The organism is Firmicutes bacterium HGW-Firmicutes-1, from assembly GCA_002841625.1.
In the GTDB taxonomy this organism is placed as follows: domain Bacteria; phylum Bacillota; class Clostridia; order Lachnospirales; family Vallitaleaceae; genus HGW-1.
In genome coordinates this window covers 1-57,671 of record PHAG01000004.1, presented here as the reverse complement: position 1 = coordinate 57,671, position 57,671 = coordinate 1, and the positions used below count along the sequence as shown (strand labels likewise).

Genomic DNA, 57,671 nt, shown 5'->3' with positions numbered 1-57,671 from the left:
TGGATTTTAAATTTATCCAAAAACAAGACTACTTATGTAAGTCCATCTATATTACAGTTAAGAGGACTCACTGTAGAAGAAGCTTTGAATGAAACAATGGAAGAAACATTGGTTCCTGATTCTTTAGCAATGGCTAAAGATGAGATAGCAAAACATATGAACGATTTCATAGAAATGCCTGAAGAGCCAAAACACTATATTATTGAGGTTCAACAGTTCTGTAAAAATGGAGACATTATATGGGTTGAAATGTCCACCAAGTATCGATACAATTTAGATGGTGATATCGAAATGGTAGGCGTGATTCGTAATATTGAAGAAAGAAAATTGACTGAAGATGCAAGGATCCAGGCAGAAGCTGCAAGTTTTGCTAAAAGCAACTTTCTTGCAAATATTAGTCATGAAATTCGTACCCCAATCAATGCGATTATAGGATTCAATTATTTGATTCAGAAAACACAACTATCGTCTATACAATTAGATTATGTAGAGAAAACAATTTTATCAGCCCAAAACCTTCTGGATCTAGTAAATGATGTCTTGGATATTTCTAAAATTGAAGCCAATAAAATAACACTTGAATATAATTTGTTTGATCTGTATGAAGTTTTAAATAACGTTTCTAATATCGTTAGTTACAATTTATGTAAGAAAAAATTAACGCTCCATTACAGACTTAACTCTGAGATACCTCAATTTTTAATAGGTGATGCCGTTCGATTCAATCAAGTGCTCCTTAATCTCATTAATAACTCAGTAAAATTTACTGAGAAAGGTGAGATTAACATCATTTTAGAAATGGAAAATATGAGTGAGAAGCAAATTACATTAAGAATCATTGTAGAGGATACAGGGATTGGAATGAGTCAAGAGTATCAATCAAATCTTTTTGATGCATTTACGCAAGGGGATATGTCCACAACACGTAAATATGGTGGTACGGGTCTTGGACTTTCAATCTCTAAAAGTTTGATTGAACTAATGGGAGGTACCATTTATGTAGAAAGCAAATTAGGGCAAGGTAGCCGATTTGTTTTTACTGCTCAATTTGAAAGAGATTATGAGGCGAAAGTTAAAGACCATACCTACGCAAATCTTGAGTTTCTTAAAGTACTATTAGTAGGTGGGAAAAGTGATATGACATCGATTATTATGAAGGAACTGAATCAATTTGATATAAAACATAAGCAGGTTGAAAGTATATCTGATGCGATTCATGCTTTACATGAAAAAAAGGACTACCATTTAGTGCTTATTGATTGGCAGTTATTGAAAGACAAATTTATACAAAAAATTTCAAAAGTACAGGATGCGCTAGGTACTCAGTCATTCTTAATGATATTAAGTGCCTATAGAGAGTATGAACTTGAGACAATAGAATACGATGATTGTGTCAATGGTATTTTTTATTATCCTATGGGTCAGCTACAATTTTACAAAAAATTGGCCCATATTTTTGATAAGCATTTAGAGAAGAATTTAATTTCTAACGAAACTTTTAAATTGCAAGATCAAAGTAAGTTTCATAATGCAAAAGTATTACTTGTCGAAGATAATGAGATTAATCAGGAGTTAGCTAGGGCTATATTAGAAGAGAATGGGATCAACATTAACATCGCTGATAATGGTAGTATGGCTTTGGAGATGGTTAAAAAGGAGAAATATGACCTTATTCTAATGGATTTGCAGATGCCAGTTATGGATGGATATGAAGCTGCAAGAAAAATCAGATCTTTAGACGACTATAAGGAAATACCAATCATAGCAATGTCTGCACACGCATTGATAGGGATTAAAGAAAAAGTATATGAGGCTGGTATGAATGATTATATTAGTAAGCCGTTTGAGGTTTTAAAAATGATCAATACATTAAACGGATGGCTGAACAAAATTAAATCAAAATAATGTAAAGGTTATAGGAACCGTCTTATTTAGTATAAATAAATTATAGGAAGAAATGATGGAATTTGTGGTACAATATGAGGATTGAGAACTAAAGGAGTATAGATGGACAAAGAAGAATTAGAAAACAACAACCTATTTACACAATTAACTGCAGCTGAAATTTGGGAGAAGCTTAACGGTAAGGAAATGAACTGCAAGAAGCACATTGTAGAATATATTGATATAGTAAGGCTGCTAAAAAAGGAAAATTTAACCCAGGAGCAGCTTAAAGATACGTATAATTATATTTATGAACATATAGAGGGATTAAAGGATTGTATAAAACCAAATACAATGATGTTTTTAAAGAATAGTCTAAAAGCACAACTTGGAAAATATGTCAAAGAAAAGGATCCAAAGCAAATCAATGACTTTATTGAATTCTTTAAGGCGGCATACCCTGAAAATCATAGAAGAAATGATTATACACGGGTTTTAATGGATATCAATAAAATATCAGAGGACCAGATATGGACAACTTTAGTCTATATTAACAGAGAGTGTTTAAATAATAATCTTAGTCTGAATTCTAATCAGAAAAAAGATATAGTAGAAATAATTGAAATAGCAGTTAGTAAGAACAATATTAAGTTTATAAATAAGATTAGAAGCCTTAGAAAATTAACGGATGAACTAAATATTTATATTGTAAGCGTTGGCGATGTGCTTAAGGTAAAATATAAATAGTATGAAACAAAGTTGTCTTACAGACAAATACTTGATATAATTCAATATACAAAAAAGTCGACCAATTGGAGTATATGACAAAGTGGCGACGCAAAAGCTAAAAAAAGATAGGATGATACAATGAGAAATATAATAGAAGTACGGAATTTTGTAAAGAAATACAATAAATTTACAGCAGTTGACAATGTTTCATTTGAAGTAGAAGAAGGAAGCATTTTTGCGTTTTTAGGGCCAAATGGAGCGGGTAAAAGCACAACCATCAATACATTGTGCACCATATTCGATAAGACCTCAGGAACCTTAATGATTGACGGAAAAGACGTTTCCCATGAAAAGGATGCCGTTAGAAGTGTTATTGGAGTTGTTTTTCAGGAACCGACACTTGATAATAAAATGACCGTTGTAGAAAATTTAATTATGCATTGTCATTTTTATGGTATCCCAAAAAGTGAAGCAGGAGAGCGTATCCAATTTGTTTTAAATTTAGTAGATTTACTGGATTGGAAAAAAGCAATGGTAAGCAGTTTGTCAGGCGGGATGAAACGTCGCGTGGAAATTGCCAGATCTCTACTGCACTACCCAAAAGTTTTGTTCTTAGATGAGCCAACCACTGGTCTTGACCCTCAAACAAGGGCACATATGTGGGATTATATTGTGAAGTTGCAAAAGGAAAAGAATATTACTATTTTCCTAACAACACATTACATGGATGAAGCCGAAATTTGCAGCAAAGTTGCTATTATGGATGCGGGTAAAATTGTTGCGATGGATACTCCGTATCGTTTGAAACAACAATATACAAAGGATAAAGCAAATATTTCAACCAGTGACGAGCAAGGTCTAGAGACGCTACTGGATAAGGCAGGATTCATTTACAAGAAAAAAACCGGTTATTATTCGATTGAAGTTGATAATTTACCAAAATTGATGCAGATATTAAGTGAGCAGAAATCTGCGATTACCAATTTGGAAGTTAAAAAAGGAACATTGAATGATGTATTCTTAGAAATTACCGGAAAAGACATAAGGAAGTGATAGATTTATGAATATTATAATAGCGTTATGGTTTAGAAATATTAAAATTTTCGCACGTAATCGTGTTCAACTTGTTTTTACGATTATTATGCCGTTCTTCTTTTTATATGTGTTTAGTGCTATATTTAAAAATGACAATATTACCAATCCGGTAAACTATATGCTTGCAGGTATTGTGATCACAACGGTCTTCCAAACCTCACTTACCATTGCGACTAGTACGATTGAAGATATTGTTTCGGGATTTATGAAGGAAGTGTTGGTTAGTCCCGTGAAACGAATCCAGATTGCTGCAGGTCAGCTATTATCAGCAGCAACAATCGCAACCTTACAAGGCATCATTATTTTAATCATTGGTTATTTTATAGGTCTTAGATTTACATCTTTGATTACACCATTTGCGGTAATCGGAGTGATGATTGTTGTTGGACTCGTATTTTCGGGGTTAGGATTGTTTTTAGCGGCTCTGGTTAAGAATTCACAAACATTTCAGATTGTCATTACGGCTATATCAATGCCATTGACATTTCTTTGTGGGGCATATATTCCGCTTTCATTGTTGCCAAAATCATTGCAATATGTTGCTTATTTTAATCCAATGACCTATACAACAGCATTTTTTAGAACCATCATACTAGAAAAGACGTCTTTAACAACTGAGCAGTTGATTGCAGAACAGCTTGCTTTTAAAATAGGAAATTTTGTAATTACGCCACCAATCAGTATGGCGATTGTAATGGTTTTTGGTCTTGTATTTTTACTATTATCAACTTTTGTCTTTTCTAAAGTGGATTTTTCTAAAATTAATCGCTCAAAAAGTAAAGAAGCTGATATATGGAGTTAGTAATAGCGTTGTATTTTATGCATTGAATAGTTTTGCTAATTAAAAAAGTCTGTTGCCAGACTTTTTTGTTTTATACGAATTCAGTAGCAAAAAAATATTGGTGTAGGTATGATGAAGATCATTCTTCGATTTCATCACAATATATTGTGGCAATCCTAGAGTGTTCTTTCGTGGGTCTACTGTCATACCAACGAATTCCCATCATGCCCAAGACGCCTATCATTACAATTACAGAAACGAATGGCCATACAGCTTCCACGCTTGTCGCATCCATATAGATTCCGATACAATAGGTACCTAACATAGAACCGATTGCCCAGCTTAAGCTTGTAACTGCACTAATTCTAGCTCTAAAATTTTGAGGGGTGTTGTTGGATATATATACACCAAAGTTAGTGACAACCAAAATTTCACCAATTGTCCAAATAAATGTAGATATCCAAAAGAGTGGCAAGATTCGAGAAAAGCTGATCATACCAAATCCAATGAAGTAAGCAATGCCTCCTAGTACAACTCCCGTAATCGGGCGCCATTTATGTGTGAAATGTGCAATAATCATAGTAAAAGCTAACACTGTGATGGCATTGATGGTCATCAAGGTTCCGAAAAAAGTAGGCCCGCTATCACCAAAAACATGATTCATCATTATGGGTAAGGAAAATAAGAGTTGAGTATAAGTGGCACTATAAAAAGTATTAAACACTAAAAATAATACTACTTGAGGTCTTCTTGCTAAAACCGAGATAATAGTTCCAGATTCAACCTCTTCTAATGGTGCATTTTCAATCACCCGATCTAGATCAGATTCAGTAGCTAAATGACTAGGTAATGTCTCTTTTATGTAGAAGCCGACCAAAGTAACGGCTATAACTGTCGTAATCGCATCCCCAATAAAAATCATATATAAGTATTCATTAAATAAGAAGCCAGCAACTAGTGGACCAAGTGCAACGCCAATATTGATACCTAAATAAGTCAATGAAAAACCCAGTTTTCTTTGATCAGGTTCCAAAACATCAGTCATAATGGCTGTCATAATTGGCCTGACACCTCCATTGAAAAATGCAGAAATGGCTAGTAGAAGAATAATAACCCAAGGACTCCTTGTGAACGTACATAGAAATATAGCAACACCTGCTAATCCTTGAAAAATCATATGTGTTTTTTTGCGGCCATAATGATCGGCTATCTTTCCGCCTGCAAATGCTCCTGGTATAGAGGCTAGAATGGTCAACATAACCGCGGCACCAGCTGATTTATTACTCATACCTAAATGCCTTGTTAAAAACAAGGTAAGAAAGGGCATGACAAAATCCCCAAATCGATTAATAACTTGTGCAATAAATAATACATAAACAGTTTTTGGTAAACCTGAGTAATTCTTGAAAAAATTCATTTTTAAAAGCCCCTATCCTTATATTCATTCTTTTATCTCATTATATCCTAAAATCAATTCGTTGTCCTTACGATAATTTATAGATTGATATTGTGGTCTTTATACCAATACGATAAGTCTATTCTGGAGGTTAGAGAAGTAGAGTAAGAAATATGAATTATTTTGTAAAATTATCTTGTGTAAGTAGGTATTATTTACTAGAATAGAGATAGATATATGAACAGATGGTTAGTTCTAAAAATCAGAACGACTCTTCAATCAAAAATAGTACTATATAAAAAGGTCAGGTGCAAAATCATGCGAGAAACAAGTTCTTATGAACATAAAAGTTCTGCGCCCCAGTATAAGTTTTCAGAGATTTTTGATTTAGATGAAATACAAAAGCTTCAAGATTTATTTTCTGTGGCTACTGGAGTAGCATGTATAATAACAGAACCTGATGGAACGCCGATAACTCAACCAAGTGGCTTTTCAACATTTTGCAGTGATATTGTAAGGAAAACAGACATTGGTTTAAAAAATTGCCTTTTATCCGATTCAATAATAGGAAGTCCTAAATTTGATGGACCACGCATGCAAAAATGTTTGAGTGGAGGGCTCTTAGATGGGGGAGCAAGCATTATCTTTGATGGTAAGCATGTTGCAAATTGGTTAATTGGTCAAGTTCTAGATGAAAAGTTCGAAATCGAAGAGTTGTTACCGTATGCTGACTTGATCGGAGTAGATCGGGACTTGTATCTGAAGGAATTACGCAAGATAAAACGTATGCCAGTTCAGCAGTTTGAAGGTATATGTGATTTTTTGTTTTTTAATGCAAAGAAGTTATCAAAGTATGCAATAAAGAATGTTTTTTTAACAAATGAAATCAATGAAAAAAATATAAACGAGAAGAAAATAAATCGTTTAAATGAAGAATTAGAATTAAATGTACAGCTAAGAACAACGCAGCTAAAAGATACGAATGTACAGTTAGAAGAATCGAATATACAATTAGAAGAAGTGAATGCACAGTTAGAAGAGTCCAATACGCAATTAGAAATTGCCAATGCACGAGCAGAAGAAGCGAACGCAGAATTAGAAGAGATTAACGCAGAGCTTGAAGAAACAAATGCAATACTAGAAAAAGAAATTGCAGAACGTCAAAGAGTTGAAGAAGAGATCAAACAATTAAATAAGGAGTTAGAGAACAAAGTTATCGAAAGAACTTCTCAATTACAGGAAATGAACACTTCACTTGAAGAAGAAATTTCTGAGAGAATTAAGGTTGAAGAGATTCTTACGCAAGAAAAGATCTTTACAGAAGCTTTGTTTGAAGGTATACCAGGTTTTCTTTATGTTTATGATGAAGAAGGAAGACTAATAAGATGGAATAAAAAGCATGAAGAAATGACAGGCTATTCAGCTGAAGAGCTATCAAAAATGACCCTTGCGGATTGGTATGAAGGGGATGATGCCATAAGAATAGCGGCAGGAGTTGCTGAGGTTTTTAAAACGGGCTATGGTGAAGTGGAAGCACACCTAATAATGAAGGGTGGCAAGAAATTACATATAAAAGTTAACGGAGTTCTTTTGATAAATGAGGGAAAAAAATATTTCACAGGCGTCGGAATAGATATTACTAAGGAAAAAAAAGATGAAGAAGAGCTCAGAAAAAGCGAAGAGAAATATAGACTATCTGAAGAAAGTTTAAAGAAAGCTCAGAAAGTAGCGCATATTGGGAATTGGATGTGGGATTTATCGGCTAATAAAATAGTGTTTTCGGAAGGGATGTATAATATCTTTGGCATTAGTAGGGATGGTTTTGTAGGTGAATTGGAAGATTTTATTAAGAAAGCCTTACATCCAGAGGATTTAAATCTTCTCCCACCCATTAATATGATTTCTTTTGTAGAAAAAGAACCCATTTTATATAGAATTATATGGCCAGATGAATCCATTCACTATATTTGGACTAAAGTAGGAGATGTTATTTATGATGAGGAAGATTCCCCTATTTTAATAACGGGTATAGCTCAAGATATCACAGAAAGAAAACGAATAGAAGATGCAAAAGCACAGGCAGAAGCGGCAAGTGAAGCGAAAAGTACGTTTCTTGCGAATATGAGCCACGAAATACGAACACCAATCAATGCGATTATTGGGTTTAGTTATTTAATACAAAAAACACAGCTGACTGATACTCAAAGAGATTATGTGGAAAAGACTATTTTGTCTGCTAAGAATCTCTTAGGTCTTGTCAACAATGTTCTTGATTTTTCCAAGATTGAAGCAAATAAAATTGCACTTGAATACGATGTATTTGATTTGTATGAGGTTTTAAATAATATTTCTCATATTGTAAGTTTTAATTTACAGGAGAAGAAGTTAAAGCTCTTTTATTCTATTGATCCCAGTATTCCTAAATTTTTAAGAGGGGATGCATTTAGACTCAATCAAGTGCTTCTTAATCTTATAAACAATTCAATTAAATTTACTGAGCAAGGTGAAATTGCAATTATTCTTGAAGCGGAAAGTATAAGTGAGAAGCATATACAATTGAAGTTTATAATAGAGGATACAGGAATCGGTATGAGCCAAGAGCAGCAAACAAAGCTTTTTGAATCGTTTTCGCAAGGTGATATGTCAACTACTCGTAAATACGGTGGCACAGGACTTGGGCTATCAATTTCGAAGAGTTTAATAGAACTTATGGGGGGAACCATTCAAGTTAAGAGTGAGTTGGGACAAGGCACCCAGTTTGAGTTTACGGCAGGTTTTGAATGGAGTAATAAATTAAAGGCGGATAAAAATGCTTATTCAAAATTGATGTTTTTAAAGGTACTTCTCATTAGTGATAATAGATTTAAGTCCTCCATTTTGAAAAAGGAACTTGAACAATTTGATGTCACGGTTAAGTTAGTGAAAAGTATAGTTGATGCAATTCAAATATTAAGGGAAGAAGACTTTCATTTAGTACTTATTAGTTGTAAACTTTTAACAGTTGAGGTCAAACAAGTAGCAAAACAAATAAAAACCGCGCTAGGACCATCAACACCACTTATTATGTTAGCAAGTCATTATAGAGGATATGATGATATTGAGTTACTGGAAAATGACAAAGTCATTCATGGCATATTCTATTATCCAATGGGTAAAGCGCAGCTATATAAAAAATTAACACATATTTTTGCCGAAAGCGTAGATAGAGAAGTCAATACTTATGAAGAATTTAGAATGGAAAGCTACAATACGTTAAGCAACGCAAAGATATTACTTGTAGATGACAATGAAATTAATCAAGAATTAGTAACGGCAATTTTAGAAGAGTATAATATTGTCATTCATATTGCAGACAACGGTAGTAAGGCAGTGGATATGATTTTAATTGAAAAGTATGATCTAGTGCTAATGGATTTGCAGATGCCTATTATGGACGGCTATGAAGCATCTAGAAGAATAAGAGCTTTAGATTCCTCAAAAGATCTTCCAATCATAGCAATGTCCGCACATGCAATAAAAGGCATCAAAGAAAAAGTAAGTGAAGCGGGAATGAATGACTACATTACTAAGCCCTTTGAGGTCTCAAAGATGATAGATACATTGAAAAAGTGGATCAAGATTTAAGCTAGGGTGTTAGCCGAAAGGCTATGTAAGGAAAGATTTGATATGTGTGATATAAAAATCCCAGTAAATCATGATGTTCGTAGGAACACTAGTGTTACTGGGATTTTCTATGTTCTGACTATTTTGGGGACTTTACTTTTTTCAATACGGCTGTTTGCGTACCGATAAAGGCACCAAAAACACTTCTAATTATAACCCAATAGTCAATGCCGTCAACATTGATCATAGGTACGGATGATTTTGATACAACAATACATTTTTTTTGATCTATATCCATTTTTTTAATAACTTCTTCAATCAAATCATCAACATTAAAACACTTTTTGTCTAACTCTACAGCAAGATTGCCACGTCCAAAAAACATAAAAACACCTCCCACAGTTATTTTTTTAAACGTAACATAAAATGGCTTAATTGTCAAAGTGCATTCTTAAATAATTTTTGAGTTAACTTGAGATTAATAGACTATTTGACAAGAGATTATGACAATTGTGACCCGTTATGGTATAATAAATTTTGAAATCAGGGTAATACCATCATCTTAATAGTTTAAGAAAGGAATATAAATATGTCTTTATACAAAAAATGGCTAGATTTAGCCCAAGCAGCACGTACAGAAGAAGAGGATAAAAAGTTTTGGGATTCCTATTTTCCAAAAGAACAAAAGAACTATGAGGTTATTCTAGAAAACGTAGAAGAAACAATAGAAGGAACTATACCAGAACTTGCAAAAAGGTTTAATATGGATAAAGTGGTTTTTGTTGGGTTTTTAGATGGAATTAACACAAGCCTCAAAAATGCCTTAGACATTGAGAGCTTAACAGAAAAAAGCATAATTACACTTTCCATTGATTTAGAAAAGCTTTATTTCAATATGTTGTCTGCCAAAGCAGATTGGTTATTTAATTTGCCACAATGGGATCAAATATTTTCAGTAGAAAAAAGAAAAGAAATTAAGAAAGAATATAATGAATCACGTATAGTTAAAAATGATAATAAGATAAGCAGAAATGATCCATGTCCTTGTGGAAGTGGAAAGAAGTATAAAAAATGTTGTATCGATAAATAAATCAACAAAAATTGACTTTGCAATAAAATATAACGTCCTTCATCGGGGCGTTATATTTTAGTTATATACATTTGCATAACAAAACATAGGTGGTTTACTTATTTAATAATTTATCTAAATACACAGATTTCATTTGCTGACTTGCCATTATTTTTTGGACTGGAGAAAGCTTTAATATGGCTGCTAAAATGGCGGCCATTGCTCTGTGACTAAAAAGGGCCTTGTTATCAAAGATTAGCTCTTGGAGCATCCCTTTTTCAATCGCTTGAACAACAATTCTATGAACAGAATTAGCGGGCGTAATGATCTTTTTTTCTCTTGTTTCTAAAAACATGGCTTTTTTCGGACAAGATCTTACACAGAGACCACAACCTAGGCAAATATCATTATTGATTAGGGGCTTATCACCACTATCATTTTGGGAAATGGCTTCAATAGGACATATCCTTTCACACTTTCCACAGTTGATACATGCTTCCGCAATGATTTTTGGCAAATAGTTTGTTGTTTCTACAGGGTGAAGATTACCGAATTTTTTTGCAGCTATCAAGGCTTCACAACAGCAACCACAGCAATTGCATATAAAAGCAACATGATTTCTAGAATTTTCTCCACATTGAACTAAATTACTTTCATAAGCCTTATGAAGAAGTTCAAGGCATTCTGAAGCTTCAACCTTTTTGGCATAACTATGACGAATTAACGAGTCAGCAGTTCCATTGAAAGTCATACAAATATCCATGGGTGCATCACAATTTTCACCCAAATGAGCTGCTTTGTGTCTGCAATAACACATGCTAATACCAATATGTGAAGCGGTTGCAATAACATGAGAGGCTTTTTCAAAATCAAGAATTTGAACCGTCTGTTCAGTTGAAAGGACACTTTCATTGACAAACGCACGGCCTAGTTTTGTCTCTGTTCCAAAAAACAAATCCTTTACGAAGTCTTCTTCAACGTTAAGATATTGATAAAATAACTCAGACAATAGCTTTTGATCTATGTCATTACGCACTCTCATTAATGAAAATTCTAAAAATCCAGCCATTGGAGGTGGCAAGAGATATTTTTTATCTCCATCTACTTCCATATCTAATAAAATACAACGGCCAGCTAATTTATCAAGAATAATAAGAGCTTCTCCATAGGGGACATTCCATATCTGAGAGGCTTTTTTGATTGTAAAAGGTTTGATGGGCAATTGAGCTACTAAACTGGCTTCTTTTTCTGAAAATAATAATCCAAGAATTTGATAGAGCGTTTGAGATGGTGGCGCTCCAAGAGGCAAACGGTTAATTCGCTCTTCTAGGGATTTATAGGCAGATTTTGCAACAATATGTGACATATGTATGCCTCCTTTAGTACGATTAGTCCTATCATAGCATAGATTTATGAGAAAAAGAAAGATTAAATCAATAGATGATTGTGCAGGAATTCAACTAGTAAGATGAAATAGACACAAAGAGTTGGTTCGGTATATGGAGTAAATAACTTGTGTTTGTTATTTTTTCGAGTATTTGGTAAGTATTTGCAAGTTAAAATTATTGAACCATTCAAATGATTTAGCAAGGTAAAGTACGTGATTGACAAATTAATACAATATCATTATTATTATTAATTAGAAGAGAATTGTCTTAAGTGTGTTATTAATTAGCCATTGCTAACGAATAATAATAGGGCACATTTTTTTTATAGAGTAGGAAAGTTGAGCCATATTATATTTCCTACTCTACGAGAAACGCATGCTAAGAACCTGTTTCTTGCAGACTTTTCTTGTATAAAGTGGTACAGTAGTGTTTGCAATCTGGAGGGAAAAAGGATTACTACTACAAAACAAAACAACTAATTCTAGGAGGAAAGAACATGAAAAAGATTTTATCATTATTAATGTTGGCAGTGATGCTATTAAGCGTTGCTTGTGCAGGTACTAAGACAGAAGATGGTACAACTCCTGCTGAGACAGATGCAGCAAAAGAAATTAAAATTGGTGTATTTGAACCAATGACAGGTGCTAACGCAGCTGGTGGAGCAATGGAAGTAGAAGGTATTCAATTAGCTAATGAACTTTATCCTGAAGTAAATGGAATGAAGGTTGTATTAGTACTTGCTGATAACAAATCAGATAAGGTAGAAGCGGCTAACGCTGCATCAATGCTTGTTGATCAAGAAAAAGTTACGGCTATTATTGGTAGCTGGGGCTCTGGATTGTCAATGGCAGCTGGTCCTATTATTCAAGATGCTAAAATTCCTACGGTAGGTGCTTCTTGTACAAATCCTTTAGTAACTCTTGATAATGAATATTATCAACGTGTTTGCTTTATTGATTCATTCCAAGGTACTGTTATGGCTAAGTATGCATTTGAAAACTTGGGAGCAACAAAAGCAGCTATTATTCAAGAAATTTCTAGTGACTATTCTGTAGGCTTAGTTAATTATTTCAATGAATCCTTTATTGGCTTGACTGGCGATAAAGATGCAATTTTAGGTACTGCTAGCTACAACACTGGCGATCAAGATTTTTCTGCACAATTAAGTAATATTAAGAAGTTAAATGCTGATGTTATTTTTGCACCAGGAAACTATACTGAATCAGCGTTACTTATTAAACAAGCAAGAGAATTAGGTATCACAACACCAATCATTGGTGGTGATACATGGGAAGCACCTGAGTTCTTAGAAATTGGTGGAGCAGCAGTTGAAGGCGCAGCTTTCTCAACGTTCTTTACTAGTGATGTACCAATTACAAAAGAATCAGAAACCTTCTTAAAGGCTTATAGAGATAAATATAACAAAGAACCTGCTTCTGTAACAGCACTAGGTTATGATGCATATTTAGTTATTTTAGATGCAATTGAACGTTCTGGTTCTACTGATCCAGTTGAAATTCAAAAGGCGCTTGCACAAACAACAGATTTTGAAGGTGCAGCAGGTATGATTTCCTTAGATGCTAATGGAGATGCAATTAAGAGTGCGGTTATTAAGAAAGTTGAAAATGGCGTATTCAAGTACATGGCTACTATAGATCCAATCAAGTAAATATTTTTAATCAATGCATGGGGTTTTCCCTATGCATTGATTTTTAATCCAGTAGGAAAGTTCTACTTTCCACGAAGCATAGAACAAAGCATTAGATATGCATAAATGTTATGTAATGCGCTGACAAGCGCTTTGTTCTTGATAAGGAAAAAATATGAATTAAGGGAGAAGCTTATGGATACAACATTATTTTTTCAACAATTAGCTAATGCAATTTCCCTTGGAAGCTTATATGCTCTTATAGCAATTGGATATACGATGGTATATGGTATTCTCAGATTGATAAACTTTGCGCATGGTGACATCTTTATGTTTGGAACATATATGGCTTTTTATGCGATGACAAGCTTTCATTTACCTTGGGGTGCAGCTTTTTTGCTTGCCATCATTTTAACGATAGCATTTGGTTTATTGGTTGAAAGAGCAGCATATAAGCCACTTAGAAATTCGCCTCGTATGTCTGTTATGATTTCAGCTATTGGGGCTTCTTTTCTAATTGAGAATTTAGCGATTGTTATTTTTGGAGGGAGACCAAAAACACTCCCTGTACCAGATTTATTTAATACAGTAATTCAGTTGGGAAATGTTTCAGTTGTAAGAATTATCTTTATTACGCCTATTATTACGATGATTGTTTTAGCGCTTTTGCTTTATATAGTTGATAAGACTAAAACAGGCATGGCAATGAGAGCCGTATCAAAGGATTATGAGGCAGCTAGGCTAATGGGTATTGATGTAAATTGGGTAATCACAATTACCTTTGCACTTGGCTCTGGATTAGCAGCTATTGGTGGTATTATGTGGGGACTAAAATATCCAAGCTTACTACCGCTAATGGGAGTTATGCCAGGATTAAAATGCTTTATTGCTGCGGTTATTGGCGGTATTGGGAATATTAAAGGTGCAGTAATAGGTGGATTTTTACTTGGTATCATTGAGATCATGTTGGTTGCAACGTTTCCTTCACTTACAGGTTATAGGGATGCATTTGCATTTGTTCTATTAATTGTTATTTTATTAATAAAACCAACTGGTATTATGGGCAAAAATATTGCGGAGAAGGTGTAACTATGAGAGATAGAAAAAAATTTTTAACAATAATTCTTTTAATTGTTACGATTGCTGCAATTGTAATAGCTAATTTTACTTTAGATCCTTACAAGTTGAAAATATTCTCTTTATGTGGGATTTATGTCATACTTGGATTATCTATGAATTTAATAAATGGATTTACAGGCTTATTTTCATTAGGTCATGCAGGATTTATGGCAGTTGGTGCTTATGTATCTGCATTGCTAACGATGAGTCCAGCATTAAAAGGTGCAGTTTTTTATGCAGAACCTATAAATCCATTTATTAAGATGCTTCATGCACCATTTCCTATTGCGCTCTTAATAGGTGGCATTTGTGCTGGCATAATTGCGTTCTTGATAGGGGCACCTGTCTTACGTCTAAATGATGATTACTTAGCTATAGCTACGCTTGGCTTTAGTGAAATAATTAGAGTCATTATAATGAATGCACAGACTATAACAAATGGTTCTCTTGGACTTACCAAAATCACAAGATACACAAACGTATTTTGGAGCTGGGGGATTGCGATTGCAACAATATTTTTTATGGTATGGCTTATTAAGGGTATGTACGGTAAAGCTTTTAAGGCAATTAGAGAGGATGAAATTGCTGCAGAAGCTATGGGAATTAATTTGTTTAAGCACAAAATTATGTCCTTTGTAATTGGCGCTTTTTTTGCTGGTATTGGTGGAGGTTTATTAGGACATCAAATTGGATCTATAGAGCCAAAAGTATTTACGTTTATTTTAACATTCAATATTGTATTAATCGTTGTTCTTGGTGGCATTGGTAGCATTACTGGTACCATTATCGCTGCAAGTACAGTTACGATTCTAATGGAGGTATTACGGTTTATTGAAAAGCCTATTTCACTTGGAGCAATTCAGATTCCCGGAATACCAGGGATGAGAATGGTTATATTCTCCCTGATGCTAATGGGGGTTATCCTGTTTTATCCAAAAGGATTGATGGGAAGAAATGAATTTAACTGGGATTATTTTATAAAAAAGAAATTTCTTAAGAGCAGAAAGAAATCAGTTTAAAGGATGTGAAGCAGATGGCGTTACTAAGAACAGAAAATATGACGATGCAATTTAGTGGATTAACTGCAGTATCTGAGTTGAGTATATCAATAGATAATAATGAAATAATTGGATTAATAGGTCCAAATGGCGCTGGCAAAACAACTGCCTTTAATATGATTACTGGTGTTTATAAACCGACAACGGGTGATGTATTCTATAATGAAAAAAAAATTACGGGTCTTAAAGCTCATGAAATAGCGCATTATGGTGTTTCTAGGACCTTTCAAAACATTAGATTATTTAAGGAATTGACAGTGCTTGAGAATGTAGTTATTGCAAATCATTTGAGATTAAAATCTAATTTATTTGATTCGGTTTTCAGAACACCAAGGTATAGAAGAGAAGAGAAACATATTTATGAAAAATCTTTAAGCTTACTTGCGGAGCTTGGACTTGAAGATTTGAAGGATGAAAAGTCTTCGAACCTACCTTATGGTAAGCAAAGAAGACTGGAAATTGCTAGGGCACTTGCAACAGATCCAAAAATATTACTACTTGACGAACCAGCAGCTGGTATGAACCCCCAGGAATCTATGGAGTTAATGGGCCTTATTAGACATATCAGAGATAAGTTCAATATAGCGATCTTAATGATAGAACATCACATGCAGGTGGTAATGGGTGTATGTGAAAGAATTTATGTTCTTGATTACGGCGTAACCATTGCAAAAGGTATTCCAAGTGAAATACAAAATGATCCAAAAGTTATAGAAGCTTATTTGGGGGTGGACTAGTTGCTAAGAGTAGAAAATTTAAATGTTCATTATGGTGGTATACATGCTTTAAGAGGGATATCGCTTAATGTAGAAGAAGGAAAAATCATTAGCCTTATAGGTGCAAATGGTGCAGGTAAGAGTACAACTTTAAGAGCTGTTATGGGACTTGAAAAGCCTTCTGACGGAAAAATTATTTACCAAGATCAAGATATAACAGGTAAAGCAACGAAAGAAATTGTGAAGTCTAATCTAGTTTTAGTACCTGAAGGCAGAAGAGTATTCACGAATTTGACAGTAAAGGAAAACTTGGTGCTAGGTGCTTACTTAAGAAAGAATCAAGAAAGTATCGATGAAGATATGAAATGGGTTTTTGATCTTTTTCCAATACTAAAAAATAGACAACAGCAAAAGGCTGGTACTATGTCAGGTGGCGAGCAACAAATGTTAGCTGTAGGACGAGCGTTGATGACAAAACCGAAGTTGTTAATGATGGATGAACCTTCCCTAGGGCTCGCGCCATTAATTGTGAAAAATATTTTTGAAATCATTAAAAAGATTAATCAAGAAGGTGTAACGATACTATTAATAGAACAAAATGCAAAGGCATCTCTTGAAATTTCTGACTATGCATATGTTCTTGAGACTGGGCAAGTATTTATGCAGGGCAAGGGATTAGAATTATTAAATAATGAAGAAGTGAAAAAGGCATATTTAGGAACATAGAGTAACCATAAAAACCTCTTATCGTAGAAGAAAATCTAAGATTAGAGGTTTTTTTTGTTCAGTTCTTTATTTTCGACAACATTTGATATCAAAATATAAATTAAATAATATTCATATAAAATAGAATAAATATATAGTAATAACAGATAAAAAGTGGTAAAGTATATGTATATTATTTAACTGCAGTTCATACTAGGGGGGTTGATTATGGTATTTAATAGCTTGATATGGCTAGAAGATTCTATGAAACAAAAAATCGATGCTAGAGTTATTATCGATTTAGGACTAAATACGATTTATCGAAGTCTAATGTCAATTATAGGTAGCAATGACCTTATTATTAATGAGCTTTGTCTAGATCAGAAAACCATTTATTATCGTCAAGAGGTTTTAAAGGATTTTATGAATTCTCCTGAACTATTATCAAATTTAATGGAAGGATTAAGTGGAATTATTCAATTAAAGGGTCACTTAAATCAAGGAAAAGAAGAAACCAATTTATTCTGTTTGGTGAATCTAGTAATTATTGTTGAAGCTATCATTTTAAGTTTGGAAGCGCTTCATAAAACATTACTTCATTATGAAATTAAGTCAGAAGGCTTAAGTGAACTTAAAGAAGCTGTAATTACTAAGACATCAATGAATAGCTTTAAGGATATGAAGAGAGATTTGAATGAAGTAAGATATATCTTAAGTAAAATAAAGAGTGTGGAGGTTTCTATTAATATGTCAGTTGATATGAGACCTGAAGAAGTAAGAGTTACTGAAATAAATGACAATAGTTATCGTTTTCCACTCGCATTTAGGATGATATCAGAATCCGTAGGGGTATCTGAAAAGTTTCTAGGGTTAGACATGAACAGCTATGTGCCATTATTTAATCTTGAAAATGTTGATTGGGATATTTTAGATGAACTAGCGAATGCATTTAAATCACATAAGGATGTATTTAATCAATTTGTTAAAAGGTATCAAAAAGTAGATATTAAGCCGTTTATAACACTTTTGGAAGAACTTACCTTTTATCAAGCTAGTTATGAAATGTCAAATCAATTAAAAAGATTAGGCCTACCCCAGTGCGTTCCAAAGCTCTTAAATGCAAATGAAAGAGCAATGTATTTAAATAATTTTTATAATGTGAATACTGCATTTGAAAAGATGAACACAATGGAAAGTCTTCCAAATAAATCGATCATTCTGAATGATATTACAATGAATAACGAAGCGAGAATATTTATTTTAACAGGTCCCAATATGGGTGGCAAAACAACAATAACACAAGCAATAGGTCAAATACAAATATTTGCACAATTAGGATTGCTTGTACCTGCTGAGCAAGCAAGTATTAGCTTAGCTGATAATATTTTTACTCATTTTTCAGTTGAAGAAAAAGAAACTGTTGACCTTGGAAGGTTAGGTAAGGAATGCGAAATGTTCAGTACAATATTTCATCAGTCTAGTGATAAAAGCTTGCTGCTGCTAAATGAATCCTTTTCTGGGACAAGCCATTTGGAAAGCTTGAAAATCGCTGAAGAAGCTGTGATGGCTGCTAAATATAAAAGATTACGTATGGTTTATAATACTCATTTGCATGAACTTGCAGCCACGGCTTGTAACTATAACGATATTTTTAATAATGATACGCATATTATTAGCATTCTTATTGGGGATAAAAGAGATATCTTATCTTATAAAATAAAAATAGGTGAACCTCTAGGCATGAGCTATGCAAGAGACGAGGCATATAAATATGGGATTACATATGAGCAATTAACAGGCAAAGAGGAGGTGAACACCTATGGAAAATCAAATCTTCAGTTTGTTGTGGTTAAGTAAAGAGAGAAGGTCTTACCATCTAGATGAAAAAACCATTGAAGACCTTAATATATCTGAGATGATTCAATTGGATTCAAGTAAAGGACAAGCTTTATTTCATTATTTAAAAGAAGTACCAATAAATATAGAGGATATTAATTATAGGCAAGGCATATTAGAAGAGTTTGCTGACAATAGGCCTCTTTTGGCCGCAATAAAGAGCTTTGTTAATAAGTGCCATAATATATATAGAAGAGTATGCTTTACCAAGGATAAGGAGCCTACGCTTTACAACTTACTATATTTAATAGATAGTGTAAGCCAAGTAATGGACTTGATTGAAGATATTCATGCGACATTAATGAATATGAAAGTCAAATCGATGGGGCTTATACATTATAAAGAGGAATTAGAAAAAGGAGTTTACCATCACCTATATAAAAGCTTTAAGTCTGATGTTAGAAATATGAAAGCATTGACTTCAGATATAGCAAGTCTTAAGATTGGGATTAATCTTGATGATAATCTCCGTCCTGAAGCAGCAATGTTGTTATCCTTTCATGAGAAATCCCTAAAATTAACAAGGACGATAAGAAGAGCAAATTATAGATTTAATTATGATCCAAATGCAATCACATCAATGCCTAAAGAGTTAATTCTACCCCACACAGCATCAAAGAATAATCCATTATCTAACATTGAAAAGTTGCTTGAACCTGCAGTTTATCAACTAATTACTTTTTGTGATCAATTTATTGAAGGATTACTGGCTATGCATGCTGGTCTCAATGAAGAGTTTGAATTTTATGATTTGGGTATTGAAATGTATGATGTACTCAAACAAAATGGGTATTATTTGTGTCAACCACTTATGTTTGAACAAGGTAAAACAATTATTGATTCAGCTTATAATATTAATTTGGCATATAAAATGATTGGTGATAAAAACAGTACTGTAAGTGACATGATTTATAATTCATTTACAGCTAATCAGGATGGAAATATATATATTTTAACTGGAGCAAATAGAGGTGGAAAAACCACTTTCACGCAAGCAATTGGGCAAATATTTTGGTTGGCACAGCTAGGTTTATTCGTTCCTGCAAAAAAAGCTGCCCTCAGGATTCTTGATGGAATATTTATGCATTTTCCAAGTCATGAGGAATCAACATGTCATCATGGTAGGTTTGGTAATGATTGTAAATGTTTTTCGGAAATCTATAAAAAGCTGACACCAAATAGTTTGCTTTTGATGAACGAGTCCTTTTCTGCAACAAGTCACTTAGAGAGCTTAACAGTAGCTTTTGAGGCTGTAAAAGCACTAAAGGAAGTTGGGGTAACTACGATTTTCAATACCCATCTTCACGAACTTGGACGCATGATTATAGATTTGAATTATGTAGGAGAAAATAAAACAAAATGTGTGAGCTTAGTTACGGGAACGGAGGAAGTACATCAATCTTTTGCGGTATATGAAGGAGAGCCCTTGGGTCAGAGTTATGCACAAGATATAGCGATTAGTTATGGCTTGACCTTTGAACAATTAATAAGGGATGATAGACTACGAAAGGTGGTATTGGCTGCAACTAAGGGGTAGTGGGATTGTGGAAAATGTAAGATTAAATTAAACACTTGCATAAATGAATAATTTTGGTTAAAATATTGATACAAGAAGAATGAATTATAATATTTTAAAAAGGTGGTTAATTGATATGATACAGAAATTAGACAATTTAATACTTCCAGATAATTATCAAACAAGCTTGAATATTAGAGAAACAGAAAATGCGATTAAGCTTATTAAGGATTTTTTTGAAAGGGATCTCTCGAAACAATTAAACTTATCTAGAGTATCTGCACCACTGTTTGTTAGACCAGAAACAGGGATGAATGATAACTTAAATGGTATAGAACGTCCAGTAGCTTTTGATGTCAAAACGATTGATGGGGATGTTGTTGAGATTGTACATTCCTTAGCAAAATGGAAAAGAATGGCGTTAAAAAGATATAAGTTTACAACGGGAGAAGGCTTGTATACGGATATGAATGCTATTCGTAGAGATGAAGATACTGATAACTTACACTCAATTTATGTGGATCAATGGGATTGGGAAAAAATCATTAAGAAAGAAGCGCGGACAATTGATACATTAAAGGGTATTGTTGGAGGCATTTACGAAGCTTTTAAAAATACTGAAGAATTTGTTTGTAATCATTATCCAAGTATCCAAAAAGTATTACCTGAGAAAATTTTCTTTATCACTACCCAGGAATTAGAAGATAAGTATCCAGAGCTTTCTTCAAAAGAAAGAGAAGATTTGATTGCAAAAGATAAAGGAGCAGTATTTTTAATGCAAATTGGAGGTTCGCTTAAGTCTGGAAAGAAACATGATGGAAGAGCTCCTGATTATGACGATTGGAACTTAAATGGTGATATCATTTTTTGGTTCCCAACATTAGATAGGGCTGTAGAATTATCATCTATGGGTATTCGTGTTGACGAGACTACCCTTATTGAACAGTTGAAGATTGCTAATTGTGAAGAAAGATTGCAGTATCCTTTCCACAAAGAGTTACTTCGAGGCGAGCTTCCATACACAATAGGCGGTGGAATTGGTCAATCTAGACTATGTATGTACTTTTTACAAAAAGCACATATTGGTGAAGTTCAAGCATCTATTTGGCCAGATGAAATGATAGAGGAATGTAGCAAAAATAATATTCAGTTGTTGTAGGAAGTAACAATGCATAATTATACATACGCAAGATAAGGAGATAATAATGGAATTTAATTGATAAAATATCAAAGATATAAGCGTATTATTTTAGTAAAACCAATTCGTGATTTTTATTGAAAGGCGTTAAAAAATGACAAACTGGTAAATTCTAACCACAAAACGGTCATATCGTTTTTGCTGATATTCTAAAAAACGAATCGCTGTTAGCATACCCAACCCTATAGGTATAAAGGCCTATAGGGTTTTTTTATATGCAGTAAAGAAGAGAGAACACACAAAAAACACACAAAGAACATAAATAAAACACTGGAAAAACATAAATAAAACATGTATAAATAATGTAAAAATCGATATAAAATCTAAAATTACATAAATAAACAGTATTTGACACTAAACGACTTTGAACGTTATAATACTTAGAAAAGTAAGTAAATGGTTACTTACGTTTAGAGGTGTATAAATGGGATTAGGAGTAATCCATAGAAGAGAAAGTATAGTATTAACAACAATAGATGTTATGAATGAGTATGGAGTGCAAGCCTTATCCACAAGAGAGGTTGCAAGAAGAGAAGGCATATCAGAGGGTGCTATATTTAAACATTTTTCAAAAAAGAAAGATTTAATGATTGCCGTCCTTGAATATTTTTCAAAATATGATGATGATATTTTTAGCTCAACAAAAATTGAAAAGCTAGAATCAAAGGAGGCAATCCTCAACTTTGTGGATATATATACAACCTATTATCAAAACTATCCCGCAATAACATCTATAGCACAGGCACTGGATGAAATGAGATATAATCCAGAACTAGAGGAAATAGTGAAAAGTATTTTAAATAATCGATTAGAGTTTTTGACTAAGATCATTGAACAAGGACAGTTTAACGGGGACATAAAAAAAGATGTAGATAAGGTTACTTTAGCTGATATAATCTTTGGAACGTTACAAGGTATTTGCTTAAGGTGGAGAGTTGACAATTATGAGTTTTCACTTAAGAAAAATAGTCTGCAAGCAACACAAATGATTTTAGAAGCTTTATATTAATAGGATACTAAAAAAATCAAAGGAGTGATGGGAAAATGGCAACAGTATTAATCGTTGATGATGCGGCCTTTATGCGTCTATCAATTAAAATGATGCTTGAAAGTAATGGTTTTGAGGTTGTTGGGGAAGCAGCGGATGGAGTGGAAGCAATTAAACAGTATGTAGTTTGCAAACCAGACATTGTAACAATGGATATTACAATGCCTAATTTGACTGGAATTGAAGCACTAAAAGCAATCAGGAAACAAGATCCTAATGCAAAGGTTGTTATGGTATCAGCAATGGGTCAAGAATGTTTGGTAAAGGAAGCAATTATAAGTGGTGCTAAAACGTTTATAGTAAAGCCGTTTAAGGAAGATCATGTGGTTCAAACACTGAAACAAATTGCAGGAATGTAGAGTAAGTTAAGTACGAAAGGTGGTATGAAAATTGTCGGAGAAATATTCTAATGAACCAATGTTAGAAATGTATATATTTGAGACATCTCAATTACTTGAACAGCTTGAACAAGCCATTATCACATGTGAAAAAGCAAATTTTTATTCAAAAGATGCGATTAATGAAATTTTTCGATTCATGCATACGATAAAAGGTTCTTCAGCTATGATGCTCTTTAACAACATTGGAGCTCTTGCACATTCTATCGAAGATTTATTCTATTATCTCAGAGAGCAAAAGCCTGAATCAGTAGACTATTCTACTTTATCTGATTTGGTTTTAGAAGGCGTAGATTTTATTAAGATTGAGCTTGAAAAAATCAAAGCAGGTGATATACCAGATGGAGAAGCACAACAATTAATTGATAAAATTAGAGAGTTTTTATTAATTCTTAAGTCAGAAAATTCATCTGAGATTGAAATCGTAAAGCCTTTATCTACCAAGAAACAACAGTACTATATTGCACCGGATAAAAAGATAGACGATACTCTAAGAAATAAGTTTAGAGCAATCATATTTTTCAAAGAAGATTGTCAAATGGAAAATATTAGAGCATATACAGTTATTCACAGTCTAATTGATATAGCAAATGACATTTGCTATATTCCAGAAGACATATCTGAAAATGATGATAGTGTATTATTGATTAGAGAAAATGGTTTTGAAATATATTTTTCAACAGAGGCTAGCTACGAAGAAATGCATCAGTTTTTTATGCAGACGATTTTCCTGAAAAGTTTAGATCTGGTGCAGCTAGAAAAAAATGACAAATTTCAACAATTTAATACGACGAACAAACCTGTAGTAGAAAAAAAAGAAATCAAGGTGCCACAAATAGAGCTCACAGTTCAAAAGGAACAAATAATTAAAGAAATGTCTAGCTCTAGTAACCAAACAATCATTAGTGTTAATGTTGATAAATTAGACAAATTAATGGATTTAGTTGGGGAAATGGTAATAGCAGAGGCTATGGTAACGCAGAACCCAGAGGTAGAAAATTTAGAGCTTGAAAACTTCCAAAAGGCTGCAAGGCAATTACACAAAATTACCAGTGAGCTTCAAGATATGGTAATGGCAATCAGAATGGTACCTCTTTCAACAACATTTCTTAAGATGCAACGTATTATGAGAGATATGTGTAAGAAGCTTGGCAAAGAGGTAAAGCTAGATGTTATTGGAGAAGAAACAGAGGTTGATAAAAACATTATTGAGAATATCTCTGATCCATTAATGCATTTGATTAGAAATGCGATTGACCATGGGATTGAAGAAAGTGATGAGAGAGTAAAAAAAGGCAAAGAAAAAGTAGGTAGAATCATCTTAGAGGCTAAGAATTCAGGTAGTGATGTACTTGTAATTATAAAAGATGATGGGAAAGGCTTGAAGAAGGAACGAATTCTAAGTAAAGCAAGAGAAAATGGAATATTAGAAAAAAATGAAAGTGAAATGTCTGAAAAGGAAATTTACAACTTAATCTTATTACCAGGCTTTTCTACGAAAGACAACATAACTGAATTCTCGGGTAGAGGCGTTGGTATGGACGTCGTAACGAAAAACATTGAGGCAGTAGGTGGTTCTGTATCAGTAGATAGTATAGAAGAGGTGGGGACTACAATTACGTTGAAAATACCACTCACCTTAGCAATTATAGATGGAATGAATATTAAGGTGGGCAACTCAAGGTATACGATTCCAATCATCACAATAAAAGAATCCTTCCGTCCTAAAGAAGGAGATGTCATTTCAGATCCTGATGGAAATGAAATGATAATGGTTAGAGGACGGTGTTATCCTATCCTAAGGCTTCATCAGCATTATAAGGTAGCTACTAAAATAACTGAGTTTACTGAAGGAATTTTAATAATGGTTGAACAAGATGATAAAGCTTGTTGTTTATTTGCGGATGAGCTCATTGGACAACAGCAGGTCGTTGTTAAAGCATTACCTGGATATATCAAAAAGACAAAAGTAATAGGTGGTTTAGGTGGTTGTACACTTCTTGGAGATGGAAGTATTAGTTTAATCCTTGATATTGGAGGTTTAACCAACTTAAAATGATATGGATAACCAAAAATACGTAATTAAAGGAGATGGAAACATGAAGACTACTATGGTTCAGGATTTATTTGAAGAGGAGGAAGATACCCAAAAAGGCAAATTCCTAACGTTCTCGTTAGGTAATGAATCTTATGGTATTGAAATCCTGTATGTCACTGAAATAGTTGGTATACAACCGATTACTGAAGTTCCGGAACTTCCTAAATATATAAAAGGCATTATTAATCTGCGTGGTAAGATTATTCCCGTCATGGACGTGAGGGTGAGATTTAACAAACCCCCGATGGATTACAATGACAGAACCTGTATAGTAGTAGTTGATATACTAGAAATATCTATTGGTTTGATTGTTGATACTGTAGCAGAAGTGCTTTCTATACCAGAACAGGAGATTGTACCCCCCCCAGATATTAATAAAGGGGGCAAGAAATACATAAAAGGAATTGGAAAAACAGGTAGTGAAGTTACATTAATTTTGGATTGCGAAAAACTCATAGACGAGGAAGAAGTAGAAGTGTTAGCAAAAATAGATAACTAATCATGAGGAGGGTTGTATATGAAATGGTTCTTAAATATGAAAATTGGTGTTAAGTTGATATTAGGATTTTTGATTGTAGCTTTAATAGCAGGAAGTATTGGAGTTGTTGGTTATAGTGGAATAAATACTGTTGACAGGCACTTGAATGAGGTTGCGGAAGTAAGACTACCTAGTATCAATGCATTGCTAATAATGAGCGAAGCACAAACTGCGGTAAGAGCTGGATTAAGGAATTTAGGAAATGTTGAAACGACATCAGAGCAGAGAAAAGTAGAATATCAATATATTGAGGATGCTATAAAAAGGAGTGAAGAATATTGGGCAGTCTATGAACCATTACCACAAAGTAGTGAAGAGGCTGAAGAATGGAACAAATTTGTACCGCTATGGAATGAGTGGTTAACAACAGTAAACAATGTTTTGGCGATAGCTAGAAAATATGATGAGGCTGTTGTAAACAAGTCTGCTAATCAAGAAGTGCTATTTCAGAATATTAGAGAAAGTAATAGGATTTCTGCAGAAGCATTTAAACCTGCAGAAACGTCGTTACTCATAGTCAATGATATAAATGGAGAGCTAGCTCGTCAAGCTAGTATGGATGCAGAGGAAGCCATAAAAAGGGTAACAGCATTATTAATTGGTATTTCATTAGCAGGTGTTATCATTTCGATGTTATTAGGTTTATTTATTACGAGAATCATTAAAAAACCAATCAACAAAATGGTTGATGCTGCAAAACGTATGGCAGATGGTGATTTAGACATCAACTTAGTGATTGATTCCAAAGATGAAGTAGGTGTTCTTGGTAGTGCATTTATTAAAATGACAGATAACATTAACGAGGTAATGTCCAATATAAGTGCTGCTTCAGAGCAAGTAGCTTCGGGATCAAGACAAGTGTCAGTATCGAGTATGTCCCTATCCCAAGGGGCTACGGAGCAAGCAAGTTCCATTGAGGAATTAACTGCTTCTATAGAAGAAATTGCTTCACAAACAAGACAAAATGCACAAAACGCTAATTTAGCTAATGATATTTCTGAAACAGCTAAAACCAATGCTACAGATGGTAATGAACAAATGAACTTAATGCTAAAAGCAATGGATGAGATTAATGAATCTTCAAGTAACATTTCTAAAATAATCAAGGTTATTGATGAAATAGCCTTCCAAACAAATATACTTGCACTTAATGCAGCTGTTGAAGCCGCAAGAGCGGGGCAACATGGTAAAGGCTTTGCAGTTGTTGCAGAGGAAGTAAGAAATCTAGCAGCTCGTTCTGCTAATGCGGCTAAGGAAACGACAGCTATGATAGAAGGGTCTATTAAAAAGGTTCAAGATGGAACTAAAATTGCTAATCAAACGGCAGATGCATTAAATAACATTGTTGAAGGTGTTACTAAGGTTGCAACCTTAGTAAGCCAAATCGCAGTAGCTTCGAATGAGCAGGCGCTAGGGGTTGATCAGGTGAATCAAGGGCTAACTCAAATATCAGAAGTTGTTCAAACAACCTCGGCAACCTCTGAGGAAACAGCTGCAGCGAGTGAAGAGTTATCAGGTCAAGCTGAAATGCTTAAGAATCAAGTTTCAAAATTTAGTTTAAAAAAACAAAATGTAAATAGTACATATAAAGGGTTAGAAACGCTTAATCCGGAAGTTATCAAAATGTTAGAAAGCATGAATGGAAAAAACCAAAGTTATAAAAATAATGAAGTACATGATGAAGTAGCCGCAACATCAAATCCAAAGAAAATATCTTTAAGTGACAAGGAATTTGGTAAGTATTAGAGTCTAGGAGTAAAATAAAAAAGAGACTTTAAAGGAGCTGAAAAAATGAGGGAGACTGTCGTGCAGAATTTATCTGAAGAGGAAGAAGATACTCAGAAGGGTAAGTTTCTTACCTTTTCATTAGGCAAAGAGTTCTATGGAATTGGTATTATGTATGTTACTGAAATAGTTGGTATTCAGCCCATAACTGAGGTGCCAGAGCTTCCTGAGTATATAAAAGGAATTATTAATTTACGAGGAAAGATAATCCCAGTAATGGATATAAGATTAAGATTTAAGAAGCCTTCTATCGAATATAATGATCGAACATGTATCATCGTTATAGATATACAAGAAATATCTATTGGATTGATTATTGACTGTGTATCAGAAGTAATCTCTATTCCCGATGATGAAATTGTTTCACCACCAGATATCAATAAGGGTGGTAAGAAGTATATTAAGGGTATTGGCAAAACAGGCAAAGATGTAACGTTAATCTTAGACTGTGAGAAACTATTAAATGAAGAAGATGCTGAAATGCTTCATGAAATCCGATAACCAATTTTAGGGAGGAACAAATATGAAATGGTATTATAACTTGAAGGTAGGAGCTAAACTCATTAGTGGATTTATCATAGTTGCAATGATTGCAGGGATTGTTGGCATTGTAGGATATAGCGGAATGTCAGAGATTAAAAAAGCAGAGGAAGAAATTGCTATAGTCAGGTTGCCAAGTATACAGAGCCTTTTGATTATGAGTGAAGCGCAAACTGCTGTACTTGTAGGTGAAAGAGGTCTTACAAACAATAAAATGATGAATGAGGATATAAGAAAAGCGCAGTATGCATATATTGAAAGTGCATTTATAAGAGCAGATGAGGCAAGGAAAACTTATTTGCCACTGCCAATGTCTGCAGAAGAAGAAGTTAAGTGGGAAGAATTTGTACCCAAATGGGATAAGTGGGTGTCAGATCATAATATAGTTATAGAGTTTGCTAAAGAAAAGGATAAGCTTCTGAAAAGCGGATTAACATTAGAAAGTCCAGAAATCAAGGAGCTTGATGGTAAAGAATATCAGGCATCACTAAATGCGAGAACAACGTTTCTAGCTGCAGAGGCAGTATTGAACGAAATTGTTGATATAAACATTGAAATAGCTCATCAATCAGAAATAGAAGCCAATGTAGCTAGTGAACGTGCAAATATAATACTAATAGTCGTTATTGTAGCAGCAATTGTTATTTCTATTTTATTGGGATTATTTATAAGTACAATCATTAAAAGGCCTATCAACAAGGCGGTTCTCATGATGAAGGAAATGAGCATGGGGCACTTGGGGTTGCGATTGAATATAGACACGAAGGATGAAATTGGACAAATGGCAATTGCTATGGATGGTTTTGCCGATGATCTTCAAAACATTGTCATTGCTACAATGAAGCAAATCTCAGATGGAGATATGAGTGCAGTAGTGGTACAAAAAGATGATAAAGATGAAATCTCTCCAGCGCTAAAGATGACCATTGACGCGATAAAAGCTTTGATTGATGAGACGAATATATTATCTCAAGCAGCCATCGCTGGAAAGCTTAATACAAGAGGAGATTCAGATAAATTTAAAGGTGGATATAAGAATATTATAGAGGGCGTAAATCAGACATTAGATGCAATCATAAAACCTGTTCAGGAAGCGGCAGCTGTCTTGAAGGAAATGTCCAATGGAAATCTCCAAGTAAGCGTAACTGGTGATTATAAAGGCGATCATGCCGATATAAAAAATGCCTTAAATGAAACAATAGAATCGCTTTCTCAGGTGCTCTCAGATATCAATAGTGCTTCTGAACAAGTTGCATCTGGCTCAAGACAAGTATCAGTATCTAGTATGTCTCTCTCTCAAGGCGCAACAGAGCAAGCAAGCTCCATAGAAGAATTAACAGCTTCCGTGGAAGAAATTGCTTCACAAACAAGACAAAATGCGGGAAATGCGAATCAAGCGAATGATATTTCTGAAACAGCCAAAACAAACGCATCAGAAGGCAACGAGCAAATGAAGAAGATGTTAAAGGCAATGGATGAAATCAATGAATCTTCAAGTAATATTTCGAAGATTATTAAGGTTATAGATGAAATAGCCTTTCAAACAAATATACTTGCCCTTAATGCAGCAGTAGAAGCAGCAAGAGCTGGACAACATGGAAAAGGCTTTGCAGTAGTTGCAGAGGAGGTAAGAAATTTAGCGGCTCGTTCTGCTAACGCTGCGAAGGAAACAACGGTGATGATAGAGGGCTCTATTAAAAAGGTTGAAGATGGAACTAAAATTGCAAATCAAACAGCGAATGCATTAACAAACATTGTTGAAGGTATATCTAAGGTTGCAAATTTAGTGAATCAAATTGCTGTAGCATCTAATGAGCAAGCCTTAGGAGTTGATCAAGTAAATCAAGGGCTTACGCAAATATCCGAAGTTGTGCAGACGACCTCAGCGACCTCTGAAGAAACAGCAGCAGCAAGTGAAGAACTTTCAGGCCAAGCAGAAATGCTTAAAAAACAAGTAGAAAAATTTAAATTAAAGAAATTGAATGGTAACGGTTCTTATAAAGGATTAGAATCACTTAATCCAGAAGTTATCAAAATGCTAGAAAGCATGAATAGTAAAAATTATAATCATGGTAATCAGGATGAATATAATGAAGTAGCCGTAACAACAAATTCTAAGAAAATATCTTTAAGTGATAAGGAATTTGGAAAGTATTAAGAGAATAGTGTTGAACTCCATAATAAGGAGGGGTTTGTCTTAACCCTCCTTATATAAAAAGAGGATGTTTACGATGATGAATATTACTGAAAAAGAATTTAAACAATTAGCAGAGTATATAAAAGAAAACTATGGTATTCATTTAAAGGCCGAAAAGCAAACGCTTGTTCAAGGGAGATTAAACAATGTTGTTGCACAAATGGGATTTAATACCTTTACTGAGTACTATAAGTATGTTGTATCTGATAAAAGTGGGGATGCTGTAGTTACACTAGTAGATAAAATAACAACGAATCATACTTATTTCATGAGAGAAGCAGAGCACTTTTACTATTTTAGAGACCGGGTGTTACCTTATTTTAAGAAAAACTTAAGAGAAAAGGATCTTCGCATTTGGTGTGCAGCTTGTTCATCAGGAGAAGAAGCATATACCTTAGCAATGATAATAGATGAGTTTTTTAAATCAGAAAAAATGTGGTGGGATACAAAAGTATTGGCAACAGATATTTCAAATAGTGTTTTGGATACTGCTCAAAAAGGCATATATAGTAATGAAAAAATAGCTCCATTACCAATTCTGTGGAAAAATACTTATTTTAATAAATGTGACAATGAAAATTCAACCATAACTGATAAAATCAGAAATGAAGTAATATTTAGAAAGTTTAACCTTGTGGAGAATGTGTTTCCATTTAAAAAGAGATTTCATATCATTTTTTGTAGAAATGTAATGATATATTTTGATAGTAAGACAAAAGAGATATTAACAGAGAAGTTTTATGATATGCTGGAACCGGGTGGATATTTATTTGTTGGACATTCAGAATCATTAAATAGAGAAACGACAAAATTTAAGTATGTTTGTCCTGCGGTATATAGAAAAGAATAGAATAGAATGGAATGAGCAATAGTGAGGTGATGTAGCCTATGAATAAGAAAATAAGAGTGCTTGTTTTAGACGATAGCCTGATGTTTAGAGAGGTGTTGTCGAGAGGAATTTCAACAGATCCCTCAATAGAGGTAGTAGCCAAGGCAGTTGACCCTTTTGATGCTAGAGATAAAATATTGGAATATAATCCAGATGTAATGACCTGCGACGTTGAGATGCCTAAGATGAATGGAATTGAATTTATTAAGCGTTTATTACCGCAATATCCACTTCCTGTTATAGTTGTGAGTGCTATAAGTGATTCTGTATTTGACGCTATGAATGCAGGTGCCGTGGACTTTGTGACAAAACCAAATGTTCAATCTCCACAAAGTGTGGAATTATTTATCAAAGATTTAATAACGAAGATTAAAATAGCAGCAGCTTCGAAGGTAATCAAATCAATATCTTCTTCTCGGGGTTGTTTAGAACGTAACGGCAGTATGGATATGAATAAGGTGATAACAATTGGTGCATCTACAGGTGGTACAGAGGCTATTTACAAGGTTTTAAAACAATTACCGGCACAAATGCCTGGCATATTGATTGTACAGCATATCCCGCCGGTGTTTTCTAAAATGTTTGCAGATAGACTTAATGATCAAACTCATTTTTCTGTAAAGGAAGCAGCATCGGGAGATTATTTAGAACCGGGTATTGTGCTGGTAGCTCCAGGAGACCAACATATGGCGGTGAAGAAAATTGGTGATAGATACAAGGTCGAAGTATTTTATGGAGATAGGGTTAATGGACATTGCCCATCAGTTGATGTCCTATTTGAAGCTGTTGCAAAAGAGTGCAAAACGAACGCTTTAGGAATTATTCTTACAGGTATGGGATATGATGGAGCGAAAGGACTACTATCTATGAGACGAAAAGGAGCAAGGACGATAGGACAGGATGAAGAATCTAGTGTTGTTTATGGTATGCCAAAAGTCGCTTTTGATGTTGGTGCAGTTGAAAAACAAGTTTCTCTGGACAATATTCCAGAGACACTTTGTAATATGTTAAAGTAATGCCTATGGAAATCATAATTGGTCTTGGCGAATATGCCATTTCAAAAAGCAAGGAAGATGTCATTAAGACCTATGCACTGTCGTCGTGTGTGGCGGTGACTGTCCATAGTCCCTTGAGACAAGTTGGTGGAATGATTCATATTGTATTACCAGATCACAAAATGAGTGACAGTCCACAAACTAGTGCTGGTTATTATGCAACCTTGGGTCTACCTTATCTTGTGCAGAAAATATTGAATGATTTCGGTTGTTTAAAGCACGAACTAGTTATTCGTCTCTTTGGAGGTGCAAGTTCAATTGAAAAAAATGATGTATTTAATATTGGCAATAAAAATATAGAAGCCATTACGAATATTTTAGATGAAATGAAGTTGAATTACTTTTTATCTGAGGTTGGAGGCAACATAAGCCGAACTATAGAGATGGATGTAGCATCAGGAGCCGTTAAGGTGTATGCTCAACCGATTAAAGTATAAATGGAGGTAAATCATATGCCGGAATTTACATATAAGCTAAAAGAAAACAATCAAGAAAGATTAGCAACAACATTAGCTTGTATTGGTGATGGTGTAATTTCAACAGACATGAATGGCGTTATAGGTTTTATTAACAGAAAAGCGCAATTAATTACTGGCTGGAAAGACGAATCTGCAATTGGGAGACCGTTTAGTGAGGTTTTTTGTATTATTAACAGTAGTACAGAGGATATAATAGAAACAAAATTATTTGATGTAATAAATTCGTGCGAGGTTATCGGTTTAACAAAAGACTCTGAGCTTATTTCCAAAAATGGTGATAGATATGGCTTATCGGCGAGCTTTTCAGCGATAAAAAATAGTGAAGAAGAAGTGATTGGTGTAGTTGTTGTATTTAGAGACATTACCAGAATTAAAAACATGGAAATGGATCTTCTTAGGGAAAAAAACAATCTACAGACAATGTTTGAGCTTATGCCCTTAGGTATGATAGTCGTTAATCAAGATAGAGTGGTACAAAGAGTGAATCAAACTTTACTTGATATGTTTGAAATTGAAAAAGAACAGACGATTGACCAATTGATTGGGGATGGGCTTCAATGTCTGAATAGTTTCCAAATGGGATGTGGAAAAGGTCCCAAATGTCATTATTGTGGACTTAGAAAAGAATTGAATAATGTTTTCATTACTGGGGAATACACAAAGGATTTAATTATTAACATGAGATTCTCAATTAATGAAATGACTGTAAGTGCTTGGTATAAGGTTAATTTTGCACCAATAAGAACAGAAAAGGATAACAATCTAATTATAATTATTGAAGACATTACTAATATAAAGAAAGCAGAGCTTGAACTACAAAGTGCAATGGAACAGGCAGAATCAGCAAATAAAGCCAAAAGTGAATTTTTAGCTAACATGAGTCATGAAATTAGAACACCATTGAATGGTATTGTAGGTATGATTGACTTGACATTGCAAACTGGCTTAGATGAGGAACAGAAGGACAACTTACATACAGCAAAGACATGTGTTGATGCGCTTCTTAATATTATCAATGATATTTTGGATTTCTCTAAGCTAGAAGCTGGTAAGCTTACGATTAATTCACAAGCTTTTAATATGAATCACGTTCTTGATGATGTAATCAAGGCTCATTATGGGCATGCGCAAGAGAAGGGATTACATATTCATGCAGAATTAGTAGGCGATATTCCAAATGATTTGATTGGAGATTCGAATAGGCTTAAGCAGGTAATCAATAATCTTGTAAGCAATGGATTGAAGTTTACAGAATATGGTGAAATTTTTATAAAGGTACAAGAACTCTCAAGAACTACAGAATTCCTTGAACTAAAGTTTTCAGTTTCAGATACTGGAATAGGGATTTCATCTGAAGGTATGACAAAACTATTTAAAAGTTTTAGTCAGATAGATAGTTCTTTCACTAAGCAATATGGTGGAACAGGGTTAGGATTAATCATAAGCAAACAATTAATTGAAATAATGGGTGGGAAAATATGGTTGGAAAGCGAAAAGGATAAAGGCAGTACGTTTTACTTTTCCTTAAAGTTTAAGATTGGACAACCTAACCAGACTACACCAAGGATTGCAATTAAAGAAATGAAAAATAAGCGATCAGGACATATTTTGTTGGTTGAAGATGATAAAATCAATCGAACTGTTGTAACAAGAATGCTACAAGAATTGGGATATACATTAGATACTGCTTGTAATGGAATTCAGGCACTTTCTTTGCATAGTAACAATACATATGATGTAATTTTAATGGATATTCAAATGCCGGAAATGGATGGAATTGAAGCTACAAAATATATTCGTAAAAGTGAAGGAAGCTTAAAGCACACGCCGATTATCGCCTTAACAGCATTTGCGCTGTTAGGGGATAGAGAAAAATTTTTAAACATAGGAATGGATGAATATATTTCTAAACCAGTAAAGATAGAGAAATTAATTTTACTTTTAGATGCTTTTATTTATCATAAGGAAAGTCTTATGCTTGGGGTTGAAGTGCAAAGGACTAATATAGAAAAAATGGATTTTAATAATGTTCAGATGGTAGAAAAGGTATTTGCAGAATTAAAGGCTATTGATGATGGCAAGCAGGTTGTAAAGATTGAGAAAAAGGCCCATCAACTAAAAGGATTGTTTGAGAAAATGGATGAAATTGAATTAAAGTCCTTGGCTTTTAAAATTGAACTAGCCGCAAGGCGCGAAAATTTAGAGCAAGTCATTGAAAATATTGAAAAGGTAGAACAAGAATTATTGAGGAGGCAATTATTATGAAAAAAATTTTAATCGCAGAAGATGATTTGGTAAGTAGAAAATTTTTGAATAAAGTGCTCTGTAAGTATGGTGAATGCGACCTTGTTGTTGATGGTTTAGAGGCGATTGATGCTTATTTAATGTCAATTAGAGAAGAAGAGCAATATGATTTGATTTGTCTTGATATTATGATGCCTAAGGTTGATGGCGTAAAGGTTTTGAAAGCGATTAGAGATCTAGAGGTTCAAAATGAAATACCACCAGAAAAAAGAGTTAAAATAATTATGACAACTGCACTTGGAGAAACGCAAGTGGTGCAAACTGCTTTTGAATATGGTTGTGATGCATATGCTTCAAAACCAATAGACACAGCTAAATTATTTGAGGTAATGGAGAAATTAGGGTTACTTAATAGCGAAGAACTTACCTAGAAGATAAAAAAAATGGATAACCTAATTATTCTTGACAATAATAAGGGAGAGAAAAAACTCCGTTATTAGAGGTGCAAGATGAACAAACCTAAAAGTACAAAAAATACTAGAAAGCTAAAAGAAAAGAGAAAGGCATTAGGGTTATGCATAGATTGTAGTCGTCCCCATCAGACTGGGTTTTTAAGATGCCACGACTGTTTAGAGATACAAGCAGAGTATGCAAGAAGAAAAAGAAAGGGAGAACAGATAGATAAATAAGAGATAATGATAGTATTTTATAAGTTACCAAAATGCTATTGACAAATCTTCTATTTATGGTATTATATATCTTGTCACTTTTGGAGGGATTCCCGAGTGGCCAAAGGGGGCAGACTGTAAATCTGTTGGCACCGCCTTCGAAGGTTCGAATCCTTCTCCCTCCATTGTATGCCCGAGTGGCGGAACTGGCAGACGCACAGGACTTAAAATCCTGCGATCGCGAGATCGTACCGGTTCGATTCCGGTCTCGGGCATCATTATGAAATAAGTAAAATTTGCTTGTCACTTTAAGAACAAAAAGACTTGACTAAAATTAGTTTTGTTGATATAATCATGAAGTTGCAAAAATGTTTGCCCAGATAGCTCAGTCGGTAGAGCAGAGGACTGAAAATCCTCGTGTCGCTGGTTCGATTCCGGCTCTGGGCACCACATGCGGGTGTGGTACAATGGTAGAACATCAGCCTTCCAAGCTGAATACGTGGGTTCGATTCCCATCACCCGCTTTTGCGCGCGAGTGGCTCAGTGGTAGAGCATCGCCTTGCCAAGGCGAGGGTCGCGAGTTCGAATCTCGTCTCGCGCTTATTGTATTTAATCTTTCAAATGGATAAATACAATAAGCTTTTTTTTTGGATTTTATTGTGAATTAAAGAAACTTGATGGGTAGTCGCCAAGCGGTAAGGCACAGGACTTTGACTCCTGCATTCGAAGGTTCAAATCCTTCCTACCCAGTATAAAAAGTACAGCATATAAATAGTATGCTGTTTTTTAATCCAGTAGGAAAGCTCTACTTTTCACGAAGCATAGAACAAAGCGTTAGATAGCATAAATTATTATGTAACGCGCTGACAAGCGCTTTGTTCTATCCGACGATTTTTTAATTTACTAGGAAAGTTCTGCATAAACAATTGGAAAAGCGGCAGGAAGGTAACGAGAATTTTAATTCGGAGCAGCTGATTTTCTTGATGAATTAAAAAAGCTATCTCTCCATAGGAATTTTACATCCTACTTCAAAATAGCTCCTATCAATCAATCTATGCTCTGCTTTTATTATATCTATTTCTATCCGCTTCTCTAAGCATCTTTTTCCTCAATCTAACTGAATCAGGTGTCACTTCAACCAACTCGTCCTCTGCAATAAACTCTAAGGCCTCTTCTAATGAAAATGTTCTAGGTGGAGCAAGTTTAACCGCATCATCATTACCGGATGATCTAGTATTGGTCATTTTCTTCTCTTTGCAAGGATTAACAGTCATGTCATCCTTTCTAGAGTTAATACCAATGAGCATTCCTTCATAAACTTCAGTACCAGGTGGAATAATCATAATTGCTCTTTCAGAAAGACTGTTCAACGCATATGGAGTTGAAGTACCTTGTTCTCCAGAGACAAGAACACCATTATTTCTTTGTGGTATTTCGCCTTTAAAAGGTTCGAAGCCAATTAAAGTACGAAGTATGGTTGCTTCACCACGAGAATCCGTAATCATTTCAGTTCTAAAACCTAACAAGCCTCTTGTAGGAACAACATATTCCAGCTTAGTAAAGCCTTTATCGGATTCCATATGTTCCATTTGACCTTTTCTCATACTTAGGCTAGAAATTGCTGCGCCAACATATTCGTCAGGTAAGGAGACAATTACTCGCTCTACTGGTTCTACCAAAGTATCTCCGTCTCTATGCATAATAACTTCAGGTTTGGAGACGCTAATTTCATAACCTTCTCTTCTCATATACTCAATTAATACTGATAAATGGAGTTCACCTCTACCAGATACCTTAAAACCATCAACGCCACCAAGCTCTTCGATTTTCAAGCCCACGTTAATTTCAAGCTCTTTATCTAATCGTTCCTTTAAGTGTCTAGATGTAACGAATTTTCCTGATCTACCAGCAAAAGGAGAGCTATTAACAAGAAAATTCATTGATAATGTTGGTTCTTCGATTTGAATTAATGGTAATGGAATAACATTATCAATATTACAAATTGTCTCACCAATAGAAATATCAGGAATACCTGAAATTACTGCGATATCACCACTAAATATTTCCTTTTGAGGAACTTGCTTTAAGCCTGCATAATTATATAGCTTAGATACCTTAGCAGTAACAACGGATCCGTCAAACTTTGAGATAGCAACTTGTTGGCCTTCTTTAAGCGTTCCACTATATACTCTACCAATACCTAATCTACCAATGTAATCATCATAGCCTAATGCTGAAACTTGAAATTGAAGTGGTTCCTCATCTTTATCAGGATATGGGTCCACGTGATTAATAATTGTATCAAATAAAGGACCTAAATCTTCATTTTCATGTTCTAGTTCATGGAGTGCGATACCATCTCTACCAACACCATAAAGAACAGGGAAATCTAGTTGTTCATCGGATGCATCTAAATCAACAAATAAATCAAAAGTCATATTTACAACTTCCGTTGCACGTTGGTCTTTTTTATCTATTTTATTTATAAATAAGATTGGTCTTAAGTTGTGTTCTAATGATTTTTGGAGAACAAATCTGGTTTGAGGCATCGGCCCTTCGCTAGAATCGACTAATAGAATAACAGTATCTACTGTTTTAATAATACGCTCTACTTCAGATGAGAAATCGGAGTGACCAGGGGTATCTACGATGTTAATTTTGTAATCTCCGTATTGAATAGAGCAATTTTTTGAATATATTGTGATGCCACGTTCTCTTTCTAAATCATTACTGTCCATTACACAGTCAATTACTTCTTCGTTTTCTCTGAAAACACCACTTTGACTTAAAAAAGCATCAACCAGGGTTGACTTTCCTGCATCTACGTGAGCGATGACTGCTATATTAATAATTTTTTTCTTAGCCATTTTAAAAAACCTCTACTTTCATTGCTTAAAATAATTTTTTACCCAAGCCTATAGTGTACTACTAAATGCAGAATAATGCAATGGACAAGTAATACAGATATAGTTTGTATATATCTATGTTTATGTGAAAAATTCATATATTTTATAATACACCCCCTATAGGAACACCTATTAGGAGGTGTATAATAAAATATTATTTGCTTATAAACATTTGAGTAAACATATTACCGTAGCTACCACCTTCAACAATACCAATTCCGATGTGAGTATAATCTGAACTTAATATATTAGCTCGGTGTCCTGGTGATTTCATTAATGCATCGTGAGCAGCTTGAACGGTTTGATTGCCAGCGATATTTTCACCTGCTTTTATATATTTAATTGAAAAACTTTTCATCATATCAAAGGGGCTTCCATAAGTTGGTGAATTGTGACTGAAATAGTTATTGTCAATCATATCCTTTGCTTTCGTTCTTGCAACATTAGCCAAAGTTGTATCCACTTTTAAAGCTGGCAAATTATTTTCTTCTCTTGCTTTATTAACTAAGGTTACCATTTGCTGCTCAGCAGCGCTAAGAGAAGTTGAATTCGTATTTGTGTTCGCGGCATCTTTATTATTAGTGTTGTTATTATTGTTGTTAGGGGCTGTGGTACCATTTCCGTTTGTATTAGCATTGTTTTGTTTCGTGCCAACAGTTGTAGGGTTCCTAGGAGTAGTTGGAGCAGCAGGGGTTCTTTGCGCTACAGAGGGCATATCAACGGGTGTAGTTGCATCGACTATTGGTTTAGCTTGTTTTTCAGGAATAAACCCAATACTATTATCTGGTAGTTGAACTGCATACCAGTCGTTAACCTTATTAATCACTTCATATTTAGCATTTTGATCGGCAGTATCGAGTACTGCTGCATTGTTAGAACAACCTGAACGTATATCTGCTGTTGGGGTGATAACTTGTATTTTCTTAATATCACCGGTTTGAGAAACTGAGGATTCCGTTCCATCAAGAACAGCTTCTTCTTTACAGGAAGTTAAAACAAAAAGAAAAACTGCGATTAGAACAATATTTTTTAATTTCATATTCATACCTCCATAAAAAATCATTGTGAACAAGTATAGTTAGTATGAGTAGTTCTGAGATTTTTATAACAGATTGACCTTGTAAGATAATGGCTTAAATAGAATAAATCCCTCAAAATACTAATAAGAATATAATAAATAAGGTTAGCAGGTGGATATGAAAAGAAAACTTGGATTTCTATGGACATCTTTTATTGTCCTACTTCTTATGATCAGCGTGTTATCATTTAACAAAAATGCCAATTTAAAAAGAGTTATTAAAATTGCAGGGGTGCAAATTGAAGAAAACCAATTATGGGTAGAAGTAGCTTTAGAAGATCATAAACATATGGTAGTGATTAGAGAAGGAGAGACTATTTTAAAGGAAATGCCTTGTTCAGGAGGTACAGATGAAGAACCTACAGTAATGGGTGTTTTTTATTTAGAAAACCGTGGTGAGTGGTTTTACTCAGAACGTTTTGATGAAGGTGCATTGTATTGGGTAAGGTTTTATGAGCAGTATTTGTTTCATAGTGTTCCAGTAGATAAAAAATTTAATGTAATTGAAGAAGAAAAGAATTTAATAGGTAAAGCTGCTAGTCATGGATGTATACGATTATTAGAAGAAGATGCAAAATGGTTTTACTTTAATGTACCTGATGACACGATGGTGGTTATTCATGATTAGCTTTGCATTGCCAAAGGAAATGAGGTATAATCAATAGAATTACAGCATAGAAGTAGGTGAACAAATGAAGGTATTATTAGTAGGTATTAACGCAAAATTCATTCATTCTAATCTTGCAATTAGGTATATGCAAAAATATGCAAATAGAGATGGTTATCGAGTGGACATTGCTGAATATACCATCAATCAAAATATTGACACAATATTATCAGATATTTATAAACAAAAGCCAGATGTGCTTGGTTTTTCTTGCTATTTATGGAACATAGAGATGGTAATTAAAATAATGAATGCGTATAAGAAAATTGCAAAAGGTACCTTTATTATTTTAGGTGGCCCAGAAGTATCATATGAAGCAGAGAAAATAATGGCAGAAGAATTGGAAATTGATGCTATTATTTGTGGTGAAGGAGAAGAACCTTTTAAAGCATTATTAACGAGTTTGGAAAAGCAAAATACTTCACTAGACAATATCCAGAGTCTTGTATATAGAAAAAACAATAACATTATTAAAAATACATCTAGAGAACCTCTTTTCATGGATGAATTGCCGTTTGTTTATGAAGAAGGTATTGGGGATCTTGAAAATAGAATTATTTACTATGAATCATCAAGAGGTTGTCCTTTTAATTGCCAATATTGCTTATCCTCTATCGAAAAGGGTGTAAGGTTTAGGAGTTTTGAAAAGGTCAAGAAAGAGTTGCAGTTTTTTTTGGATCAAAAAGTGGTGCAAGTAAAGTTTGTAGATCGTACGTTTAATTGTAAAAAAGATCATGCTATGAATATATGGTCCTTTTTACATTTAAAAGATAATGGGACAACCAACTTTCATTTTGAAATATCAGCAGATTTATTAGATGATGAAATGATTGCTTTTTTAAATACAGTTAGGCCGGGTTTGTTTCAATTTGAAATAGGGGTTCAATCCACTCATGAAGCAACAATAGAAGCTATAAAAAGAAAAACAAATTTTATTCAAATTGTTGAAAATGTGAAAGCTTTAAAGAGTAGTCAAAATATACATTTACACTTAGACCTTATTGTTGGGCTACCTCATGAGGCATACGCTACTTTTGCAAGGTCTTTTAATGATGTCTACTGTCTCAAACCAGAACAGCTTCAAATTGGCTTTTTAAAGGTTCTAAAGGGATCTGGAATGCACGAAAAATGTGAAGAATACAAGATCAAATATAGAGATTACGCGCCTTATGAAGTTCTATGCACAAAGGATCTGGATTACTTAGAGATAGAAAAATTGAAGATGATTGAGGAAATGGTAGAATTGTATTACAATAGTGGACATTATGATAATACCGTTTTATACTTAGAGAGATTTTTCGATACTTCTTTTGGATTTTATGAGGCACTAGCAAGTTTTTGGGAAGACAACCATTATCATAAAATAAGTCATTCAAAGACAAGCATAGCAACAATTATGAAGGATTTTGGCCATCAGTATAAGGATATAGATATCATTTTTTTAAAAAATGTCATTAAATTAGATTGGTGTTTACAGGAAAAGATTAAAAAATTCCCTGATTGGCTTGAATGTACTGAAGCCTATTCAAAGGAAATAAACAATTTTTATAGAGATGAAAATAATATTTCCCATTATATACCTCAACTTAGGGAATATTCTTCAAAACAGGTTAGTAGAATGGTGCATATTGAGATTTTTGACTATGATATGACAAAATATCAAAATTCAATAGGGATTGAAATCGACAAAAAAAGGACTGCGCTCCTATTTAATTACTTTGATAGAGATAGGATGCGACATAATCCACGTGTTTTTGAAGTCCAGCTAGTCTAGTTTATTTCCGCGGAAATAAACATATTTCCATGGAAATAACATAAGGAGGATATGATGTCTAATTATGAGAGAATTTCGAAAATTATAGAATTGCTTAATACGTATTATGTCGATAATACAAAGTGCTATTTAGACCATGAAACGCCTTGGCAGTTGCTGATTGCAACGATATTAAGTGCGCAATGTACAGATGCGAGAGTGAATATCGTGACTAAAACATTATTCGAGAAATATACGAGTGTTGAGGCTTTTGCAAATGCTGATATCATAGAATTAGAAAAAGATGTTAAAACTACAGGGTTTTATAGAAATAAAGCCAATCATATTAAAGCTTGTTGTAGTAAACTCTTAACTGATTTTGGTGGAGAAGTACCGAGTGAAATTGATTTGCTAACATCCTTACCGGGTGTAGGTAGAAAAACGGCAAATGTTATTAGGGGTAATATTTATGAGATTGAAAGTATTGTAGTAGATACACACGTGAAACGATTATCTAAAAAGTTAGGATTAACAGTGCATGAGGACCCTACTAAGATTGAATTTGATTTAATGGAAGTGTTGCCTAAAGAGGTTTGGATTCGATATAATACTCAAATTATCGCCCATGGACGGGCTATCTGTACAGCGAGAAATCCAAAATGCTCTCAGTGCTTTTTGTTAGGTCATTGCCCTTGGGGTCAGGAAAATGTGGTATACCAGTCATCAAAACATAAAACGGAGGATAAAAAATGAAATTAGCAATTGCAACAGATGGACAACAAGTTTCTAAACATTTTGGAAAATGTGAGGTATTTACTCTTTGTGAAATCGTCGAAGGAGAATTAATAAATAAAGTAGAGGTAGACACCAGAGAACATTTACATGGTGAATTAGCACAATATCTAAAAGATCAAGGTGCAGATGTGATAATTGCTGGTAGTATGGGCAGTGGGGCATTGGAAAAAATAGAGGCTTTGAAGATTCTAGTCTTCCCAGAAGTAGAAGGGGAGATAGAGGATGTAATTAAAAATTATTTAAACGGTTCCTTAACTACAGATGCACCTTCTTGTGATAGTTGTCATTCCTGTAAATGTAAGCAGTAATTCCAAATAATTAAAGTAACAGCCATCCTATGGATGGCTGTTTGTATATGTTAGGTTCTATGTAACTACAAGGCACGTACGCCTTCTTCGCCAGTTCTAATTTTAATAACATTTTCGACGGGATAAATAAAAATCTTTCCATCACCAATTTCGCCTGTTCTTAGTACCTCGGTTGCCGTATCAATAACAGTTTGAACTGGAACTTCACAAACCACCATTTCCACTTTTATTTTGGGCAATAAATTAATAGATACTGGAACACCACGATACATTTCGGTGACACCTTTTTGCATACCACAACCAAGAACTTGAGTAACTGTCATGCCAGTAATTCCAATATCATTGAGTGCTTCTTTTAATGCTTCAAACTTAGAAGGACGTGTAATGATATCAATTTTAGTCATTTTATCAGCCATGAAAAACCCCCCTTATTCAGTATTGATTGTTTAATTTTACATTAATATCATGCAAAAATCAATTATAAATTAATGTATGCAGAAATACCATGCTCCATAGCATCTAATCCATGTAATTCTTCATGTTCTTCAACTCTTAAGCCGCATGTTGACTTTAAAACTTTGAAGGTGATGAATGCTAATGTTGTTGCGGTAGCACCAGCAATGAGAACACCAATTGCTTGGCTTCCTAGTAATGAGAAACCACCACCATAAAAGAGGCCACGAGCACTCTCTGTTGAACCAAATAAGCCTATAGCAATCGTTCCGAAGACACCACAAACACCATGTACTGAAATGGCACCAACAGGATCATCGATTCTAAGCTTTTGATCAATAAATTCTACAGCAAACATCATAATAACACCACTGATTGTTCCGACTATCAGCGCCCCGATAAAGGTAATGACATTGGCGCCGGCAGTAATTCCAACTAAGCCTGCAAGAGCTCCATTCAAAGTTAAAGCAGCGTCAGGCTTGCCATATTTGATATTACTAGCGACAAGTGTTGCAAAGGTTGCCGCTGCACCACTAAGAAGGGTAGTTATTGCTGCATGTGCTGTTGCAGGAGACGTAATATCTAAAGTACTGCCTGGATTAAAACCAAACCAACCAAACCATAAAATCAAAACACCTAAAGCGCCTAGGGGAATGTTGTGTCCGGGGATTGCTTGAGCAACACCCTTTTTATATTTACCATTTCTAGGGCCTACCATATATGCACCAACCAATGCGCAAAAGCCTCCAACTGCATGAACTGCAGTTCCTCCAGCAAAATCTAAAAAGCCTATTTTCGTAGCCAAGAATCCACCGCCCCATATCCAATGTCCGATTAATGGATAAATTACGAGAGTAGCAGCAAAACAAAAAATGATGTAAGCACCGAACTTAGTTCGCTCAGCCATAGCACCAGATACAATAGTAGCGCAGGTAGCAGCAAAAATGGCTTGAAAAAAGAAAAAGATGTCAAAAGAAATTCCGGCGATTTCTACTGGTTTATTCATAAGCATGAAAGTATCAGTTCCAATAATACCTCCGAAGTCTTTTCCATACATGAAAGCATATCCAATAAAGAAATAGCAAAGAACACCGATTGATACTGTAATGAAATTTTTCATGATGATATTAACGGCGTTCTTAGATTGGGTAAACCCTACCTCAACCATAGCAAAGCCTGCATGCATAAGAAATACAAGAATACTTGCAATTAATACCCACATAGAATTGATGATAAACGTATCCATAGTATAATTTCCTCCTAAAAATAATTATAAACAAAAATAAAAAAGACCGCACTTCACGCTAGGTGATGTACAGACCTCTTTGTCTTGTTTTACGATATGATATAAGAATTCGTCATTGAATTCAAGGTTATTATAACTCGACTTATAAATGCTGTCAATATCTTTTGAATAGAGGAGTGTTTTTAGAGCATTTATTATTCGACAAAATAGTAGAAAATTCCTTCAAATAACAGATAATTTATTTGTAATGATAGAAAATATTTGGTATAATCAGAAAAGGAGAAGGGATTAGAAGAGTGTTTTTATAATTACACAAAAGTAGGTGGCTAATATTGTATAAAAACGAAGATTTTTTGAGAGAACGATTGACAATTATTATTTGTGAGGATACGCAAGAAAATGTTGATATCTTAGTTGAAGCGTTAAATGATCAATACGATATCATGATTGCAAATAATGGAAGGGCAGCAATTGATATTATTGAAAAACATATGCCTGATCTAGTTTTATTAGATATTATTATGCCTGAAATGGATGGATATAAGGTGTGTTCATATCTGAAAGAAAATGAAAAGTTAAAGGATATTCCAATCATTTTTATTTCTGGCATGACAAGTAAGTATGATAAGAAAAAGGGATTTTCGTTAGGTGCAGTTGACTATATTACGAAACCTTTTGATGTAGAAGAGGTTCAAGCCAGAGTACATACTCAAATTTCAATTGTTAAGAAACGTAACATAGTAAAATATGAAAATAAATTTCTTCAACTTGAGGTATACGAAAGGGATGCTCAATTAGAGGAAGCATATCAAAAGCTTGAATTTGCCTATCTAGAAACAATGGATAGACTCTCAAGAGCAGCGGAGTATAAGGATGACAATACTGGCTTACATGTTAAAAGAGTTGGTAAGATTTCTTCATCTATAGCTAGGTATTTAGATATGGACCCCCAAGTAGTATATGCAATCGAGCATGCTGCACCACTTCACGATATAGGCAAAATTGGTGTGCCAGAAAGCATTCTTTTGAAAAAAGGAAAACTTGACGATGAAGAATGGGAGATTATGAAAACCCATACAACGATTGGAAGAAATATTTTAAAAAATTCGAGCTCATCGATTGTTAATATGGCAGAGCTTATCGCATATACGCATCATGAAAAATGGAATGGAAGAGGCTATCCACTAGGATTGGTAGGAGAACAAATACCTAAAGTGAGTAGAATTGTTGCGGTATCAGACGTATTTGATGCGCTTACCTCGGAAAGGCCATATAAAAAAGCATTTTCATGTGATACAGCAATTGATATCATATTGGAAGAAAGTGGTGAACACTTTGACCCATCAGTGGTTGATGCTTTTATGAAAGCATTAGATGAAATAAAAGCCTTACTAACAATTTTAGGGAAATAGACTTGTATGACATAGGAGGCTTTATGAAGGATTCTAGGCTGAACGTAGAAAAAGCATTGAAAAAATTAGGTGGTTCTCATAAACTATATAAAATACTATTGGTAGGATTTTCATTAAAATACGCAAAGGTTGATCAAGAAATTCGCACATTTTCTATGGAAGGTAGCTTTGATGAAGCGCAGAGATTAGCCCATAGTATAAAGGGGCTATCTGGAAATTTGGGAGCAGAAAAATTAAGAATATGTGCACTTAAATTAGAAGATATTTATAAAAATGATCCCATTCATTATGAAGCTACTTTAAATAGCTTCAGTTTAGAATTAAGTGAAGTTGTAAAAGAGGTTAAATACAGATTAGAAGAATACAAGGAAGCTACTAGTGAGGCTGCGCCAGTGTTAGAAGAGATAGACGGGTCAGATGTTGGTGTTATTCATCATTTAGTTGAGGCCCTAGAAAGCTTTGAGTATGGACGGATAAGGGATGCACGAGCAAGCTTTAAAAATTATAATTTTACTGAGGAAGCACAAGTAATTGCAGGTGAGATTAACGAATTAATTGACCTATATGATTATAATGAAGCAAGAATTCAAATAGATGTATTGTTGGATTTCATAAATAAAAAATAAGAGATTTATAATCGGGGGTTTGGTATGGACCATTGTATAGTATTTGATATAGAAACTACTGGATTTCAACCAGAAACAAATAAGATTACTGAAATTGGTGCAATTAAGATTGAAAATGGAAAGCCTGTTGAATTCTTCAGTCAGTTGATTAATCCAGAAGTTAAGATTCCAAAGGAAATTATTGAGCTAACAGGAATATCTGATGAGTTGGTTATAGAAATGCCTACCATTCATGAAGTGCTTCCTAAATTCATTGAATTTTGTGAAGGATATGATATTATGGGTCATAATATCATGTTTGATTTTTCCTTTATTAAAGCGAATGCACTCCAACAACGGTTAAGATTTGACAAAGCAGGAATAGATACCTTGTTAATCGCGAGAGCATTATTAAGTAGATTAGAGAAGAGAAGCTTGGAATTTCTTTGTAATCATTATGGAATAGTTAGAATAAATGAACATCGTGCTTATGATGATGCCGTGGCAACCTATGAATTATTTTTAAGAATGAAGGAAGAGTTTTATAGCGATGAAAGTAAAGATTTATTTTTACCCAGACCCTTACATTGGAAACCTCAAAAGGTTGAACCGATTACACTAAAACAAGAAAGATTCCTTGAACAGCTTGTTCATAAAAACAAAATTAAATTAGCAAAACCAATAAATGAATACACTAAAAGTGAAGCAAGTAGACAAATAGATTTAATCATTAATCAATATGGAAATCTATCAGCAATATAAGAAAACTATTTGTGTGGAACTTTTCTAAATAAACAAGAGGCTAATGAGCCTCTTTTAATTTATCTAAATTTCTGATTATTGTATTCTTTGTTAGGGTGTTTAAAGTTAAGGATTTTTCATAAAGCTCGTCAAATTTAGCTTTATTCTGAAATTGACAGTATAAAGTAGCTAATAGAAGAATGTGGTCCCCAATCTCTGTATGTACGCGGATCCCTTCTTCTAAAACACAGATGGCTTCATCATACATGTTAAGTTCATAATATCCTTTAGCAAGTTGATAAAGAATTTTAATGTAGTGGTTATAATTGATTTCATAGGATTCTATAGTACTTAAATTTGATGTTCCATATTTGATTCTAATATCACTGTTGAGCATGTCAGAAAGATTTACCATAGGGGATTTTGCTATATCAAAGCAAAGTTCTTGCGTTTTAAAAAGATCTTCATTTCCAAAAGCTTTGAACTCTTCAAAAGAAAAGTTAGGTAGCGCTTCAATAGAAGGTATAATATATATGTTAGTATCTATAGGAGCTTTCCTGGCGAATAAAGACTTTTCTTCTTTTTCCCAAAATATTTTCCTGGATTTATTTAACATTTTATCAGACTTTCTTAAATTATGTTGAAAAATAAAAATAAAGATTAAGAATAGGACAAATATAGATGGAATAACCATTGTATCACTCCTGCAAAAATTTTATATGTTAATTGTGGAAAATGAACACTATATTGGTATTGAGAAATCAAATTAAATACTTTATAATGAAAGAGTATGCTTCGTACGAAAGTACAACTTAAAAAAATAAAAGGTTGTGAATATAATATGTTTAATAATAGGGCATTGCTAAAAAAGATTTCTATTTTTATTACAATTGTTATGATAGTTGCGCTACTAGCTTCGGCAGTATTACCTTATATGGTATAATATTAGTCTTTTATTTGTTTTTTATAATTACCTAATAGCTTGAAATGATGACAATCAATTTTCATTTGTTCGATTGTCTTCGCTACATAGGGTTCGTCAACATTTCCCTCAAAATCGATGTAAAAATAATATTCCCAGGGGGTATGTTGAACTGGTCTAGATTCGATTTTTAAAAGGTTAATATTATTTGATGCAAAATGCTTCAAAGTATTGTATAGAGCGCCAGCTTGGTGCTTTGTAGATAATACAACGCTAATTTTATCGCATACATTATTTACCTTTAAAGATTTTCCGATGATCACAAATCTTGTTGTGTTGTGTTGATTGCAATTGATATTTTCGGCAAGAATATCTAGACCGTATAATTCAGCAGCCTTCTTGCTTGCAATTGCACCAATGGTAATATTATTTTGCTCCTTAATGTATTCAGCACTTCGAGCAGTGTTGTAATAAGGAATCAGTTTCCACTGATAGCTAGAAAGAAATGTTTTACTCTGTTCAAAGCCTTGAGGGTGAGAGTAGACTTCCTTCAAGTCAGTCATTTTTGAACCTTTAATTCCAAGAAGATTCTGAATAGGTTTTACATACGTTTCGCCTACTATAAAACAGTCATATTGATTTAGCAAGTCATAAACTGCTGATATTGCACCTGTTGAAGAGTTTTCGATTGGTAGAACGCCGTAGTGGATGACACCTTTGTCTAATCCAATAAAAACATCTTCAAACTGTTCGAAATTTTTTGTATCTACATCATTCGGAAAATAATTATAAAGCGCTTCTTCACTAAAAGAACCAGCAACTCCTTGATAGCCAACGGTTAAGGATAACATAATTTTTCAACTCCTATACTGAGGGTTTAATATTCTTATTCATAAATATACTGTATATAATCAATAGTGTCAACGACAAAGACCTTTTCCATATAGTAAAACTTAACAGATATGTAATATTGTTAGAGTATTAATTGTGGTATGATTAAAAAAAATGAACAAAAGGTGGTAGAGAAATGAAAAGAAAAATTAAAGTATTGTTGTTAACAATAGTACTAGCGATCCAATTTTCTTCTATCGGTTTATTTGCCGCAACAGAAGAAGAAATTTATACTGGTAATCAATTGAGCGTGTTAGGAATTTTAAAAGGATATTCCGATGGCTCCTTAAAATTAGATAGTAATATTACAAGAGCCGAAGTCGCAACGCTTACTGTTAGAATCCTTGGCTATGAAAATACCGTTGTTGTTGGGGAAGAAAAGTCCTTTACAGATGTTAATAAAAGCTTTTGGGGTTATAGCAACGTTCAAAACGCCTTTAAACTTAAAGTAATGCAAGGATATCCTTCTGGTGAATTTAAACCTGGTAGTGATATCACATACGCAGAGGTAGTTGCAATCATGGTAAATGCTTTAGGAAAAGGAAAAGATTTGGAAGGAAACTGGCCTGATAATTATTTAAATAAAGGAAAGGCATTGGGTATTATTCCAAGCAATTCAACAGTAACTCCGAATAAAATAGTAACCCGTGGAGAAATGGCAGTAATCGTATGGAGTACCTTAATGGTAAAGCCATAAAAATAAATGACTTAAGTCATTGCAATCGATGACTTAAGTCATTTATATTGAAAAATAACAAAAATTAATTCCTACAAACGTATACACATATAATTATTGTATACTAAAATGGTTTATATTGAACAATACAAACAAAAAAGGGATTGACAAACTAATAGGTAAGGAATACAATGACAATAGAATTAAGATTACTTGTTTAACAATCTGTCAAATTTCAGATAACCTACCTTAAATTGAGGTGCACCCCACTATTTACACTATATATTAGTGAATATTAGGACGGGGTGCATTTTATGTGTTAAAGGATGTGTAATGAAGTAGATAAGTAGATAATAACATTTTTCATACTTGAGTCATTCTTTTGAATTACTTTATACATTGATGTAAATGACTCTGGTCATTCTAAGGAATGACCAGAGTCATATTTCTTGCAAAATAACAAAAATAACAAAAGTATAATTTTCATTAAGGAAATATTATATATTAATATGACAAATACAGAACAATAATGTAATAAATTAATTGACAAATTAATTTGAAGGGAATACAATAACAATAGAATCAAGGAACTGTTTTTTGAATAATAATTGGGAGGATTAAAAAATGAAAGTAAATAAGGTAATATCAAAAACGGTAGTAACATTTTTATCAATTGTTTTAATGGCATCTTCACAAGTATCAAATGGACTCGTACCACTTGACCCAGTAATTCCGCCAATTAACTTTGGCCCATCTGCTCCAACTAATCTAACTGGAACCTTTGATGCTGAGGGGAATATTATTCTTACTTGGAATGATTGTACGAATGAAACAAGCTATGAGATCCTCAGGGAAAATGGTAGTGACCAACTTAGTATTACTGTTGGGGCTAATCTAACTACAATTAAAGATGAAACACAACATCCCATTGGAGAGACATTTATATTTAAGATAAGAGCAAAAAATACATTTGGAACTTCTGCATGGTCAAATATCGTATCTTTTTCATGTTCAAAACCAACAGCGCCATCAAATTTAAAGGGTAAGTTTGAAGCAGACGGTAGTGTTACACTAACCTGGAATGATAATTCAAATAACGAATTTCAATTTGAGGTATCAATGGAAGAAGGTGGAAATGGGGGTTCAGTAAAAGTAGGTTCTAATGTAACCACATATAAAGATACCGTAGCCCACTCACTAGGAAAAACATATACCTATTCAGTAAGAGCAATAAATGCATTTGGTAACTCCTCATGGACAGGACAACTTGACATGTCTCCTGCAAAGCCTGCAGCACCATCAGCATTAACTGCTATACTAGAAGCAAATGGGAACATAACAGTAAAATGGAATGACAATTCAAGTAATGAAACTGCTTTTGAAGTTAGCATAACAGAAGGTAGTAGTGGTAATGTTGTATCATTACCCATAAACATTACAACTTATATAGACACAATGAACCATGTCGTAGGGAAGACGTATGCCTATAAAATAAGATCAAAGAATGCATTTGGGACTTCAAATTGGTCAAATATAGGTACAGTTGTAATTCCTGCCCAGCTGGTGCTGTCACCTACGGCACCATCAAATCTAATTGCTACTCTTGAGAATAATGGAACGATTAATTTGAGTTGGACTGACAATTCAACAAACGAAGTATCTTTTGAGATAGATATTTCTGATGGAAGTGGGGGAACTTCAACGGTAGTTGGACCAAATATGAATACCTATGCAGATACAGCTAGTCATACTGTAGGAAAGACTTATAGTTATAAGGTAAGAGCAAAAGGTGCGGTTATATCATCAGCGTGGTCCAATACATCATCAGTTACGATTCCAAATGGATCTAATCAAAGTCTTTTTGACGGTACTCAAAGTGGTTGGGCTGAAAGCGAAATACAACAAGCATTCAATTACGGTCTAACATACCCAGGAGTTATTGGAAGCTACAAAAAGCCAATAACAAGAGAAGAGTTTTGTACGATTGTAGTAATGCTTTATGAAAAATTGAGTGGAACATCAGCACTAGCAGGAACAAATCCTTTTAATGATACAACAAATCCAGAGATCATAAAAGCTGTTAATCTCGGAATTGTTGAAGGGAAAGCGACTGATACATTTTCTCCCTATGACTATATTAAAAGAGAAGAGTTATGCCTTATGATTTGGAGATGTTTAAGCAAGGCGGATTCACAGCTTGATAAAAGCCTAGGTGATAATTTTACATTTAATGATGCAAGTAGCATTGATTTATGGGCACTAGATGCAATGAAATTTTGCTTTAAAAATAATATCATTCATGGAGTTGGTAATGGGAATATAGCTCCATTAGCTAATACAAAAAGAGAAGAAGCAATTTCTATAATAAAACGAACCTTTGAAGAATATAAATAAGCTATGTAGAGAAAGCTAATTCAAATTTAGAAATAGGGCTGCTTAAAGTAGTCCTATTTTATTGAGATTTATTATTTTTCAAATAGTTACCCAAAAATTAGTTTACCTGCGAATAACATAGCGTAAAAAAATATTAAATTTTCGGAGGTATTATTATGGTATCAGCATTAAAAGTAGTTACAGCAGGGTTAGTAACGTTACAAGTGGTGGTTGGAGCGCCAGCGATCGCAACAGAAACAAATGTAGCAATAGCACCAAGACAAGAAACGAGTACAACTATTACCAGTGCACAAAAGAATAACCTTATTGATGAATTAATTGATGAATGTGATCTTGAAGATGCAGATAGATTTTTAAATGGCAGATTAAGCGATTTCTTTAAAAAAAGATTCTAGTTGTATAAGAAGTAGCTAAGGTCATATGGGGAGAGTTACAAGTCATAAGGCTTTAGCTACGATTACTAATAGGTAAGCAATAATGCCAATTTAATATTGATAATTATGAAGGAATGTATTACTATAGTTTAGGTATCAATGGTTACTAGTGAGGGTGGGAAAATGGATATTGAAATAATTATTTCAGCTCAAAAGGATCAAACAATTAAAAACCAAGTAATCGAAGCGCATATACCTTTGGTTATTCATACACTTTCTAATATATTAGGAAGGTATATTTGCACAGAAAATTCAAATGAATATAGCACGGGGCTTATTGCCCTTGATGAAGCAATCAATAAATATAACCCTGATAAGGGTTCTTTTTCGAATTTTGCAACATTAGTAATTAGAAATAGAGTAATTGATGAAATGAGAAAGGAGAATCAATTGAATGTTGTTTCAATTGATGATTATCAAGACATCATTGAAGTTCGATCATCAGACCTTGAGTTAAAAGAAGAAATTGAAGAAATGAGTATAGAGCTCGAGAAGTTTAGTATATGTTTTGAAGATTTAGTCGAAGCTAGCCCAAATCATTATGATACACGAGCAAGATGTTTCAGGATATCAGAGCAATCCAGCGAGGACGAACCAATTGTGAAGCTTATGTATAAACAATATAATCTACCAGTAAAAGAAATGATAATTAAATTTCTTGAAACAAAGAGATTTTTGTATAGAAATAAATCGTATATCACTTGTTTAATTATTATTTTTTATAAAAATTTTGAAGCAATTAAATATTGGGTGCAAGGCACCTTGAGGGATGATCAACATGAAAACATATAAAGGCAAAATATTTAAAGTTACAGAGGAGTATGCCATTGTACTTGCTGATACAGGTGAATTTCATGCTATTGGTATCAAAGGAAAGATGGTTGTATCATCTGAAGTAATATATACTGATTATGATTTTGTTAAAATCAATAGAAAAACCAAAAAAGGCTTTATTTTTTCAAAGTCAGCTATGGTTGCTTCATTAATTTTAGTGATTATCTTTGGTTATATCAGATTAGTTTCGCCTTCTACAACATATGCAATTGTTTCACTTGATATTAACCCGAGTATTGATATACATGTCGATAAGATGCTAAGAGTAACACAATTAGATGCACATAATTATGAAGGTGAAAGCATTATTAATAATGAATACATTGGAATGTCACTAAGTGATGTAGTATCTAGAATAGTAATAAGTGCTCAAGATAAAAAGTATTTGACCGAACGAAATAACGGGATTTTGGTAGCAACGTCAATCATAAAAAATAGTGAGGCTATAAAGATTGATAAGATTCATTCTATTGTAACACAAGCGATTGCGGTTTCTGCTACTCAAAAGATTAATATATATTCCTTAGAAATAACCAATGCTGATATGAAAGCTTCATCAAAGGAAAATCTGTCAATTGGAAAGTATGAACTTGCTAAACAGTATGGAAAAGATACGGATTTAGTAAGAAACACTACAATAACCGATTTGATGAAGGAATACAAAAAGTTAAAGGATACTATAAACATTATAATAGAAGAACAAATCTTGGAACCAACTAACATTAAGAGCAATATAAATAAAGGTGTAAAAAAGGTTGATGAAGTCTTAGATAGAACAGTAACAAATGAAGATGTAAATAAAGTAGTCGATGGTGTAGTTAATGAAGTTGACAGTTCAGTTAAAATTGTTGTTGAAGAAGTTGATAGTGTAGTAAAAGAAATGTTAAATGAAGTTGATGATGCAGTAGTTGAAATCAAAGAAGACGTCAATCATGTTGTAGAGGAAGCTGTAGATGAAATGAATAATGCAATTGATGTTACAGTAGATGAAATTAATGATGCAGCGGATAGCGTTATAAACGAAGTGAATCAAGTGAAAGATGATGCAGTAAACAATGTTGTAAATGGGCTAGAACAGATATTTAAATAAAAGCTCTCTAAATCAATTGGTTTATCTCACAATGATATGTAGGTGTATCGTAAGATAATCGACTTAGAGAGCCAAGTTAGTACTATGCATTATTTTAATGTATTAAACATTTTATATCGACTTTCGATACATTTTAAGGTATAATTACATTACCGAGAGGCATTTGGAGAAGAACTTAATTATGTTTTTAGTTGGGAGGCTCAAATCATAATTTTATTTTTTTAAAATGTCTCTTTTTTATGTAAACAATACCATAATAATGCAAGTACAGGTTGCAATTGCAACTGCCGGAGGATCGATGTGTGTATCTACATGACTATTGACGGTCCTTCCAGTTAAATCTAGAACAATAGCAGATATGATACCGAATAGTACGCCGTACCAGATGTTTCCAGTCACTAAAGTTGCGGTACCTGCAACTGCAGTAATATGGTGAGTGGTGGGGATCCCAAAGCCCATTTGGGCAAACAGAAGAGACGCAGCACTAATAGCAAAAACAATTCCCGATTGCGTTATATCTGCAACATGTGATGTAACAAGAGCTGTAGCGGCTGCAAATACAAGCATGAACATAAAAGATTTTGCATCAGGAATAAAACTTCTTTTGCTTTCGGTTTGACTTGGAGTAAATTTACCGATTAATCCGGTTGAGCCAAATACCAATCTGGCTATTATCCCAGAAGTTGCAACAGTAAGAGCGATCGTATCGAAAGTCCATCCTAAAACACTTCCATATAAATAATTGAGGGCAAAACCAAGTCCTCCAAAAACTCCGCCAATTAACAAGACAGAAACATCGTTTGTTGTTCCTAATGGAATAGTAATTGAGGTTCCAGATTCAATATTTTTTCTCTTATTACCTGCAAAAGCAGCGGCAGCAACACCACCTGCAAATGCAATATGTGGACCAAAGAATGAACCAAAAGCAATTTCATTTAGAACTGTATTATCTCCGCCAGCTAAAACAATTGCCCATCCGATAAGGGCAGTTACCCCTGTAAAAATAAAAGCTGGTAATGCTCCAATTGCAGCGCCAAAAATACCGCCTGCAATGGCAATCAAAATCGAGATTAACTCCATATTGTAATCCTCCTTTAAGTAAAATATTTACTTAGAATATTTAAAAAGTTCCCCCTAATAAAGGTTTCAATCAAGTCATGATGATAAGCCTCCCCCCTTATATTAACTTTTATGTATGTGGTGGTAGGTTAATCATACAAAAGAACTTGGATTAAATATATATTTAAATATATAAAAAATAAGGTAGAAATTGTGTTGAGAATACAATTTCTACCTACATATAATATTTTATATAAAAATCGATTAGTTTCAGCAACATTCGATCTTTATCTTGATGCAATGGATCAATATCAAAAAGCTCCTTTATTTTGTTGATTCTAAAAAGTACGGTATTTCGATGGACATATAATTCCTTTGCAGTATCTGCAATGTTCATATTGTTTTTAGTTAGTGCATTTATCGTTTCAGCAATTTCAGGCCGATCTTTTAGTTCTTCTCTATAATTGTCTAAAAAATGATCGTGGTAATTCTTCGGGATTTTATAGAAAAAGTATTCTAAGATGTAATCGTAAATGAAGTAATAGCCATCAGAAGATCTCATTTTCTCTGCAAATTCAATCATTGCTTGAGATTCCGAAAAGCTGTCACTAAGATGAATAAGTTCTTCGTGATAACTACCAATACCAATTAAAACATGAATCGAATATTTGTCATGTATTGTTTTTAATATTGGAGTCAGGTAGCAGGTTACTTGGTCCCTGATTGTTTTTTGATCTGTGTTTTGAATTGTTTTTAAGACTACAATTTTATTAACATCTATCGAGGAAGATATATCTTGTTTTGAATGAAAGGGTGATGCTTTAATGGCCTCCAGGACATACTTCTTTATAATATCAAGATTATGTGCGGATTTGTTATTATTATTTGAAGATAAGCACTTTATTGAGAATAAACAAGAAATTCGTCTAAGAGTTAAGTCATAGCCTAGTCTTAATGCCCATTGTGATACTTCTAATAGATCATCAGAATTTAAGGTAGTTAAAAGGCGATTTACAAAGAAAGTTTTTTGACTTTGATGTGATTGCGTTCTTTCCTTTAAAAACTCCTGCTCCATCATAATTTCAGCGGTCATTTTTACTAGCATTGCAGTATTTTCCAACTCTGCTGGATTTCCGGTTATTCCTATTACACCAGCTATTTTGTTATGAAAATAAAAGGGCATATTAATCCCTTCTTTAACACCAACAAAATCAGAGGTGTTTCCTTCAAATATATCAACTCGTTTCTTCTTACTTATAACTTCTGCAGCAATTTGATGATAGGAACCTAGGCGCTCAGCAGAGCCACTAGCAATAATAATACCATCTTCGTTCATAATATTAATGTTATACCCCAAGTTATCCATAATATTATTCACAAGCTTTTGCGCGATATCTTTATTTAACAGCATAATTGAACCCCCTTCAATATGTGCTTAAAAAGTATCTCATTGATTTATATTATACAACGAATTAAGTAAAAAGGGTACACTAAAGTTGATATTAACTAATAATTTATAATAATTATGCAAAAGCATAAAGTAATTTAATTTTTGAAGTAAAAAACTACTGTCAATTATTTGTGAAAATGTCCCAATAAATCCAAAACATAAGCACCAGTTATAGTTGGTGCGCTGACTGTCGATAAAAGCATTTTTTCTGATAAGT

The 57,671-nt window shown here is 33.7% G+C and carries 50 protein-coding genes and 6 tRNA genes (1 of these 56 running past the window's edge); 45 read left to right on the top strand and 11 right to left on the bottom strand.

Annotated elements, in window-relative coordinates; genetic code table 11:
- From CVU84_06025 to CVU84_06010, 4 genes are all read left to right on the top strand, one after another.
- Positions 1-1,905: the 3' portion of a hypothetical protein gene (locus CVU84_06025; protein ID PKM95237.1), read on the top strand. It extends 576 nt beyond the left edge of the window; 1,905 of the gene's 2,481 nt are visible here — the last part of the coding sequence; the start codon falls outside the window, past its left edge; the stop codon is at positions 1,903-1,905.
- Positions 1,906-2,007: 102 nt separating this feature from the next.
- A complete protein-coding gene (locus tag CVU84_06020; protein PKM95236.1) occupies positions 2,008-2,631 on the top strand; it encodes a hypothetical protein in 624 nt (207 codons plus the stop codon).
- A 120-nt stretch (positions 2,632-2,751) separates the two neighbouring features.
- Positions 2,752-3,666 (top strand): ABC transporter, encoded by a 915-nt coding sequence (locus tag CVU84_06015; protein ID PKM95235.1) that lies wholly within the window; start codon positions 2,752-2,754, stop codon positions 3,664-3,666.
- A gap of 7 nt (positions 3,667-3,673) precedes the next feature.
- A complete protein-coding gene (locus CVU84_06010; protein ID PKM95234.1) occupies positions 3,674-4,510 on the top strand; it encodes a transporter in 837 nt (278 codons plus the stop codon).
- 118 nt (positions 4,511-4,628) lie between these two features.
- Here CVU84_06010 and CVU84_06005 read toward each other — a convergent pair whose 3' ends face one another.
- On the bottom strand, positions 4,629-5,906 hold the full coding sequence (locus CVU84_06005) for an MFS transporter (protein ID PKM95233.1): 1,278 nt from the start codon (positions 5,904-5,906) through the stop codon (positions 4,629-4,631).
- Between the two features lie 297 nt (positions 5,907-6,203).
- Here CVU84_06005 and CVU84_06000 point away from each other — a divergent pair, with 297 nt between their 5' ends.
- Positions 6,204-9,509 carry a hypothetical protein gene (locus CVU84_06000; GenBank protein ID PKM95232.1) on the top strand — a complete coding sequence of 1,102 codons (3,306 nt, stop codon included), beginning with the start codon at positions 6,204-6,206 and terminating at the stop codon, positions 9,507-9,509.
- Between the two features lie 118 nt (positions 9,510-9,627).
- Here CVU84_06000 and CVU84_05995 read toward each other — a convergent pair whose 3' ends face one another.
- The gene (locus CVU84_05995) at positions 9,628-9,873 is read right to left on the bottom strand and encodes a hypothetical protein (protein ID PKM95231.1); all 246 of its coding nucleotides are present in this window, start codon (positions 9,871-9,873) and stop codon (positions 9,628-9,630) included.
- Positions 9,874-10,077: 204 nt separating this feature from the next.
- Here CVU84_05995 and CVU84_05990 point away from each other — a divergent pair, with 204 nt between their 5' ends.
- Positions 10,078-10,578 (top strand): SEC-C domain-containing protein, encoded by a 501-nt coding sequence (locus tag CVU84_05990; protein ID PKM95230.1) that lies wholly within the window; start codon positions 10,078-10,080, stop codon positions 10,576-10,578.
- Positions 10,579-10,672: 94 nt separating this feature from the next.
- Here the strand turns inward: CVU84_05990 and CVU84_05985 are convergent, their stop codons facing one another.
- Complete coding sequence (locus CVU84_05985; protein PKM95229.1) at positions 10,673-11,923, bottom strand: (Fe-S)-binding protein; 1,251 nt, start codon at positions 11,921-11,923, stop codon at positions 10,673-10,675.
- A gap of 518 nt (positions 11,924-12,441) precedes the next feature.
- On the opposite strand from CVU84_05985, the gene CVU84_05980 reads away from it, so the two are divergent.
- From CVU84_05980 to CVU84_05850, 27 genes are all read left to right on the top strand, one after another.
- On the top strand, positions 12,442-13,614 hold the full coding sequence (locus CVU84_05980; GenBank protein PKM95228.1) for a branched-chain amino acid ABC transporter substrate-binding protein: 1,173 nt from the start codon (positions 12,442-12,444) through the stop codon (positions 13,612-13,614).
- Between the two features lie 174 nt (positions 13,615-13,788).
- Positions 13,789-14,682: a branched-chain amino acid ABC transporter permease gene (locus CVU84_05975; GenBank protein PKM95227.1), complete on the top strand. Its 894-nt coding sequence runs from the start codon at positions 13,789-13,791 to the stop codon at positions 14,680-14,682.
- A gap of 2 nt (positions 14,683-14,684) precedes the next feature.
- Positions 14,685-15,731: a branched-chain amino acid ABC transporter permease gene (locus CVU84_05970; protein PKM95226.1), complete on the top strand. Its 1,047-nt coding sequence runs from the start codon at positions 14,685-14,687 to the stop codon at positions 15,729-15,731.
- A 14-nt stretch (positions 15,732-15,745) separates the two neighbouring features.
- Positions 15,746-16,507: a high-affinity branched-chain amino acid ABC transporter ATP-binding protein LivG gene (livG, locus tag CVU84_05965; GenBank protein ID PKM95225.1), complete on the top strand. Its 762-nt coding sequence runs from the start codon at positions 15,746-15,748 to the stop codon at positions 16,505-16,507.
- Positions 16,508-17,212 carry an ABC transporter ATP-binding protein gene (locus tag CVU84_05960; protein PKM95224.1) on the top strand — a complete coding sequence of 235 codons (705 nt, stop codon included), beginning with the start codon at positions 16,508-16,510 and terminating at the stop codon, positions 17,210-17,212.
- A 207-nt stretch (positions 17,213-17,419) separates the two neighbouring features.
- The gene (locus CVU84_05955; protein ID PKM95223.1) at positions 17,420-19,048 is read left to right on the top strand and encodes a hypothetical protein; all 1,629 of its coding nucleotides are present in this window, start codon (positions 17,420-17,422) and stop codon (positions 19,046-19,048) included.
- Entirely contained in the window at positions 19,011-20,624 is a 1,614-nt protein-coding gene (locus CVU84_05950) for a hypothetical protein (GenBank protein PKM95222.1), read from the top strand. The genes CVU84_05955 and CVU84_05950 overlap by 38 nt, the downstream gene beginning before the upstream one ends.
- A 115-nt stretch (positions 20,625-20,739) precedes the next feature.
- Positions 20,740-21,762 carry an aspartate--ammonia ligase gene (locus CVU84_05945; protein PKM95221.1) on the top strand — a complete coding sequence of 341 codons (1,023 nt, stop codon included), beginning with the start codon at positions 20,740-20,742 and terminating at the stop codon, positions 21,760-21,762.
- A 463-nt stretch (positions 21,763-22,225) separates the two neighbouring features.
- Positions 22,226-22,810: a TetR/AcrR family transcriptional regulator gene (locus tag CVU84_05940; protein ID PKM95220.1), complete on the top strand. Its 585-nt coding sequence runs from the start codon at positions 22,226-22,228 to the stop codon at positions 22,808-22,810.
- 35 nt (positions 22,811-22,845) lie between these two features.
- Complete coding sequence (locus CVU84_05935; GenBank protein PKM95219.1) at positions 22,846-23,208, top strand: response regulator; 363 nt, start codon at positions 22,846-22,848, stop codon at positions 23,206-23,208.
- A gap of 31 nt (positions 23,209-23,239) precedes the next feature.
- Positions 23,240-25,306 carry a chemotaxis protein CheA gene (locus CVU84_05930; GenBank protein ID PKM95218.1) on the top strand — a complete coding sequence of 689 codons (2,067 nt, stop codon included), beginning with the start codon at positions 23,240-23,242 and terminating at the stop codon, positions 25,304-25,306.
- A 40-nt stretch (positions 25,307-25,346) separates the two neighbouring features.
- Complete coding sequence (locus CVU84_05925; GenBank protein PKM95369.1) at positions 25,347-25,844, top strand: chemotaxis protein CheW; 498 nt, start codon at positions 25,347-25,349, stop codon at positions 25,842-25,844.
- Between the two features lie 18 nt (positions 25,845-25,862).
- On the top strand, positions 25,863-27,629 hold the full coding sequence (locus CVU84_05920; GenBank protein ID PKM95217.1) for a methyl-accepting chemotaxis protein: 1,767 nt from the start codon (positions 25,863-25,865) through the stop codon (positions 27,627-27,629).
- Positions 27,630-27,674: 45 nt separating this feature from the next.
- On the top strand, positions 27,675-28,169 hold the full coding sequence (locus CVU84_05915; GenBank protein ID PKM95216.1) for a chemotaxis protein CheW: 495 nt from the start codon (positions 27,675-27,677) through the stop codon (positions 28,167-28,169).
- 22 nt (positions 28,170-28,191) lie between these two features.
- Complete coding sequence (locus tag CVU84_05910; protein ID PKM95215.1) at positions 28,192-30,366, top strand: methyl-accepting chemotaxis protein; 2,175 nt, start codon at positions 28,192-28,194, stop codon at positions 30,364-30,366.
- Between the two features lie 73 nt (positions 30,367-30,439).
- Positions 30,440-31,255, top strand: coding sequence for a chemotaxis protein CheR (locus tag CVU84_05905; GenBank protein ID PKM95368.1), 816 nt, complete (start codon positions 30,440-30,442; stop codon positions 31,253-31,255).
- Between the two features lie 38 nt (positions 31,256-31,293).
- Positions 31,294-32,310, top strand: coding sequence for a chemotaxis response regulator protein-glutamate methylesterase (locus tag CVU84_05900; protein ID PKM95214.1), 1,017 nt, complete (start codon positions 31,294-31,296; stop codon positions 32,308-32,310).
- Entirely contained in the window at positions 32,310-32,786 is a 477-nt protein-coding gene (locus CVU84_05895) for an archease (GenBank protein PKM95213.1), read from the top strand. The genes CVU84_05900 and CVU84_05895 overlap by 1 nt, the downstream gene beginning before the upstream one ends.
- The gene (locus CVU84_05890; GenBank protein ID PKM95212.1) at positions 32,787-35,093 is read left to right on the top strand and encodes a hybrid sensor histidine kinase/response regulator; all 2,307 of its coding nucleotides are present in this window, start codon (positions 32,787-32,789) and stop codon (positions 35,091-35,093) included.
- On the top strand, positions 35,090-35,503 hold the full coding sequence (locus CVU84_05885) for a response regulator (GenBank protein PKM95211.1): 414 nt from the start codon (positions 35,090-35,092) through the stop codon (positions 35,501-35,503). Before CVU84_05890 ends, CVU84_05885 begins: the two co-directional genes overlap by 4 nt.
- A gap of 78 nt (positions 35,504-35,581) precedes the next feature.
- Positions 35,582-35,761 carry a hypothetical protein gene (locus tag CVU84_05880; GenBank protein ID PKM95210.1) on the top strand — a complete coding sequence of 60 codons (180 nt, stop codon included), beginning with the start codon at positions 35,582-35,584 and terminating at the stop codon, positions 35,759-35,761.
- A gap of 82 nt (positions 35,762-35,843) precedes the next feature.
- Positions 35,844-35,925: transfer RNA gene (locus CVU84_05875), tRNA-Tyr, on the top strand.
- Positions 35,926-35,931: 6 nt separating this feature from the next.
- A tRNA-Leu gene (locus CVU84_05870) sits at positions 35,932-36,018 on the top strand.
- Between the two features lie 96 nt (positions 36,019-36,114).
- A tRNA-Phe gene (locus CVU84_05865) sits at positions 36,115-36,190 on the top strand.
- Between the two features lie 3 nt (positions 36,191-36,193).
- Positions 36,194-36,264, top strand: a tRNA-Gly gene (locus tag CVU84_05860).
- A 5-nt stretch (positions 36,265-36,269) separates the two neighbouring features.
- Positions 36,270-36,341, top strand: a tRNA-Gly gene (locus CVU84_05855).
- A gap of 77 nt (positions 36,342-36,418) precedes the next feature.
- Positions 36,419-36,490, top strand: a tRNA-Gln gene (locus CVU84_05850).
- A gap of 302 nt (positions 36,491-36,792) precedes the next feature.
- Here CVU84_05850 and typA read toward each other — a convergent pair.
- Positions 36,793-38,607, bottom strand: a complete 1,815-nt coding sequence (typA, locus tag CVU84_05845) for a translational GTPase TypA (protein ID PKM95209.1) — start codon at positions 38,605-38,607, stop codon at positions 36,793-36,795.
- Between the two features lie 193 nt (positions 38,608-38,800).
- Positions 38,801-39,691: a serine protease gene (locus CVU84_05840; GenBank protein PKM95208.1), complete on the bottom strand. Its 891-nt coding sequence runs from the start codon at positions 39,689-39,691 to the stop codon at positions 38,801-38,803.
- A gap of 202 nt (positions 39,692-39,893) precedes the next feature.
- On the opposite strand from CVU84_05840, the gene CVU84_05835 reads away from it, so the two are divergent.
- The 4 genes from CVU84_05835 to CVU84_05820 all read left to right on the top strand — a co-directional run bounded on the left by CVU84_05835 (position 39,894) and on the right by CVU84_05820 (position 43,247).
- Positions 39,894-40,352, top strand: a complete 459-nt coding sequence (locus tag CVU84_05835; protein PKM95367.1) for a hypothetical protein — start codon at positions 39,894-39,896, stop codon at positions 40,350-40,352.
- Between the two features lie 64 nt (positions 40,353-40,416).
- Entirely contained in the window at positions 40,417-42,165 is a 1,749-nt protein-coding gene (locus tag CVU84_05830; GenBank protein PKM95207.1) for a B12-binding domain-containing radical SAM protein, read from the top strand.
- Between the two features lie 54 nt (positions 42,166-42,219).
- A complete protein-coding gene (gene nth, locus CVU84_05825) occupies positions 42,220-42,897 on the top strand; it encodes an endonuclease III (GenBank protein ID PKM95206.1) in 678 nt (225 codons plus the stop codon).
- Positions 42,894-43,247, top strand: a complete 354-nt coding sequence (locus CVU84_05820) for a dinitrogenase iron-molybdenum cofactor (protein PKM95205.1) — start codon at positions 42,894-42,896, stop codon at positions 43,245-43,247. The genes nth and CVU84_05820 overlap by 4 nt, the downstream gene beginning before the upstream one ends.
- Positions 43,248-43,312: 65 nt before the next feature.
- Here CVU84_05820 and CVU84_05815 read toward each other — a convergent pair whose 3' ends face one another.
- Positions 43,313-43,663: a P-II family nitrogen regulator gene (locus tag CVU84_05815; protein PKM95204.1), complete on the bottom strand. Its 351-nt coding sequence runs from the start codon at positions 43,661-43,663 to the stop codon at positions 43,313-43,315.
- Positions 43,664-43,725: 62 nt separating this feature from the next.
- A complete protein-coding gene (locus CVU84_05810) occupies positions 43,726-44,946 on the bottom strand; it encodes an ammonium transporter (protein ID PKM95203.1) in 1,221 nt (406 codons plus the stop codon).
- A gap of 332 nt (positions 44,947-45,278) precedes the next feature.
- Between CVU84_05810 and CVU84_05805 the strand changes: the two genes are divergently transcribed.
- The 3 genes from CVU84_05805 to CVU84_05795 are packed head-to-tail and all read left to right on the top strand — an operon-like array spanning position 45,279 to position 47,725.
- Complete coding sequence (locus tag CVU84_05805; GenBank protein PKM95202.1) at positions 45,279-46,358, top strand: two-component system response regulator; 1,080 nt, start codon at positions 45,279-45,281, stop codon at positions 46,356-46,358.
- A gap of 23 nt (positions 46,359-46,381) precedes the next feature.
- Positions 46,382-46,984: a hypothetical protein gene (locus CVU84_05800; protein ID PKM95201.1), complete on the top strand. Its 603-nt coding sequence runs from the start codon at positions 46,382-46,384 to the stop codon at positions 46,982-46,984.
- Positions 46,985-47,008: 24 nt separating this feature from the next.
- Positions 47,009-47,725: a DNA polymerase III subunit epsilon gene (locus CVU84_05795; GenBank protein ID PKM95200.1), complete on the top strand. Its 717-nt coding sequence runs from the start codon at positions 47,009-47,011 to the stop codon at positions 47,723-47,725.
- A gap of 40 nt (positions 47,726-47,765) precedes the next feature.
- On the opposite strand, the gene CVU84_05790 is transcribed toward CVU84_05795, so the two are convergent.
- Together CVU84_05790 and CVU84_05785 are read right to left on the bottom strand one after the other, a co-directional pair.
- Positions 47,766-48,398, bottom strand: coding sequence for a hypothetical protein (locus CVU84_05790; GenBank protein PKM95199.1), 633 nt, complete (start codon positions 48,396-48,398; stop codon positions 47,766-47,768).
- Between the two features lie 251 nt (positions 48,399-48,649).
- Positions 48,650-49,477, bottom strand: coding sequence for a bifunctional chorismate mutase/prephenate dehydratase (locus CVU84_05785; protein PKM95198.1), 828 nt, complete (start codon positions 49,475-49,477; stop codon positions 48,650-48,652).
- Between the two features lie 176 nt (positions 49,478-49,653).
- Between CVU84_05785 and CVU84_05780 the strand changes: the two genes are divergently transcribed.
- The 5 genes from CVU84_05780 to CVU84_05760 all read left to right on the top strand — a co-directional run bounded on the left by CVU84_05780 (position 49,654) and on the right by CVU84_05760 (position 54,945).
- The gene (locus tag CVU84_05780; GenBank protein PKM95197.1) at positions 49,654-50,214 is read left to right on the top strand and encodes an S-layer homology domain-containing protein; all 561 of its coding nucleotides are present in this window, start codon (positions 49,654-49,656) and stop codon (positions 50,212-50,214) included.
- A 603-nt stretch (positions 50,215-50,817) separates the two neighbouring features.
- The gene (locus CVU84_05775; GenBank protein PKM95196.1) at positions 50,818-52,587 is read left to right on the top strand and encodes a hypothetical protein; all 1,770 of its coding nucleotides are present in this window, start codon (positions 50,818-50,820) and stop codon (positions 52,585-52,587) included.
- Between the two features lie 155 nt (positions 52,588-52,742).
- Positions 52,743-52,982: a hypothetical protein gene (locus CVU84_05770; GenBank protein PKM95195.1), complete on the top strand. Its 240-nt coding sequence runs from the start codon at positions 52,743-52,745 to the stop codon at positions 52,980-52,982.
- Positions 52,983-53,120: 138 nt separating this feature from the next.
- Positions 53,121-53,813, top strand: a complete 693-nt coding sequence (locus CVU84_05765) for a hypothetical protein (protein PKM95194.1) — start codon at positions 53,121-53,123, stop codon at positions 53,811-53,813.
- Positions 53,800-54,945: a hypothetical protein gene (locus CVU84_05760; protein ID PKM95193.1), complete on the top strand. Its 1,146-nt coding sequence runs from the start codon at positions 53,800-53,802 to the stop codon at positions 54,943-54,945. Before CVU84_05765 ends, CVU84_05760 begins: the two co-directional genes overlap by 14 nt.
- 237 nt (positions 54,946-55,182) lie before the next feature.
- On the opposite strand, the gene CVU84_05755 is transcribed toward CVU84_05760, so the two are convergent.
- Together CVU84_05755 and CVU84_05750 are read right to left on the bottom strand one after the other, a co-directional pair.
- Complete coding sequence (locus CVU84_05755; protein ID PKM95192.1) at positions 55,183-56,025, bottom strand: hypothetical protein; 843 nt, start codon at positions 56,023-56,025, stop codon at positions 55,183-55,185.
- A gap of 214 nt (positions 56,026-56,239) precedes the next feature.
- A complete protein-coding gene (locus tag CVU84_05750) occupies positions 56,240-57,415 on the bottom strand; it encodes a hypothetical protein (protein PKM95191.1) in 1,176 nt (391 codons plus the stop codon).
- Positions 57,416-57,671: the final 256 nt, after the last annotated feature.

What these genes read in the sequence shown, in the direction of transcription:
- CVU84_05970 (PKM95226.1), top strand. Translation starts at nt 14,685, where the DNA reads ATGAGAGATAGAAAAAAATTTTTAACAATAATTCTTTTAATTGTTACG.
- CVU84_05910 (PKM95215.1), top strand. Translation starts at nt 28,192, where the DNA reads ATGAAATGGTATTATAACTTGAAGGTAGGAGCTAAACTCATTAGTGGA.
- CVU84_05985 (PKM95229.1), bottom strand. Translation starts at nt 11,923, where the DNA reads ATGTCACATATTGTTGCAAAATCTGCCTATAAATCCCTAGAAGAGCGA.
- CVU84_05905 (PKM95368.1), top strand. Translation starts at nt 30,440, where the DNA reads ATGATGAATATTACTGAAAAAGAATTTAAACAATTAGCAGAGTATATA.
- CVU84_05890 (PKM95212.1), top strand. Translation starts at nt 32,787, where the DNA reads ATGGAGGTAAATCATATGCCGGAATTTACATATAAGCTAAAAGAAAAC.
- CVU84_05800 (PKM95201.1), top strand. Translation starts at nt 46,382, where the DNA reads ATGAAGGATTCTAGGCTGAACGTAGAAAAAGCATTGAAAAAATTAGGT.
- CVU84_05900 (PKM95214.1), top strand. Translation starts at nt 31,294, where the DNA reads ATGAATAAGAAAATAAGAGTGCTTGTTTTAGACGATAGCCTGATGTTT.
- CVU84_05980 (PKM95228.1), top strand. Translation starts at nt 12,442, where the DNA reads ATGAAAAAGATTTTATCATTATTAATGTTGGCAGTGATGCTATTAAGC.
- CVU84_05780 (PKM95197.1), top strand. Translation starts at nt 49,654, where the DNA reads ATGAAAAGAAAAATTAAAGTATTGTTGTTAACAATAGTACTAGCGATC.
- CVU84_05835 (PKM95367.1), top strand. Translation starts at nt 39,894, where the DNA reads ATGATCAGCGTGTTATCATTTAACAAAAATGCCAATTTAAAAAGAGTT.
- CVU84_06010 (PKM95234.1), top strand. Translation starts at nt 3,674, where the DNA reads ATGAATATTATAATAGCGTTATGGTTTAGAAATATTAAAATTTTCGCA.
- CVU84_05975 (PKM95227.1), top strand. Translation starts at nt 13,789, where the DNA reads ATGGATACAACATTATTTTTTCAACAATTAGCTAATGCAATTTCCCTT.
- CVU84_05795 (PKM95200.1), top strand. Translation starts at nt 47,009, where the DNA reads ATGGACCATTGTATAGTATTTGATATAGAAACTACTGGATTTCAACCA.
- CVU84_05950 (PKM95222.1), top strand. Translation starts at nt 19,011, where the DNA reads ATGGAAAATCAAATCTTCAGTTTGTTGTGGTTAAGTAAAGAGAGAAGG.
- CVU84_05885 (PKM95211.1), top strand. Translation starts at nt 35,090, where the DNA reads ATGAAAAAAATTTTAATCGCAGAAGATGATTTGGTAAGTAGAAAATTT.
- CVU84_06015 (PKM95235.1), top strand. Translation starts at nt 2,752, where the DNA reads ATGAGAAATATAATAGAAGTACGGAATTTTGTAAAGAAATACAATAAA.
- CVU84_05760 (PKM95193.1), top strand. Translation starts at nt 53,800, where the DNA reads ATGAAAACATATAAAGGCAAAATATTTAAAGTTACAGAGGAGTATGCC.
- CVU84_05775 (PKM95196.1), top strand. Translation starts at nt 50,818, where the DNA reads ATGAAAGTAAATAAGGTAATATCAAAAACGGTAGTAACATTTTTATCA.
- CVU84_05895 (PKM95213.1), top strand. Translation starts at nt 32,310, where the DNA reads ATGCCTATGGAAATCATAATTGGTCTTGGCGAATATGCCATTTCAAAA.
- CVU84_06020 (PKM95236.1), top strand. Translation starts at nt 2,008, where the DNA reads ATGGACAAAGAAGAATTAGAAAACAACAACCTATTTACACAATTAACT.
- CVU84_05840 (PKM95208.1), bottom strand. Translation starts at nt 39,691, where the DNA reads ATGAATATGAAATTAAAAAATATTGTTCTAATCGCAGTTTTTCTTTTT.
- CVU84_05940 (PKM95220.1), top strand. Translation starts at nt 22,226, where the DNA reads ATGGGATTAGGAGTAATCCATAGAAGAGAAAGTATAGTATTAACAACA.
- CVU84_05935 (PKM95219.1), top strand. Translation starts at nt 22,846, where the DNA reads ATGGCAACAGTATTAATCGTTGATGATGCGGCCTTTATGCGTCTATCA.
- CVU84_05990 (PKM95230.1), top strand. Translation starts at nt 10,078, where the DNA reads ATGTCTTTATACAAAAAATGGCTAGATTTAGCCCAAGCAGCACGTACA.
- CVU84_06000 (PKM95232.1), top strand. Translation starts at nt 6,204, where the DNA reads ATGCGAGAAACAAGTTCTTATGAACATAAAAGTTCTGCGCCCCAGTAT.
- CVU84_05995 (PKM95231.1), bottom strand. Translation starts at nt 9,873, where the DNA reads ATGTTTTTTGGACGTGGCAATCTTGCTGTAGAGTTAGACAAAAAGTGT.
- CVU84_06005 (PKM95233.1), bottom strand. Translation starts at nt 5,906, where the DNA reads ATGAATTTTTTCAAGAATTACTCAGGTTTACCAAAAACTGTTTATGTA.
- CVU84_05810 (PKM95203.1), bottom strand. Translation starts at nt 44,946, where the DNA reads ATGGATACGTTTATCATCAATTCTATGTGGGTATTAATTGCAAGTATT.
- CVU84_05755 (PKM95192.1), bottom strand. Translation starts at nt 56,025, where the DNA reads ATGGAGTTAATCTCGATTTTGATTGCCATTGCAGGCGGTATTTTTGGC.
- CVU84_05770 (PKM95195.1), top strand. Translation starts at nt 52,743, where the DNA reads ATGGTATCAGCATTAAAAGTAGTTACAGCAGGGTTAGTAACGTTACAA.
- typA (PKM95209.1), bottom strand. Translation starts at nt 38,607, where the DNA reads ATGGCTAAGAAAAAAATTATTAATATAGCAGTCATCGCTCACGTAGAT.
- CVU84_05815 (PKM95204.1), bottom strand. Translation starts at nt 43,663, where the DNA reads ATGGCTGATAAAATGACTAAAATTGATATCATTACACGTCCTTCTAAG.
- CVU84_05790 (PKM95199.1), bottom strand. Translation starts at nt 48,398, where the DNA reads ATGGTTATTCCATCTATATTTGTCCTATTCTTAATCTTTATTTTTATT.
- CVU84_05765 (PKM95194.1), top strand. Translation starts at nt 53,121, where the DNA reads ATGGTTACTAGTGAGGGTGGGAAAATGGATATTGAAATAATTATTTCA.
- CVU84_05955 (PKM95223.1), top strand. Translation starts at nt 17,420, where the DNA reads ATGGTATTTAATAGCTTGATATGGCTAGAAGATTCTATGAAACAAAAA.
- CVU84_05830 (PKM95207.1), top strand. Translation starts at nt 40,417, where the DNA reads ATGAAGGTATTATTAGTAGGTATTAACGCAAAATTCATTCATTCTAAT.
- CVU84_05920 (PKM95217.1), top strand. Translation starts at nt 25,863, where the DNA reads ATGAAATGGTTCTTAAATATGAAAATTGGTGTTAAGTTGATATTAGGA.
- livG (PKM95225.1), top strand. Translation starts at nt 15,746, where the DNA reads ATGGCGTTACTAAGAACAGAAAATATGACGATGCAATTTAGTGGATTA.
- CVU84_05880 (PKM95210.1), top strand. Translation starts at nt 35,582, where the DNA reads ATGAACAAACCTAAAAGTACAAAAAATACTAGAAAGCTAAAAGAAAAG.
- CVU84_05915 (PKM95216.1), top strand. Translation starts at nt 27,675, where the DNA reads ATGAGGGAGACTGTCGTGCAGAATTTATCTGAAGAGGAAGAAGATACT.
- CVU84_05785 (PKM95198.1), bottom strand. Translation starts at nt 49,477, where the DNA reads ATGTTATCCTTAACCGTTGGCTATCAAGGAGTTGCTGGTTCTTTTAGT.
- CVU84_05820 (PKM95205.1), top strand. Translation starts at nt 42,894, where the DNA reads ATGAAATTAGCAATTGCAACAGATGGACAACAAGTTTCTAAACATTTT.
- CVU84_05945 (PKM95221.1), top strand. Translation starts at nt 20,740, where the DNA reads ATGATACAGAAATTAGACAATTTAATACTTCCAGATAATTATCAAACA.
- CVU84_05750 (PKM95191.1), bottom strand. Translation starts at nt 57,415, where the DNA reads ATGCTGTTAAATAAAGATATCGCGCAAAAGCTTGTGAATAATATTATG.
- nth (PKM95206.1), top strand. Translation starts at nt 42,220, where the DNA reads ATGTCTAATTATGAGAGAATTTCGAAAATTATAGAATTGCTTAATACG.
- CVU84_05925 (PKM95369.1), top strand. Translation starts at nt 25,347, where the DNA reads ATGAAGACTACTATGGTTCAGGATTTATTTGAAGAGGAGGAAGATACC.